This is a genomic window from Mycobacterium sp. E1386 (assembly GCF_001672745.1).
Taxonomy (GTDB): domain Bacteria; phylum Actinomycetota; class Actinomycetes; order Mycobacteriales; family Mycobacteriaceae; genus Mycobacterium.
In genome coordinates this window covers 1-44796 of the sequence record NZ_LZKH01000219.1, presented here as the reverse complement: position 1 = coordinate 44796, position 44796 = coordinate 1, and the positions used below count along the sequence as shown (strand labels likewise).

The following is a 44796-nucleotide window of genomic DNA, read 5'->3' as shown; positions in this document are numbered from 1 at the left end:
GCGGGCCCAGGTCGCGGGGCAGCAGCGACACCGCGTCGCCGACGGTCAGCACCTTGCCGAGCAGGGCCTGCCGCAACGTGACCGGCGAGATCGACTGGTGGGCCAGCGACGAGCCGGACAGCGTCACCGATCGCGCGCCGTAGACGGTGACCGCGCCGACGATCACCGGGGTGCCCTCGCGCAGCCCGGCGTTGGACAACGTCACGTCGTCGAGCAGTGCCGTGCCGACCGGGGTGTCCGGGCCGGCGAGGGCCGCCACCGCCGCCGTGGTCCGCGAGCCCGTCAGCGCCACCGCGTCCCACTCCCGAATGCCGAGCGCGGCAATCGCGCTCGGATGCAACCGGACCACGCCGCGGCGCGAGTCGACGGCCGAGGTGTTCAACCGCGCGGTGAGCGTGAGCTGACGGGCCGCATCCTCGCCCGGTGAGCTCATGGCAGGCGCCCACCCGGTTTGCGCAGACCGAGCCGCGCCATCGACCGCCGGTTCGGTTGCGCCCGGCGGATCGCTCGCCGCGCGGCGCGGCGCTGCTTGGGCTTGTCGGCCCACGCCTCGGGGTGCGCGGCAAGCCAGCGCTGGTTGCGGACCGCGAACGGCACGTGGCACAGGTAGGCGATGATGATGACCCAGATCAGGACGTACGGCGCCAGCACCGCGGCGGCCGCGCAGATCGCCAGCAGCGCCAGCAGTGGCGCGGCCCAGCTCGGCGGCACCGCCGCGGCGTGCATCTTGCGCATCGGGATCTTGCTGATCATCAACATCGACGTCCCGGTGATCCAGATGCACAGGAACGTCGTCGAGGTCCACCAGCCGTCGCCGAACTGCAATTTGAGGCCGATCAGCCCGATCATCGACACCGCGCCCGCCGGCGCGGGCATGCCGACGAAGAACTCGTGGGTGTAGGCGGGCTGGCTGCCGTCCGCCTGCAGCGCGTTGTACCGCGCCAGCCGCAAGACCACACACACCGCGTAGAGCAGGATGACCACCCAACCGGCCGGCGACTTCCCCAGCAGCGTCACGTAGAGCACGATCGCCGGCGTCACGCCGAAGTTCACCGCGTCGGCCAGCGAGTCGATCTCCTCGCCCATGCGCGACTGGGCATCCAGGATGCGGGCCACCCGGCCGTCCAGGCCGTCCAGGATGGCCGCCGCGGCGATCAACGCCATCGCCGCCTTCGGCTGGTGCTCGAGGGCGAACCGGATCGAGGTCAGGCCCGCGCAGATGGACAACACGGTCATCGCGCTCGGCAGGATCTGCAGGTTGACCGACGGCCTGCCGCGCGGCTTGCTGATCATCACAGCTCGGCCAGCACGGTTTCGCCGGCGATGGCGCGCTGCCCGACGAGGACCAGCGGCTCGGCGCCCGGGGGCAGATAGGTGTCGAGCCGGGAGCCGAACCGGATCAGGCCGTAGGTGTCACCGATGGTCAGCTTGTCGCCGACGCGCGCGTCGCAGATGATGCGCCGCGCCAACAGCCCGGCGACCTGCACCGCCGCCACCTCCGCGCCCGTCGCCGTCCGGATCCGCAGACTGGTGCGTTCGTTCTCGGTGCTCGCCGAGGCCAGATCGGCCGACCCGAACCGGCCGGGCCGGTGCTGCATCGCGATCACCTCGCCGCTCACCGGCGCGCGCTGCACGTGCGCGTCCAGCAGCGACAGGAAGATGCTGACGCGCGGGAGCGGCGCGTCGCCCATGCCGAGTTCGGCGGGCGGGGCGGCGGAATCGATCACGCACACCACCCCGTCGGCGGGCGCGACGACCGCGCCCGGCCGGGTCGGCGGGACGCGCGGCGGGTGGCGGAAGAACCCAGCGCACGCGCCGGCCGCGAGCAGGCCGGCCCGCCGGATCCACCGGTGCCTGCGGCCGGCCAGCGCCACCGCCAGGCCGCCGGCGATGAACGGGCGGCCGGCCGGGTGTACCGGCGGAATGGTCGAGCGCACCAACTCCAACGCGTGCTGCGGGCTGAACGTTGGGTCCTCGGCCGTCGGGCCGATAGGGCGGGGGCGTCGTGCCACGCGGCCATCTTACGAAAGGCGCGGCCGGTTGGTTCGGGCCCGCAGGGGGAACGCCCACCTTCGACATGCATCCGAATGACGATTGGGCGCCGCGGCTGCGCCCGGCGAAGATCGCCGTCACCGCCGTATTCATCGCCCACGCCGTCGGGTTCTCCTCGTGGGCCGCCCACATCCCGGCCGTCAAGGCCGACCTCGGCCTGTCCGACGCGGCGCTGGGGACGGCGCTGTTCGGCGCGCCCCTGGGGTCGGTCGTGGCCACGCTGGGCAGCCACTGGGCGCTGCCGCGCTGGGGCAGCCACCGGCTGATCCCCGTGACGGCCGCCGGCTACGCCCTCGCGGGCACGACGGTGGGGCTGGCCCGGTCCGGGCCCTGGCTGTTCGCGGCGCTGGCGTTGTGGGGGATGTTCCAGGGCGGGCTGGACGTCGCGATGAACACCCAAGCGGGCACGGTCGAGCGCCTGGCGCGGGCGCCGATCATGGCCCGCTTCCACGGCATGTGGAGCCTCGGTGCGCTACTGGGCGCCCTGATCGGCGCGGCGTGCGTGAGCGCTGGCGTCGATCTGACGCCGCAGCTGGCGGCAGTCGGGCTCGCGGTCCTGGTCGTCGTCGGGGCGCTGACCCGGCGGCTGATCCCGGACCGGGCGGGCGCGGCCGCGGCGTCGCCTGGCAGAGGGGCCTGGCTGACACCGGCGGTGGCGATCCTTGCGGCGGTGGCCTTCGTGTCGTTCCTGTGCGAGGGCGCCGCCACCGACTGGTCGGCCAACTACCTGCGCAACGTCGCCGGCGCGGGTCCCGGGATCGCCGCGTTGAGCTACGCGGCCTACACGCTGACGATGGTCGTCACCCGGTTGGGCGCGATACGCCTGCACGCGCGGGTGTCGGCCCGCCGGTTGCTGCCGGCGCTCGCGCTGTTCGCCGCGGCGGGCATGGGCGTGGCGCTGGTGACCGCCAATCCCGTTGTCAGCGTTGTCGGATTCGCCTGTCTGGGGGTCGGCGTGGCGCTGCTGGTGCCCACCGCGTTCAGCGCCGCCTACGGCGCGGGCGGTGCGGGATCGGCGATCGCCATCGTCGCGGCGACGGGCTGGCTGGGCTACCTGCTGGGGCCGCCGCTGATCGGCCACCTGGCCGATCAGGTCGGACTGGCCGCGGCGCTGGTGACGATCCCGGTGCTGATGACCGTGATCGCCGTCGCCATCCGCTGCGCCACCGCCTTCGACCGGGCCGACGAATTCCACCGGCAGGTGGCCACCCCCGCGGGCTAGCTAGGTGAGATCCCACACCTGCAGCTCGGTCCCTTCGGACACCTCGACGACGTCCTCGGGGATGTCCAGCAGCGCGTTCGCCGACGCGAGCCACCGCAGGTGGTGCGAGGCGGGCGGGCCGTAACTGGTGACGGTGCCGGCGTCGCGGTCCAGCACCGCGCGGCGGAACTGCCGCTTGCCGCCCGGCGAGGTCAACGACTCGGTGAGCACGGCCGCCCGGTGCGGGCGCTCCGGGTCGGGCAGGCCCATGGCTTTGCGCAGCGCGGGCCGGATGAACACCTCGAACGACACCAGGGCGCTGACCGGGTTGCCGGGCAAGGTGACGATCGTCGCGCCGGCCACCCGGCCGATCCCTTGCGGCATGCCGGGCTGCATCGCCACCTTGACGAACTCCACGCCCTGGTCACCCTCGCGGCCGAACGCGTCCTTGACCACCTCGTAGGCGCCGGCGCTGACCCCGCCGCTGGTGATGATCAGGTCGGAGTCGGCCGCGTAGCGGTCCAGGATCGCGGTGAACTGCGCGACGTCGTCCTCGGCGGTCGCGACAGCTACCACGTCGGCGCCCGCGTCGCGAACGGCGCCGGCCAGCATGATCGAGTTGGACTCGTAAATCTGGCCCGGCCGCAGCGGGCTGCCGGGCGCGACCAGCTCCGACCCGGTCGATAGCACCAGCACGCGTTGGCGCGGGAGCACCGGCAGCTCGGCCATTCCCAGCGCCGCGGCCAGGCCGAGCACGGCCGGGGTCACCACCTGGCCGCGCCGCAGGACGGTGGTGCCGGGGGCGACGTCCTCACCCGCACACCGGATGTGCTTGCCCGCGTCGCGCGGCGCGCGGATCGCCACGACATCCACGCCGCCGTCGGTGTCTTCGACGGGCACGACGGCCGTCGCCCCGGCGGGCAGCGGCGCGCCGGTCATGATGCGGTGCGCGGTGTTCGGTTGCAGCGTCAACGCGTCGGTGCGGCCGGCGGGGATGTCCTCGGCGACCTCCAGCACCACCGGGTGCTCGGGCGTGGCGCCGGAGGTGTCCTCGGCGCGCACCGCGTATCCGTCCATCGCGGAGTTGTCGAAGACCGGTAGCGCCAGCCGTGCGACCACGTCGTCGGCCAGGACCAAGCCCTGCGCCTCGGCCAGCGCGGTGGTGGCCGCCGGCCGGAGACGGATCAATTCGGCTACGACGCGCTGATGTTCTTCGACCGACCGCACCCGGCCATTATCGGCCGGTCGGATTTTTCAAACCGACCCCGGTGAGTCCCGCGGGCCGACGTAGAGTCGAGAACGTGATTACCGGTTTGGCCCACACCGGGGTGTGTGTTCCGGATTGCGAGGCCGCCGTGGCGTTCTACCGAGACGTGTTGGGCCTGCATGTGCTCTCGCCGCCGTACGTGATGACCGGTAATGCCATTCGCGACGACATGGGCGAGCTGGTGTCCGACCCCAGCATGAAGGCGGCGATCGTGGGGTTGCCGGGCGACGGCGATCGCGTGCTCGAGGTCATCGAATACCTCGGCGCCGACGGGCGCGCCGGCGACCGGGCCCTCACCGATCACGGGCTGTCCCACGTCGGGCTCATCTGTGCGGACCTCGACGCCACCCGGGCGGAGCTGGAGGGCAGGGGCGTGCGCTTCCTGACCAAGGGAACCGCGGAGGTCGCGCGGGTCCGCACCACGTGGTTCGTCGACCCCTGGGGTGTGGTGTTCATCCTGGTGGAGAAGAGCCGCCCGCAGCGACCGTACTTCGCCCAATGGGGGTGAAGCCGACCGTCGGGATCATCGGCGCGGGCGCCGGTGGCATCGCCATGGGCATCCAGCTGGCCCAGGGCGGCTACGAGTTCACCATCTTCGACCGGGCCGACGGATTCGGCGGAACCTGGCGCCACAACACCTTTCCGGGCGCGGCGTGTGACGTCCCGTCGCACCTGTACTCGTATTCCTTCGCGCCCAACCCGCGGTGGAGCAAGACGTACGCCAACCAGCCCGAGATTCTGGCGTATCTGGAAAAGGTCGCCATCGACCACGGGCTGGGCGCGCGCCTGCGGGCCAACACCGCGATTGCCGCCGTGCGCTGGTCGGACGCCCGGCGCCGCTGGACGCTGACCGACGGCGACGGCCGCGAGCACGAATTCGACGTGGTGGTCAGCGCCGTCGGGATGCTCGACGTGCCCCACATCCCGGACATCCCCGGGTCGCGGCGGTTCCGGGGCCGGCAATTCCATTCGGCCCGTTGGGATCACAGCAAGCCGACGGCTGGGGAGCGGGTGGCGTCCATCGGGACCGGCGCCAGCGCGATCCAGTACGTGCCGGCGATCGCGCGAAAGACCGCGCACCTGACCGTGTTTCAGCGGACACCGATCTGGATCGCGCCCCGATTCGACTTCCCGTTCACGCCCGAGCAGCAGGAGGAGTTCCAACGCCACCCCGAGACGGCGCGGAAGCTGCGCGCCGAGGCCTTCGACGCCTACGAGTCGTCCAGCTTCGACGTCGCGGCCGACCAGACGCGGGAGGCCACCGAGCTGGCCCGCAGCTCGGGATCGGCGACCTTGCGCATTAGGTAGCTGCGGGCCAAGCTGATGCCGGACTATCCCGCCGGCTGCAAGCGGCCGCTGATGTCACGCGAGTGGTACCCCACGTTCGCGCTGCCCAACGTCTCCCTGGAGACCACCGCCATCGCCGAACTGACCGAGCGGGGGGTGCGCACCGCGGACGGTGTCGAGCACCGCGTGGACACCATCATCTACGGCACCGGGTTCAAGGCCGCCGACTATCTGGCGAGCATCGACGTGTACGGCGCCGGCGGTCGCCGCCTGGCCGACGACTGGAGCGACGGCGCCGAGGCGTACCTGGGCACCCTGGTGGCCGGCTATCCCAATTTCTTCACGCTGTACGGCCCCAACACGAACGGCGTCAACTCGATCATCTACATCCACGAGGCGCAGACGACCTTCGTCCGCCACATCCTCGACGCGATGACCGCCCGCAAAGCGCGCACCGTGGAGGTGACACCCGACGCGCAGCGCCGCTACAACGACGAGATCCAGGCCGCGATGGCGGGCAAGGTCTGGCTGGCGTGCAGCAACTACTTCCGCCATCCCAGCGGGAAAGTGGTCACCCAATTGCCGTACAGCGGGCGGACTTTCTTCGAGCGCACCCGCGAGCTGGTCGACGCCGACTACCGCTTCGCCCGGTGACCGATCGCGGGCCTGCGCCGCCGACCGCGGACCCTGGCGGACGCGGTCGGCAAGGGTTTGAGGCCGGGGCGCCTCGGGCGTTTGACCCGCTCCGCGGTCCTGACCGGGGCGCTGAATGCCGTCTCGACCTTCATCCGCAACCACGCCGCAGCCCGCTTCGACCTCACCTGCACGGCCACACCCTACGTCGCGCATAGGCGGCGCATCGCCGGCGAGCGCGGAAAGTTCGCTCACCATTAACCCGGGCGGGTCTACTGCACCCAGTAATTGTCGTGGCGGACGAACCACTCCCTACGCTCATCGTCGGTCATGTCGGCGAGCGCCCCGAAGCCCTCGAAGTAGGCCTCCCGCGGCGCGCCCGGCGCGAACAGCATCAGGATCGACGCCGGCTCGTCGGCCCCGTTGCGGAAGCCGTGGACGCCGCCGGGCGGGACGTAGAGGAAGTCGCCTTGCCGGCCGTCGGCCCACTGGGTGCCGTCGTAGAGCTTCATCGTCCCGGACAACACGAAGAAGGCCTCGGACATCGCCCGGTGAAAGTGCGGGCCGGGCCCGCCGCCGCCGGCGGGCAGGTCGACCCGGTAGAGCCCGTAGTCGCCGCCGGTGGCCTGTTGGTTGGCCAGGTAGTGGTACTTGACGCCGCCGGTTTCGTAGTCGGGCGGCGAGTCGGCCCGCTTGAGCCAGGCGCTGATCTCCGGCTCGTCCTTGGTGTATCGGGGCGGGGGATAGGGCGGCACGACGAGGGACATGCCTCCAGTGTGCGGCTATAACATCGCGGGCGTGGCCGACGAAGAAGTTCGGGTGGAACGGCTGCTCGACGCCCAGGAGAAGGCGACGCGATTGTTCGACGAGATCGAGCGGCGCGCCATGATTCGCCCCGGCGTCTCGGAAAAGCGGTTGTCCGACGAAATCAACCAGCTCGCCGCGGAAATGCTCGGGGTCACCCGGCACTGGCATCGGCGGATCGTGCGCGCCGGGGAGAACACCCTGCAGCCCTTCAGCGAGCGCCCGCCGGACCGGGTGGTCGACGACGACGACATCGTCTTCCTGGACCTCGGGCCGATATTCGCGGAGTGGGAGGCGGACTTCGGCCGCACCTTCGTGCTCGGCGACGACCCGCACAAGACCGCCGTCCGCGACGCGCTGCCCCGGGTGTGGCGGGCCGGCCGCGAGTACTTCGACGAGCGCCCGGACGTCACCGGCGCCGAGCTGTACGACTTCGTCGTCGGGCTGGCGCACGCCGAAGGCTTCGAGTTCGCCAGTGCCATCGCCGGCCACCTGGTCGGGGAGTTCCCACACAAGAAGATCGCCGGCCCCGGCGTCCAGTGGTACATCATGCCCGGATCGAACAAGCCGATGCGGCGCACGGACCCCGCCGGCCGCGCCTGCCATTGGATCCTGGAGATCCATCTGGCCGACCGGGCCCGCGGCTTCGGCGGCTTCTACGAGCAGCTGCTCGACCTCAGTCGAGGGGATACGTGACGCCGGTCAGCTCCTCCGAAACCGCCCACAACCGCCGCTGCAGGTCGGCGTCGTGCGACTTCGAGCTGGACGAGACCAGCTTGGGGTAGCCGCGCGTTTCGGCGAAGCCGTCGGGGCCGTAGTACTGGCCGCCCAGTACCCCGGGGTCGGTGGCGGCCCGCAGCGTCGGCAGCGCCCCCATCGCCGCGTCCTGCGCGATCACTGAGAAGAACACGTTGACGAGCGGCCGGAACACCGTGGGCGTGTAGCGGCCCAGCTCGGTGTTCGACCCGCCGGGGTGCGCGGCAGCGGCGATCGTCGTGCCGTGGGAGGCGAGCCTGCGCTGCAGCTCGTAGGTGAACAACAGGTTGGCCAGCTTGGCCTGCCCGTAGGCCGCGACCCGGTTGTAGGAGCGTTCCCACTGCAGGTCGTCGAAGTGGATGTCGGCGAGGATGCGGTGGCCCATGCTGCTCACCGTCACGACCCGCGATCCGGGGACCGGCAACAGCCGCTCGAGTACCAGGCCGGTGAGCGCAAAGTGGCCCAGGTGGTTGGTGCCGAACTGCATCTCGAAGCCGTCTCTGGTGGTTTCCTTCGGCGTGTACATGACGCCCGCGTTGTTGATCAGCAGGTCGATGCGGTCGTAGTCGGCCTTGAGCTGTTCGGCCGCGGCGCGGACGGACTCCAGCGACGTCAGGTCGAGCTCCTGGACGACGACGTCGGCGTGCGGGCTGGCGGCGGTGATCCGCGCGGCGGCGTCCTTGCCCTTGTCGAGGTTGCGCACCGCGAGCACGACGCGCGCCCCGTGGTCGGCCAGCGCGGCGGCCGTCTCGTAACCGAGGCCGGTGTTGGCTCCCGTGATGACGGCGACCCGTCCGGCCTGGTCGGGAATGTCGGCGGCGGTCCATTTGGCCATGGGTTCCTCCTAGAACGGTTAGACTAAACGGGGCGAGCGCTCCGGTTGATTCGACTATACGGAACGTACGCCCCGCTTTGTCAACCGATCGGTGGTGAACACTTGGCCGAATCCGCGAGGCCGTTGCGCGCCGACGCCGCGCGTAACCGCGCGCGCGTGCTGGACGTCGCCTACGAGACCTTCGCGGCCGAAGGCCTGTCCGTGCCCATCGACGACGTCGCGCGGCGCGCCGGGGTCGGGGCCGGCACCGTGTACCGGCACTTCCCGACGAAGGAAGCGCTCTTCACCGCTGTGATCGAGGACCGGATGCGCCGCCTCGTCGACGACGGGCACGCCCTGCTGGAGTCCGAGGGGCCCGGCGAGGCGCTCTTCGCCTTTCTGCGCTCGATGGTGCTGCAGTGGGGCGCCGCGGACCGCGGCCTGGTCGACGCCCTGGCCGGCTACGGGATCGACATCGCCTGCGCCGCGCCCGAGGCCGAAGACGCCTTCAAGGCCATGCTCGGCGAGCTGCTGCGGGCCGCGCAGAACGCGGGCACCGCGCGCGGCGACATCGATATAGGGGATCTCAAGGCGATCCTGGTCGGCTGCCAGGCGATGCAGGCCTACGACTCGGTGCTGGCCGAGCGGGCGACCGACGTCGTCATCGACGGTTTACGCCCGCCGCGATAGGGCCGAACTGTCCTTGCACTCGGCATAGGCGAGTGCTAAGAATGACTTGGCACTCGCGACTGGCGAGTGCTAGGTCGGGACGGTGAGACCAGCAGACACCTGGGGTCGTCCGTCGCGGGCACTGCACCCGGCCAGCGTAAGTAATGGGGTGACCACGCGTGGTCACCCGGTGTCATTCCCGATCCGGAGGAATCACTTCGCAATGGCCAAGACAATTGCGTACGACGAAGAGGCCCGTCGCGGCCTCGAGCGCGGGCTCAACGCCCTCGCCGACGCGGTAAAGGTGACGTTGGGCCCCAAGGGTCGCAACGTCGTCCTGGAGAAGAAGTGGGGTGCCCCCACGATCACCAACGATGGTGTGTCCATCGCCAAGGAGATCGAGCTGGAGGACCCGTACGAGAAGATCGGCGCCGAGCTGGTCAAGGAAGTCGCCAAGAAGACCGACGACGTCGCCGGTGACGGCACGACGACGGCCACGGTGCTGGCCCAGGCGCTGGTGAAAGAGGGCCTGCGCAACGTCGCGGCCGGCGCCAACCCGCTGGGTCTCAAGCGCGGCATCGAGAAGGCCGTCGAGAAGGTCACCGAGACCCTGCTCAAGCAGGCCAAGGAGGTCGAGACCAAGGAGCAGATCGCCGCGACCGCCGCGATCTCCGCGGGCGACCAGTCGATCGGCGACCTGATCGCCGAGGCGATGGACAAGGTCGGCAACGAGGGCGTCATCACCGTCGAGGAGTCCAACACCTTCGGCCTGCAGCTCGAGCTCACCGAGGGCATGCGGTTCGACAAGGGCTACATCTCGGGCTACTTCGTCACCGACGCCGAGCGGCAGGAAGCGGTCCTCGAGGACCCCTACATCCTGCTGGTCAGCTCCAAGGTGTCGACGGTCAAGGACCTGCTCCCGCTGCTGGAGAAGGTCATCCAGGCCGGCAAGCCGCTGCTGATCATCGCCGAGGACGTCGAGGGTGAGGCGTTGAGCACCCTGGTCGTCAACAAGATCCGCGGCACCTTCAAGTCGGTGGCCGTCAAGGCCCCCGGCTTCGGTGACCGCCGCAAGGCGATGCTGCAGGACATGGCGATCCTCACCGGTGGTCAGGTGATCAGCGAGGAGGTCGGCCTGTCGCTGGAGAGCGCCGACGTCGCCCTGCTCGGTAAGGCCCGCAAGGTCGTCGTCACCAAGGACGAGACCACGATCGTCGAGGGCGCCGGTGACACCGACGCCATCGCCGGCCGCGTGGCCCAGATCCGCCAGGAGATCGAGAACAGCGACTCCGACTACGACCGCGAGAAGCTGCAGGAGCGCCTGGCCAAGCTGGCCGGCGGTGTTGCGGTGATCAAGGCCGGCGCCGCCACCGAGGTGGAGCTCAAGGAGCGCAAGCACCGCATCGAGGACGCAGTCCGCAACGCCAAGGCGGCCGTCGAGGAGGGCATCGTCGCCGGTGGTGGCGTGGCCCTGCTGCACGCGTCGCCGTCCCTGGACGAGCTGAAGCTCTCCGGTGACGAGGCGACCGGCGTGAACATCGTGCGCGTCGCGCTCGAGGCTCCGCTGAAGCAGATCGCCTTCAACTCCGGGCTGGAGCCCGGCGTTGTCGCCGAGAAGGTCCGCAACTCGCCCGCCGGGACCGGCCTGAACGCCGCCACCGGTGAGTACGAGGACCTGCTCAAGGCCGGCGTTGCCGACCCGGTCAAGGTCACCCGCTCGGCGCTGCAGAACGCGGCGTCCATTGCCGGGCTGTTCCTGACGACCGAGGCCGTCGTCGCCGACAAGCCGGAGAAGGCGGCCGCTCCCGCGGGCGACCCGACCGGCGGCATGGGCGGTATGGACTTCTAAGTCCTGTTACGAAAAGGCCCGGCTCCCTTTGGGAGTCGGGCCTTTTCGTGTGCCCGCCGGCGGCTGCTCGACGCCGAATGTGAAGCTATCCGTAGGGTGAACACCATGCCCCTTCCCGCCCCCTCGCCCACCAGCACCGCCGTCGTGACCGGCGCGTCGTCGGGCATCGGCGCCGACATCGCACGCGAGCTGGTCGGCCGGGGCCACGGCGTCACGCTCGTCGCCCGCCGCGAGGAGCGGCTGCGCGAGCTGGCCGAGGAACTGTCGGGCCGTGTCCGGGTCGAGGTGATCGCCTGCGACGTCGCAGACGCGACAGCCCGCGCCGGCCTCCTCGGCGAGGTGGAGCGCCGCGGGCTGACCGTCGACATCCTCGTCAACAACGCCGGCATCGGGACCATGGGGTCGGTGACGAAAACGTCTGTCGACGACGAGATCGCCCAGGTGCGCGTCAATGTCGAGGCTGTCATCGACCTGAGCACCCGCGCGGCCCAGCAGATGGTGCCCCGCCGGCAGGGGGCGATCCTCAACGTCGGATCCACCGCGGGATACCAGCCGTTTCCCGGGCAGATCGGCTACGCCGCCACGAAGGCGTTCGTCAACAACTACACCCAAGGCCTGCGCGCCGAACTCGCCGGCACCGGCGTCACGGTCGCGCTGTTGTGCCCGGGGCCGGTGCGCACCGAGTTCGTGAAGAACGCCCGTATGGACGAGCGGGACTTCGCGGACGCCTTCCCGAAGTTCATGTGGATGCCGTCGCGCGACGTGGCGCGCGCCGGGGTCGACGCGCTCGAGCACGACCGCGGAACGGTGATCCCCGGGCTGCCGAGCCAGATCACCACCCGGCTGTTCCAATTCATGCCGCGACGGGTGCTGCTGCCGCTGGTGAAGAACCAGCATCCAGCCCTGCGCAGAGATCGGGACTAGGGCCAGCGCCGCATCCAGCCCTCCACCGGCAGGGCCAGCGCGTTGCACAGCGTGCAAATCGTGCGATACCAGCCGACGGCCGTGAGCAATTCGATCCGCTGCTCGTCGTCAAGGAAGCGGCCCAGTGCAATCCAAGTCGCCTCCGACCATGAACCGGTGCGCTCGAGTTCGTCCACCGCCCCGATCAGCGTCCGTTCGGCCGGGCTCCACCGCGGATCGTTGGCGTCGCCGGTCACCAGCGCGTCGCACTCGTCGTCGCTGACCCCCGCGATCGGACCCCAGAACGCCGCCTGCCCGCCCCACTCGTACGCGCAGCCGACCAGCGCGCAGGTGCGCAGGATCGCGATCGTCCGCGTCCGGGCCGGCAAAAGCGCTGCGACATAAAGTGATTCGCCGAGTTTGCGCAGCCGGCTGGCCAGCGCGGGGTGGCGCTGCAGGCAGCGCACCAGAAGCAGCGGCTCATAGGTGCGGTCCGGATGCCCCCAGCTGTTGATCCCAGCGGCATCTTCTTCGCTCCACGGCGGGGCGAGCGGTGCGACGCGGCTCACGGATCAGACTGTACGGCGCTAGGCCGGCAGCGAGAACACCACGCAGTCGTGCAGGCAGCCCTTGGCCGCGCCGGGGGAGTCGGGCTCGGCCTCCCGGTGCAACAGCGCGCGGGTGGGCGCCACGGCCAGGCGTACCGCGTCCCCCGCATCCGTCACCTCGGCCGTGCCGTCGACGATCAGCGAATAGCCGCCCGGCTCGGAAGGGGGCCACAGCAGGGTGACGTCGCGGCGCTGCGCGAGATTCTGCCGGGTGCGGCCCCCGATGAGGCCGACGTCGACGATCGCCTCGCGCAGCCGTGGCTCGACGGCCACGGTGTGCACGCGGTAGTCGTCGTCGACGGTCACCAGGTACGCGTACGCGTAGTCGGGGAGGGCGGCGGCGAGCCGCTCGATGTCCACCTTCTTCTTCGTGCGCATGGTTCTCAGGATAGGCGCGGGCGGCGGCCGTCAGAGCGTGCGCGGAACCCGCGCCGCGGGCAGGCCGAACGTGAGCTGTCCGCTGCTGCTGAAGTGGAAGCCGAGGTTCTGCAGCACCTGCTGCCAGGGCGCCAGCTTCTCCACGGCCGCCGACGCGTCGGCGTGATAGCCGTACATCGCTTCCACGTCCGACGCCCACATCTGGTCGTAAGCGGCCTCGATGTCGGCGATCGCGGGGGTGTTCTGGCCCAGCCAGTTCGTGGCCGACAACGCTTGCGCCAGAGCGCGGTTGGCCGCGACCACCGCGGGCTGCACGGTGGCGGCCAGCGCCCCCTCGAACGCGTGCGCGACGGCCGACGCCTGGCTGGACACCGCCTCGGCCTGGGCCGCGGCCGCGCTGAGCCAGCTCACGTAGTGCGTGGCGAGGGCCATCATCGCCGCCGACGACGGACCCTGCCAGGAGCCGTTGGCCAAATTTGACGTGACCGAAGAAAATGACGATGCTGAGGAAGCCAGGTCCTCGGCCAGGCCGTCCCAGGCTTCCGCGGCAGCAAGCAGCGGCCCGGCTCCGGGACCCGCGAAGATTCGTGCCGAGTTGACTTCGGGCGGCAACCACGCAAAATGCGGGCTCGTCACCGGCTCAACTTACCCGGGATTTGGCGATTTTGGTGGCGTTATTGCGCGGGTACCGGGCGAGGTTGCCGGCCGCGCACCAACTTGCCTGGGCGGGCTTCGGTGGGCACACCGTTCTCCGCGATCACTTGGCCCGCCACGATCGTGGCGACGTACCCGTCGGCGGTCTGATCCAGCCGCCTCCCCCCGGCCGGCAGGTCGTAACTGATCACCGGTTTGTGCAGCCGCAACGCCGCATGATCGATGACGTTGAGGTCGGCCTTGTACCCGACCGCGACGCGGCCCCGGTCGCCCAGCCCGGCGATGCGCGCCGGCACCGAGGTGAGCTCGCGGACGGCCTCCGGCACCGTGAACCGCCCCGACTTCCGGTCGCGGGCCCAGTGCGCCAGGAAGTACGTCGAGTAACTGGCGTCGCAGATCATCCCGTAGTGCGCGCCGCCATCGCCGAGCCCCAGCACCACGTCGTCGCGGTGCAGCAGCTCCCCGACGGTGTCCAGCGAATTGCCCTGCAGGTTGCTGGTGGCCACCAAGAGCATGGCCCGGCCGTCGTCGTCGAGCAGCCGGTCGTAGGCCTCCTCCATCGGGTCGACGCCCTTGGCCCGGGCCCGGGCACCGATGCTGGTCGACGGGTCCGGCTCGTAGTCCGGGGTGTCGCCCAGCGGGAAGATCCAGTCCCACATCTGCGCCACGTACAGGATCGGGTGACCGACGCCGGGCTTGTCGGACAGGATGCGCGCCCGCACCTCCGGCTTGCGCATCTCGGCGACCCGCTCGGCCAGCGGCAGGTGCGCGATCTCTCGATAGCTGGGGTAGAGCACGAAAGGGTTGGCGGACAGCTGGAGTCCGATGATCAGCCCGATCGGGCGCGGGAGCAGCTGGGCGGTGATGTCACCGCCCGCGGCGTTGGCCTTCTCGATCATCGTGATGGCGTCCGGCCACGTGGGGTCGCCGGCGTTGGCGACGACGAGCGTGAACGTCAGAGGCAGGCCGACATCCTCGGCGACGTCGAACACCGTCTGCAGCACGGGCTCGTAACCGCCGGCCGGAATGTCCGGCACGAACTGCAGCAGGCCGCCGCCGCCGTCGACGACACCGCGGGCGATCCCTTCGATCTCCTCCCGGGCGGCGTCGTAGCTCGGGATGGGCGAACCGCTTTCGGTCTTGTGGATGGTCAGCCGGGACGACGCGAAGCCCAGCGCGCCGGCCTCGACGGCCTCCTTGGCGAGCGCCCGCATCTTGGCGAGGTCCTCGGCGGTGGCCGGCTCGCGGTCGGCGCCGCGCTGACCCATCACGTAGACGCGCAGTGGGGAGTGCGGCAGATACGCCGCAACGTCGATGTCCCGCCTGCCCGCGTCCAGGGCGTCCATGTATTCGGGGAACGTCTCCCACGTCCAGGGCAGGCCGTCGGTCATGACGACACCGGGAATGTCCTCGACGCCGGCCATCACGTCGACGAGCACGTCGTGGTCTTCCTGGCGGCACGGGGCGAAGCCGACCCCGCAGTTGCCCATCACCACCGTGGTCACCCCGTGTGCCGACGACGGCGTCAGGCGTTCCGACCAGATGGCCTGGCCGTCGTAGTGGGTGTGCAGGTCGACGAAGCCCGGGGTGACCAGCAGCCCGGTGGCGTCGATCTCCCGATCGGCCCCTTCGCCGTTCACGTGACCGACGGCCTTGATGACGCCGTCACGCACCGCGACATCGCCGACATACGGCTCGCCGCCCAGCCCGTCGACGATGGTGCCGTTGCGAATGATCAGGTCGTACGTCATCCAAACAATCTACGACCGTGCCGGTGGCTCGTGCCAGGATCTAGTGTCGCTGGTATGGCCAACACCTCCAGCCCCGATGCCGCCGTCCAGGAACTGCTTCGCGACGCCTTCACCCGGTTGATCGAACACGTCGACGAGATCGCCGACGGATTGACCGACGACGTCGCCGGCTACCAGGCGACCCCCGACGCCAACAGCATCGCCTGGTTGCTCTGGCACAGCGCGCGGGTGCAGGACATCCAACTGGCCGACGTCGCGGGCGTCGAGCAGGTGTGGCTGCGCGACGGCTGGGTGGACCGGTTCGGGCTGGACCTGCCGCGCAACGACACCGGCTACGGGCACAAGCCCGAGCAGGTCGCGAAGGTCAAGGCGCCCGCGGATCTGCTGGCCGGCTACTACCACGCGGTGCACAAGCTCACGCTCGAATACATCGCCGGCGTGACCGCCGCCGAGCTGGAGCGGGTGGTCGACACCAACTGGGACCCGCCGGTGACCGCCAGCGCCCGGTTGGTGAGCATCATCGACGACTGCGCCCAGCACCTCGGGCAGGCCGCCTACGTTCGCGGAATCGCGCCCTAAGGGTTCTCCGGCGTGCGAATCGTGGCCGCCGTCTTCCGGGCGGTGCTGTGGCTGGCCACCACCGTCGCGCTGGCCGTGGCCATCCCGGCGGCGTGGCTGCAGCTGAACATCGTCAGCGAGGGCGGCTACGCCGCGCTGGCCCAGCGGGCCGCCGGCGACCCCGCGCTGCAGTCCGCCGCCGCGGACGAGCTATCCGACCGCGCGATGGCGCTCATCGCGGAGCGCAACGGCGGACGGCAGCCGGTCGAGGGCGCGGAAGTGCACCTGGCCGCCGTCGCGTTCACGGCCGGGCCCGCCTTTCCGGCGCTGTTCGCCCAGGCGAACCGGGCGGCGCACCGCTGGTTGTTCACCGCCGACGGCGCCGGCCAGTCGTGGGCGATCGACGTGGCGCCGATGCTCAGGGACGCCTCGATGCAGCGGATCCTGAGCCGTCACAACGTGAAAGCGCCTGCGACGCTGACGGTTCCGTTGACGGCGTCGGTGCCGCGATCGCTGCGGCAGGGCCGGCTCAGCCCGCTTGCGACGTGGGGCCCGTGGGTGAGCATCGGCGCGGTCGCCCTCAGCGTCGTGTGTGCCGTGCTGACGGTGGCCACCGCGCGCCGCCCCGGGAAGGCGCTCACCGGCCTCGGGGTCTCCGCGTTGCTGGTCGGCGCCGCCGGCTGGGCGGGCATCGAAATCGCCCGCCACTATGTCAACGACGCGCTCAACCGGACCACCGGCGACATCCGCCGCGTCGCGGAGGTGATGGTCGGCCACGCCGAGGCGGGCCTGCATCAATGGCTCAACCTGACGCTGCTCGCCGGCGCCGCGCTGGTGATCGGCGGTGTCGTCGTCGCGATGCTGGGCAGCCTGCGGAAGAAGCCGGCGGGCTAGCCGAAGGTGAACGAAAAGACTTGCAGCCCAGGGCTGACCCGCATGTCGAGCTGGTCGCCGCGCGCCGTCTCGTCGGTGACGATCGGGTGCAGCGTGGGTGGCCCGCCGATCGCCGTCGTGGTGGTTCTGCCGTCGCGGGTCACCGTGAGTGTGCCGGTGCCGCCGACGACGACATAGACGTCCTTGGCCGTGTAGTTCAGCCGGATGGCGGCGTCATCGCTGTCGGCGGTGGCGCCCTGGTCGTCCAGCTTCCATCGGCCGCCCAGTGCGAACGTGTCGCCCGCCAACTGCGGCGGATAGCTGAACTCGCCCGACTTGTAATCGCCTTTGCCGCCGTAGTTTCGGGCCCGGTCGACCCCTAGATACGTCTCGGGGGTGAGCCGGGTCTGCGGTGTGGTGTCCGCGGAGTGCGCCGGCGCGGGTAGCCGGGTGTCGGGGTGGGCGTCGACGAGCAGGTCCCGGATCAGCTTCTCGGTGCCCTCGTAATCACCCTCGCCGAACTTCGTGTGCCGGACGGTTCCGGTCGCGTCGATCAGGTATTCCGCGGGCCAGTAGAGGTTTTGGTAGTTGTTCCAGGTGGTGTAGTCGTTGTCCAGCGCGACGGGGTAGGTGATGTGCAGCGCGGCGGCGCCGCTGGAGACGTTGGCGGGGACCCGCTCGAAGGCGTACTCGGGGGTGTGCACCCCGACGACGACGAGCCCGGCGTCGTGATACCGGTTGTACCAATCGGTTACGTGCGCGATGGCCCGTTGGCAGTTGATGCACGAGTAGGCCCAGAAGTCGATCAGCACCACCTTGCCGCGCACCGCCGCCTCGTCGAGCGGTTTGCCGTCCGGGGTGTTGAGCCACCCCGTGATCCCGCCGACGGCGGGCGCCGGGCCGCACTGCTGCAACTGGGTGGCGCCGTCCATGCAATCGGTCAGCGCGCCGTCGACCCTGACCCCGGCCGGGCTCAGCCGCAAGCCGCTGGACCCTGGCGCCGGCGTGGCCGCGGCGGGGTTGAGCGTGCGCTGGAGGTCGTCGGCGCCGATCTTGTTCTGCATCGCCGTCGTGTAGTCGGGGATCGCGCGCTGCAGGATCGCGGGCAGGTTGAAGACCAGTGCCACGGCCAGCACCACCATCATGATCCCGCCGGCCACCTGGATCGCGCGCTGGCGGCGGCGGAACGCGGCGACGCGTTCGGCGACGCGCCGCCCGGCCAGCGCGAACGCCAGCAGCGGCAGCGCATTGCCCAGTGCGAACGTCCCGGTCAAGACCAGCGCGCCGGCCCCGATCGACTGCGTGCCGCCGGCGACCACGATCGCCGCGAGCACCGGGCCCGCGCACGGCACATACAGCGCGCCCAGCGTCAATCCGAGCCCGAAACCGTCTGCGTTGGCGCCGATTTGCCGCTGCGGCAGGTACCCGAACGGCCGCTCGATCAGGTGTTGCAGCGGAGGGAAGATCAGCCCGAGCCCGATCAGCACCAGCACCACCAGCGCCGCCCACCGGATCGCGTCCTGCGGCAGGTGCAGCGCCGTCAGCAACCCGGAGCCGACCAGCGTGGCCAACGAGAAGCTGCACACCAGGCCGGCGATCACCAGGTAGGGCCGCGCGGCGGCACTGATCCCCCGGGTGCCGCCCGCGCCCGACAGCAGGAGCACCGGAAGCACCGGCAGGATGCACGGCGAGATCCCGGTGATGAGTCCGCCGAGGAAGCCGATGAGCGCGATGGTGTGCATACCTACATACACCTTTCCGCACCCGGGACGGTTCATGTGGCCGAGAACAAATCACGCTACGTGCGTTATACAAATCACATAATGTGCGTTACGCTCCACCGGTGGCGCAGTTAACTTTCCAGCGCGCCCGCACCGAGGAGAAGAAGCGCCAACGTGCGGAGGCACTCGTGGAGGCCGCACGCTCACTGGCGCTCGAGACCGGCGTCGCGTCGGTCACCCTGACCGCCGTCGCCAGCCGGGCCGGCATTCACTACTCCGCCGTCCGTCGCTACTTCACCTCGCACAAGGAAGTCCTGCTGCACCTGTCCGCCGAGGGCTGGGTGCGCTGGTCGAACACGGTGTCGGAGAAGCTGGCCGAGCCCGGCCCCAAGTCGCCGTCGCAGATCGCCGAGACGCTGGCCAACGCCCTGGCCGAGGACCCGCTGTTCTGCGACCTGCTGGCCAACCTGCACCTGCACCTCGAACACGAAGTGGACGCCGAGCGGGTGGTCGAGGTCAAGCGGATCAGCACCGCGGCCACGCTCTCGCTCGCCGACTCCATCGAGACGGCGCTGCCCGAGCTCGGGCGGTCGGGGTCGCTCGACATCCTGCTGGCCGCGTACTCGCTGGCCGCGACGCTGTGGCAGGTCGCCAACCCGCCCGAGCGGCTGACCGACGCGTATGCCGAGGAGCCCGAAGTGATTCCGCCCGAGTGGAACCTGGACTTCACCGTCGCCCTCACTCGCTTGCTGACCGCCACGTGCGTGGGGCTCATCTCGGGATCGCAATGAACGAAGAGAGGAGGCCGGGGGGCTGTGGCTTGGCGAACTGCGACCGGTGAACGGGAAGGACTTGGAGCGCCCATGACGACGACTGAGCCAAGGACCGAGCCGCTGCAGAAGCAGGGCTCCGGCGCCGGCGAGGGCAAAAAGGGCGCTCCGCAGCCTTCCGGGAAAAAGGGGCTGCTGGCGCGTTTCTGGTTGGTGCTCACGATCGCAGCCGTCGTCGCGGTGTCGGGATTCGTCGTATACCGATTGCACGGCGTCTTCGGAGTTCACAAGGGTTCGTTCGGTGGCGGCACGTCGGGCGAGGTCCTCGACGAGTTCAACGCCAAGACGATCACGCTCCAGGTCTGGGGCTCACCGGGCAGCACGGCAACCATCAACTACCTCGACGAAAACTCCCATCCGCAGCAGGCCCTCAACGTGTCCTTGCCCTGGAGCAAAGTATTGAGTTCAACGAAGCCCGGCATCCCGGCAAACCTGATTGCACAAGGCGACGGCAGTTGGATCGCCTGCCAATTCGTCGTGAACAACCACGACGGGCACGGTGACGTGATCAAGGCTCCGAATCGCTCGGATGCCAACGAAACCGTGAACCCCTTCGTCTACTGCCTGGACAAGTCCGCATGAGCGAGCCGGGCGGGGCTCCGCCGCGCGTCGACCAGCCGCTGATCCCGCCGTTCCTGCCGCGGATGATCCACCGGCTCGCCCTGCCGATCGTCCTGGTCTGGTTGGGCATCGTGTTCCTCACCAACACCGTGGCCCCGCAGCTGGAGGTCGTCGCCAAAACCCACTCGGTGTCGATGAGTCCGACTGCCGCGGCGTCCTTTCAGTCGATGATGAAGGTCGGATCGACGTTCAAAGAGTTCAACTCCGACAACTCGGCCATGATCTTGCTGGAGGGCGACAAGCCACTCGGCGCCGACGCGCACCGCTACTACGACGAGATCGTCAGGCGCGTCGAGCAAGACAAGACGCACGTTCAGCACGTGCAGGATTTCTGGAGTGATCCGCTGACGGCGGCGGGTTCCCAGAGCCACGATCAAAAGGCCGCGTACGTCCAGGTCTACCTCGCCGGGAACATGGGCGGCGGGCTGGCGAACGAGTCTGCCCTGGCCGTCCGCAAGATCGTGGACTCGGTGCCCGCACCGCCGGGAATCAAGGCGTATGTCACCGGCGCGGGTCCGCTGTTCGCCGATCAGTCCCATGCGGGCGAGAAGGGCGTCATGCTCGTCACCCTTGTCACTTTTTTGGTGATCGTGGTGATGCTGCTTTTCGTCTACCGCTCGATCGTCACCATGCTGATCATGCTGGCGATGGTCTTCATCGAGTTGGCGGCGGCCCGTGGTGTCGTCGCGACGCTCGGAAACTACGGGATCATGGGGCTCTCGACGTTCGCCAACAACATGCTGGTGTTGATGGCGATCGCCGCCGGAACGGACTACGCGATCTTCGTGGTCGGGCGCTACCACGAGGCGCGCGGTCTGGGCGAGACCCGTGAGCAAGCGTTCTACACGATGTTTCACAGCACCGCGCACGTCGTGCTTGGGTCGGGCCTGACGATCGCCGGCGCGATGTACTGCCTGAGCTTCTGCCGGCTGCCGTACTTCGAGTCGCTGGGGGTGCCCTGTGCGGTGGGCATGCTGGTCGCGGTGTTGGCGGCTTTGACGCTGGCTCCGGCGGTTTTGACGGTGGCTTCGTTCTTCAAGCTCATGGATCCGAAGCGCACGCTGCAGACCCGGGGCTGGCGTCGCATCGGCACCGCGGTCGTCCGCTGGCCCGCACCGGTTTTCGCGGTGACCATCGGGGTCGCACTGGTTGGTCTGCTCGCCCTGCCGGGCTACAAGACGGACTACGACAACCGCCACTTCCTGCCGGCGGACACCCCGGCCAATGTCGGGTATGCCGCCGCGGACCGGCATTTCGACCAGGCGCGGCTCAATCCCGAGTTGTTGATGATCGAAACCGATCACGACTTGCGCAACCCCGCCGACTTCCTGGTCCTGGACAAGGTCGCCAAGGCGGTCTTCCACATCCCCGGCATTGGCCGGGTGCAGACCATCACCCGGCCGTTGGGCACGCCGCTCGACCACAGCACCCTCGGTTTCCAGATGGGCGCACAAGCAGCGGGGCGGATCCAGACCCAGCACTATCAGGAAGAGCAGGCGAACAACCTGCTCAAGCAGGCCGACGAACTGCGCAAGACCATGGCCACCCTGCATGAACAGATGCAGGTCACCCAGGACCTCAGCAACACGACGCACGAAACCACCAGGCTCACCAAGGAAACCGTGCGGATCACCGAGGCGTTGCGCGATGACATCGCCAACTTCGACGACTTTCTGCGGCCGATCCGCAGCTACTTCTACTGGGAGAGGCACTGCTACGACATTCCGGTCTGCTGGGCGCTACGGTCGGTCTTCAACGCGCTCGACGGCATCGACCAGGTCGCTCAGAACATCGTGGAGCTCAGCGCGAATCTGGACAAGTTGGATCGGATCCAGCCGAAGCTGGTGGCGCTGATACCGCCGCAGATCGAAAGTCAGCAGCGCAACCTCGACACCATCATGTCGAACTACGCGACCACGATGGGTCTCAACGAACAGGCGAAAGCGCAGTCCGACAACGCCACCGCCCAGGGCGATGCCTTCGACAAAGCAAAGAATGACGACACGTTCTACCTCCCGCCGGAGGCGTTCAAGAGCCCGGATTTCGCACGGGGACTGAAGAACTTCATTTCGCCGGACGGGCACGCGGTCCGGTTGATCATCTCCCATGAAGGCGACCCGGCGAGCCCCGAAGGCATCAGCCACATCGAACCGATCAAGCAGGCCGTGCACGAGGCGATCAAGGGCACGCCCTGGGAGGGCTCCAAGGTCTACCTCGGCGGTACCGCCGCGACGTACAAGGACATGCACGACGGCTCTAACATCGACCTGCTGATCGCCGGAATTGCCGCAGCCACACTGATTTTCATCATCATGCTGGTGATCACCCGAAGCGCCGTGGCGGCCTTCGTGATCGTCGGTACGGTGTTGTTGTCACTGGGCGCCTCGTTCGGGCTCTCCGTGCTCCTTTGGCAGTACATCCTGGGCATCAAGTTGCACTGGATGGTGCTGGCGATGGCGATCATCCTGCTGCTGGCGGTCGGCTCGGACTACAACCTGCTGTTGATATCGCGGTTCAAGGAGGAAATCCACGCCGGGCTCAAAACCGGGACGATCCGCGCGATGGCCGGTTCGGGCTCGGTGGTGACCTCCGCCGGCCTGGTGTTCGCCGCGACCATGGCCACGTTCATGTTCAGCCCGCTGCTGGTGATGGCCCAGGTGGGTACGACGATCGCGCTGGGTTTGTTGTTCGACACCTTGATCGTGCGGTCGTTCATGACGCCGTCGCTGGCCACCCTGCTCGGGCGCTGGTTCTGGTGGCCGCAGCACGTGCGTCCACGGCCGGCCAGCACCATGCTGCGACCATACGGACCGCGTCCCGCTGTGCGCGATCTGCTCCTCAGGAACGTCGAGGAGCACCCGCCGGGCGGGTTGGTCCAGCCGCGCTGATCCGACGAGGCGGCGCCGCGAGGCCGCCGCCGGGGCGACCAACACAGACTGGTGCCCGGCGGCGTCACCGCATTACTGAGCCCTAGCGCGGAATTACTGGACCCTGCCGCGGACGGGTCCCGGCCATCCAGGCGGACCAGTCGGCTCGGCCCAGTCCCAGACGGCCATGTCGCCGGGCGGGTATTGGTTGCACACGTCGGTGGCCTTGGCCACGACGCCCTTGTTGTTGAAGAAGAGCTTCATGTGGTTCGGCCACGCGTACCACAGCGGGTCGTTGTTGAAGAAGTTCTCCGAATACGTCCGGCGGTCCTCCGGCGACAGCGAGTAGAACCAATGCACCTTGTCGATCGTCGCCTGCTGGACGTTCGGGTGGTTGTCGAAGTCGATCATGTAGCGCTGGTAGTACACCGGGCTGGTGTCGCGGGTGGCCGCCATGATCTGCTCGGCGTCGCAGGTGGTGTTGATCATCCTGCGCGGAATCGGGAAGTCCTCCGTGGAGTCGGCCACGGCGGTTTTCGGGAACGCCGTCGCGGCGATACCCAGGGCGAGGACAGCGGCGCCTGCACGCAGGCCAGAAGTCAGCCGGGACATAGTTGATAACGGTAACACTTTTTGGGCGCCGGGGAACAGGTTCCTAGCCCATCTCAGCATTGGTCCCGATCAGGCACGATGACGTGCGCGGGGTCGGGCCGCAGCTCCGGCGGGGCCTGGCTGTAGTCCCCGAAGGGGCCGTCGCGGCGCTCGACCGCCGCCCGAACGCCCTCGGTTTCGGCCGTCTTGACGAACTCCAGGGCGTCGGGGGTGTTGCGCATCAAGCCGTCGAGGATGCCGCCGAGCGTCTGGGTGGACGCCAACCCCATGTTCTCGTACGCCTGGTTGACGATCAGCTTCTGCGCCTGCAGCTGCGACAGTGGAATCCGGGCCAGCTCGGCGGCTACCTCGGTGACCCGGGCCTCGAGACGCTCGAACGGCACCGCCTCGTTGATCAGCTCGACCTCGGCCGCCTGCACGCCGGTCAGCGGCCGCCCGGTCAGCGAGTGCCACTTGGCCTTGGCGAAGCTGAGCCGGTAGAGCCACATCCCGCTCAGGTATGCGCCCCACATCCTGCTGTACGGGGTGCCGATCACCGCGTCGTTGCTGGCGATCACCAGGTCCGCGCACAGCGCGTAATCGCTTGCGCCGCCCACGCACCAGCCGTGCACCTGGGCGATGACCGGCTTGGATGCCCGCCAGATGGCCATGAACTTCTGCGTCGGCCCCGTCTCGCGGGAGGTGACCATCGCGAAGTCCTTGCCGGGATCCCACTTGCCGTCGGTCATCATCGACTCGCCCCAGTGCTGAAAGCCGCCGCCGAAGTCGTAGCCGCCGGAGAACGCCCGGCCCGCGCCGCGCAGCACGATGACCTTGACGGCCGGGTCGCGCTCCGCCAGCCCGACCGCCGCCTCGATCTCGTCGGGCATGGGCGGCACGATGGTGTTGAGCTGCTCCGGGCGGTTCAGCGTGATGGTGGCCACCGGGCCGGCCGTCGTATAGAGGAGCGTCTCGAAGTCGGGTGCGGTCATAGCATCCTTTAGGGATCGGGCCGACGGTTTTCCGGCGACGACGCGTAGATGCGGTCGCCGATCTTGAGATACGGCGTAGTCAGGTAGGCCGACAAGACGACGACGCCGGAAAAGATCACCGCCACGCAGACGGCGTTGGGCCAGACCCTGCCCGTGCCGATCGCGAAGCAGACGATGCCGATGATCGCGGTCGTCCAGTAGAACCGCCTGCCGGCGCGGCGATGACGGATGAATCGGTAGCGTGCCTGCGCCGCCGAGACCAGGACGAAGATCAACCCGGTCGCCAGCAGGGTGAGTTCGATGCGTTGGGTCGCTGACACGCCGACGATCTTATGACCTGGCGAGCATCCGCCACAGGAAGGAATAGGTCAGCGCCGACTTGAAGGCGACCTGCTGGTTGTCGGCCGCGCCGGCGTGGCCGCCCTCGATGTTCTCGTAGTAGTAGACCCGGTGGCCCGCGGCCTCCAGCGCCGCCGTCATCTTGCGGGCATGGCCCGGATGGACCCGATCGTCGCGGGTCGACGTGGTCATCAGCACCGGCGGATAGTGGCGCGTGGCGGAAATGTTCTGGTAGGGCGAGTATTCGGAGATGAACGCCCAGTCGTCCGGGTTGTCCGGGTCGCCGTACTCGGCCATCCACGAGGCGCCTGCGAGCAGCAGGTGGTAGCGCTTCATGTCCAGCAGCGGCACGCTGCAGACCAGCGCGCCGAATCTGTCCGGGTACTGGGTCAGCATGATGCCCATCAGCAGGCCGCCGTTGCTGCCACCCTGCGCGCCGAGCTGGTCGACGGTGGTAATGCCCCGATTCACCAAATCCGTTGCCACCGCGGCGAAATCCTCGGCCACCTTGTGCCGGTTCTCGCGCATGGCCTGGGTGTGCCAGCCGGGCCCGTACTCGCCGCCGCCGCGGATGTTGGCGAGCACGTAGGTGCCGCCGCGGGCCAGCCACAGCCGGCCGAGCACGCCGCTGTAGGCGGGGGTGTTGGCGGATTCGAAGCCGCCGTAGCCGTACAGCATGGCCGGCCCCGGGCCCCGCGCATCGGCGGGCCGCACCACGAAGTACGGGATCGGCGTCCCGTCCTGCGACGCCACGAAATGCTGGGAGACGGCGAGGTTGCCGGCGTCGAAGAAGGCCGGCGCGGACTTGATCTGGTCGAGCGGGCCTGCGCCGGTGCCGCGCATGAGCCGCGACGGGTTGACGAATCCGCTCGAGTCCAGGAAGAACTCGTCGCCGGTGTCGTCGGCCGCGACGACGACGGTGTGGGTCGCCTCGGGGATGCCGGCTAACGGTTGACGTTCCCACGTTCCGGGCGTGACGATCTCCACCCGGCTGGCCACGTCGGCGAGGGTGACCATCAACAGGCGGTCGCGCGTCCACGCGTAGTGGTTCAGGGCGGTGTGCTCGTCTGGCTCGAACACCACGCTCAATTCGGCCGTGCCCGATAAGAACTCGTCGTAGTTCGCCGCCAGCAAAGAACCGGCGGGATAGCTCTGCGCGCCGTAGAACCAATCGGTGCGCAGCTCGATCAGGAGCCACTCCCGGTGAATCGACAAGCTCGCGTCGGTGGGTGCGTCGATGCGGATCAGCTCTGGGTTTTCTGAAAGGCCCCGCAGTTCGTAGACCTCTTCGTTCCAGAAGTCGAGGGCCCGCCCCAGCAGGGTGCGCTCGAAGCCGGGGGTGCGGTCCACCGAGGCGGACACGCGGACGTCGGTGCGGGCGCCCTCGAACACGGTTTCCGCGTCGGTCAGTGGGGTGCCCCGCCGCCATCGCTTGATCACCCGCGGGTAGCCCGATTCGGTGAGCGAGTCGGCGCCGAAGTCCGTGCCCACCAGCACGGTGTCGGTATCCACCCAGGCAAGTTGCGACTTGGCCTCCGGCAGCGCGAATCCGTCGACGACGAATTCGCGTGTTCCCATGTCGAATTCGCGCACGATGGACGCGTCCGAGCCGCCCCTGGACAGCGCGACCAGGGCGCGCGTGTACTCCGGTTCGATGACGCCGGCGCCGGCCCACACCCACTTCTCGTCGTCGGTCCGGCCCAACTCGTCGACATCGATCAGCACGTCCCACTCGGGGGCATCGGTCCGATAGCTCTCGAGCGTGGTGCGCCGCCACAGTCCGCGCGGGTTGTCGGCGTCGCGCCAGAAGTTGTAGAGGTACTCGCCGCGGCGGACCACGTACGGGATGCGGGCGTCGGTGTCGAGCACCTCGAGCGCCTCGGTGCGCATTCGCTCGAACTCCGCGTCGCGGAAGGTCGCCAACGTCGGTTCGTTGCGCGCCCGCACCCAATCCAGCGCCTCGTCGCCGGTGACCTCCTCGAGCCACAGGTAGGGGTCACGGTCGTCGTCGGGGGCCGCGGGGGCTTGCGATGTCATGACCGCCATTGTGGCCTCCGGCGGTAGTGTGAGGTGTATTACACAGACGAGCGAGGAGCCGAGCAGATGACTGTTTTCGCACGTCCAGGTTCCGCTGGGGCGTTGATGTCGTATGAAGCCCGCTACGACAACTTCATTGGGGGCGAATGGGTCCGGCCGGCGCAGGGCCGCTATTTCGAGAACCCGACACCGGTGACCGGCCAGCCGTTCTGCGAGGTGGCCCGGTCGGACGAGGCCGATGTCGAGAAGGCGCTCGACGCCGCCCACGGGGCGGCGGGGGCGTGGGGCAAGACCCCACCGGCCGAACGGGCGGCGATCCTCAACAAGATCGCCGACCGGATCGAGCAGAACAAGGCCGCCCTGGCGGTGGCAGAAGTGTGGGACAACGGGAAACCGATCCGCGAGGCGCTGGGCGCCGACATCACGCTGGCGGTCGACCATTTCCGCTATTTCGCCGGGGCGATCCGCGCGCAGGAGGGCTCGCTGTCCCAGATCGACGAGGACACCGTCGCCTACCACTTCCACGAGCCGCTCGGCGTGGTCGGGCAGATCATTCCGTGGAACTTCCCGATCCTGATGGCCACCTGGAAGCTGGCGCCCGCGCTGGCGGCCGGCAACGCGGTGGTGCTCAAACCCGCCGAGCAGACGCCGGTCTCGGTGCTCTACCTGATGTCGCTGATCGGTGACCTGCTGCCGGCGGGCGTGGTCAACGTCGTCAACGGGTTCGGCGCCGAGGCGGGTAAGCCGCTGGCGTCGAGCAACCGGATCGCCAAGATCGCGTTCACCGGCGAGACCACCACCGGGCGGCTGATCATGCAGTACGCGTCGCAGAACCTGATCCCGGTCACCCTCGAGCTCGGCGGCAAGAGCCCCAACATCTTCTTCTCCGACGTGATGGCCAAGGGTGACGATTTCCAGGACAAGGCGCTGGAGGGCTTCACCATGTTCGCCCTGAACCAGGGCGAGGTGTGCACCTGCCCGTCGCGCAGCCTGGTCCAGTCCGACATCTACGACGAGTTCCTGGAGCTGGCCGCCATCCGGACCAAGGCGGTGCGGCAGGGTGATCCGCTGGACACCGAGACGATGCTGGGTTCACAGGCATCCAACGACCAGCTGGAAAAGGTGTTGTCCTACATCGAGATCGGCAAGGACGAGGGCGCCAAGGTCATCACCGGCGGCGAGCGCGCCGAGCTGGGCGGCGACCTGTCCGGCGGCTACTACATGCAGCCGACGATCTTCGCCGGCAACAACAAGATGCGGATCTTCCAGGAGGAGATCTTCGGCCCGGTGGTGGCGGTGACGTCGTTCTCCGACTACGACGACGCGATCTCGATCGCCAACGACACCCTCTACGGTCTGGGTGCGGGGGTGTGGAGCCGCGACGGCAACACCGCCTACCGAGCCGGGCGGGACATCCAGGCCGGCCGGGTGTGGGTCAACTGCTACCACGTGTATCCCGCCCACGCCGCTTTCGGCGGCTACAAGCAATCGGGCATCGGCCGGGAGAACCACAAGATGATGCTCGACCACTACCAACAGACCAAGAACCTGATGGTGTCCTACTCGGACAAGGCGCAGGGCTTCTTCTGATGGTTCCGGGTGTCGTCATCACCGCGGACGCCGCCGAACTGCTGGAGCGACTGCAGGACCGGCACGGCCCGGTGATGTTCCACCAGTCCGGCGGCTGCTGCGACGGGTCGTCGCCGATGTGCTACCCACTCGGTGATTTCCTCGTCGGCGACCGCGACGTGTTGCTCGGGGTGCTCGACGTCGGGACTGACGGGGTGCCGGTGTGGATCTCTGGCCCGCAGTATCAAACCTGGAAGCACACCCAGCTGGTCATCGACGTGGTCCCGGGCCGGGGCGGCGGGTTCAGCCTGGAGGCGCCCGAAGGGGTGCGGTTCCTGTCCCGCGGCCGCGTCTTCACCGACGACGAACAGGCCGCGTTGCGGGACGCCCGGGTCATCACCGGCGCCGACTACGAACGTGGCGAACGCCCTTGCGCGCGCGGTCAGGTGGTGACTGACGCGGCTCTGCGAACGTGCCCTCCGGGTCGGTGACCGAAGTAATGTCGAAATCGTGATCCCCCTCCCGCGTCCGCGGTTGTTGGCCGGCGCCATGCTGATCGGCGCCGCGGTCGGGCTGCTGGCGGGGGTGGGATTCGCCGGCACCGTCCATGGGAGCATCCGCCCGGCCTTCGCCCTCGCGTTCGTGGTCGGGATTCCCAGCGCTGCGGGGCTGCTGACGGTCCTCTTCTCCGGACGCCGGTGGGTGACGATGCTGGGCGCCTTCGTCATGGCGGTGGCGCCCGGATGGTTCGGTGTGCTCGTCGCCCTGCAGGTGACCAACCATGGCTGACGACGACACCCCGTCGAGCCCGGGCACCCAGTCATGGGTGCCCGACTTCTCCGATTCCGACGAGGACACCGGGACCCAGTCGTGGAAGCCGGATTTCTCCGACGACACCGACGACACCGGCGAGCAGGCCGCCGCCAAGGACGGGCCGCAGACGCATGAGCCGGCCGCGACCGAACAGGGCGCCGTCGCCGAATCCGCTGTCGCGCCGGTGCAACCCGTCACCGTTCCCGGGCGCTACCTCTACCTGAAGTGGTGGAAGCTGCTGCTGGTGATCCTCGGCGTGTGGTGCCTGGCGGCGGTCGTCGGGTTCGGCCTGTTCTATTGGTGGTATCACTCGACCGACCAAACCGCGGCGCTGTTCACCATCCTGGTGTACGTGGTGGCGTGCGCCGTCGGTGGCGTGCTGCTCGCGATGGTCGAGGGCAGGCCGCTGGTCTCGGCGCTGTCGCTGGCGGTGATGTCGGGGCCGTTCGCCTCGCTGACCGCCGCGGCGCCCCTGCACGGCTATTACCACTGCGCGCGGGTGGGCCACTGCCTCCTCGGCCTCATTCCGTATTAACGCCTCACCCGGGCGGCCACTAGGGTAGTGGCCGTGACCCATTTTGACGTCGTCGTCCTCGGGGCCGGTCCCGGCGGATATGTCGCAGCCATTCGCGCCGCACAGCTCGGCCTGAACACCGCAGTCGTCGAGCCGAAGTACTGGGGCGGTGTCTGCCTCAACGTCGGCTGCATCCCGTCCAAGGCGCTGCTCCGCAACGCCGAGCTGGTCCACATCTTCACCAAGGAAGCCAAGGCTTTCGGGATGAACGGTGAGGCGACCTTCGATTACGGCGCCGCCTTCGACCGCAGCCGCAAGGTGGCCGAGGGCCGGGTCGCGGGTGTGCACTTCCTGATGAAGAAGAACAAGATCACCGAGATCAACGGGTACGGCAGATTCACCGACGCCACCACGTTGTCGGTGGACCTCAACGACGGCGGGACCGAGACCGTCACGTTCGACAACGCCATCATCGCCACCGGCAGCAGCACCCGGCTGGTGCCGGGGACGTCGCTGTCGGCCAACGTGGTCACCTACGAGGAACAGATCCTCTCCCGCGAGCTGCCCGAGTCGATCGTCATCGCCGGCGCCGGCGCGATCGGCATGGAGTTCGGCTACGTCATGAAGAACTACGGCGTCGACGTGACCATCGTGGAGTTCCTGCCGCGCGCGCTGCCCAACGAGGACGCCGATGTGTCCAAGGAGATCGAGAAGCAGTTCAAGAAGCTGGGCATCAAGATCCTCACCGGGACCAAGGTCGAGTCCATCTCGGACAACGGCTCCGAGGTGACCGTGGTGGTCAGCAAGGACGGCAACACGCAGGAACTCAAGGCCGCAAAAGTGTTGCAGGCCATCGGCTTTGCGCCCAACGTCGAGGGTTATGGCCTGGAGAAGGCCGGCGTAGCGCTGACCGACCGCAAGGCCATCGGCATCAACGAATACATGATCACCAGCGTGCCGCACATCTACGCCATCGGTGACGTCACCGGGAAGCTGATGCTGGCGCACGTCGCCGAGGCCATGGGTGTGGTGGCGGCCGAAACCATTGCCGGCGCAGAGACTTTGGCGCTGGGCGACTACCGGATGTTGCCGCGGGCGACGTTCTGCCAGCCGCAGGTGGCCAGCTTCGGGCTGACCGAGCAGCAGGCCCGCGACGAAGGCCACGACGTCGTGGTGGCGAAGTTCCCGTTCACCGCCAACGGCAAGGCGCACGGCCTGGGTGACCCCAGCGGGTTCGTCAAGTTGGTCGCCGACGCGAAGCATCTCGAGTTGCTGGGCGGGCACCTGATCGGCCACGACGTGTCCGAGCTGCTGCCCGAGCTGACGCTGGCGCAGAAGTGGGACCTGACCGCCAACGAGCTGGCGCGCAACGTGCACACCCATCCGACCATGTCGGAGGCGCTGCAGGAGTGCTTCCACGGCTTGACCGGCCACATGATCAACTTCTGAGCCGCATGCGCAGCGACGTCGTTCTGGGGGCCGTCGGCGGTCTCGCCGCGGGTTATCTGCTGTGGTTGCTGGCCTTTTCGATCGCCGACGACAACGCGGCGGTGGGGCAGTGGGCCCCGACGGTGTTGCTGCTGTCGCTCGCGCTCGCGGTCTGCGCCACGATGTGGGCGTCGTTGCTGCGCCGGCGCAGGAAATACGCGTGGTCGGGGTTCGGCTTCGGGCTGTCCGTGCCGCCGCTGGCGCTGACGCTGGCCGTGCTGGCCAGTGTCTACCTCTGACGGGCTCTAGCGCGGGTTGTCCAGCGGGATGTCCAGGGCCGCCATCGTCGCGGCCAGGCCGTCGTATTGGCTTGCCAGCAAGCAGAATTCGATCAGCTGACGGCGGTCCAGGTGCTCCGCGAGCTGCTGCCAGGTGGCGTCGGTGATGGTCCGGTCTTTGACGAACTCGTCGGTGGCCGTCAGCAGCGCCTGCTGCCGCACGGTCAGGCGCGCCTCGACGCGGTCCAGCCGTTCGGGCCACGCGAAGATGGCGGCCTGCAGGTCGGCGTCGAGCCCCTGCTTGGCGGCCATCCGGCGGTGGTGCTGCAGTTCGTATTCGCAGCCGCGCACATGCGCGACCCGCAGGATCACCAGTTCGGTGTCGATCGCAGGCAGCCGGCCCCGCAGCACGCGGCCGCTGTAGATGCTCCACGCCAAGAACAGCAGGCGGTGCTGGCCCAGCGTGGTGAACAGATGCATCTCGGGCGCCCGCACCGTCCGCGCGGCCAGCTTCGCGAGCACCCAGTTGACCGGGCCCAGTTCGCGGAAGCGCCCCGACGGGATGCGGCCATGCTGAGCGCCGGTCACGGTTGCTTCACCAGGTACGGGGAGACCGTGCTGCGGTGCTCGTCGAGATCCAGGGCGCGCCCCAGGGCCGGGAACGCCCGCTGCGGGCAGTTGTCGCGTTCGCAGACCCGGCATCCCGCGCCGATCGGTGTGGCCACTGTTCCTGAATCCCCCGAGACGTCGAGTCCTTCGGAGTAGACGAGCCGGTGCGCGTGGCGCAGCTCGCAGCCCAGCCCGATCGCGAAGGTTTTACCCGGCTGACCATACCGGGCGGCCCGACGCTCCACGGTCCGGGCCACCCACATGTAGTTGCGGCCATCGGGCATCTGGGCGATCTGGACCAGGATCTTGCCCGGATTGGCGAACGTTTCGTACACGTTCCACAGCGGGCAGGTGCCGCCGCTGGAGGAGAAGTGAAACCCGGTGGCGGACTGTCGTTTTGACATGTTGCCCGCGCGATCGACGCGGACGAACGAGAACGGAACGCCGCGCATCGACGGCCGCTGCAACGTCGAAAGCCGGTGCGCGATCGTCTCGTAGCTCACCGAGTAGAAGGAGGACAACCGCTCGACGTCGTAGCGGAAATTCTCCGAGACGTCGTGGAACTGGCGGTAGGGCAGCACCGCGGCCGCGGCGAAGTAGTTGGCCAGCCCCAGCCGGGCCAGCGTGTGCGACTCGTCGCTGGTGAACTTGCCCTCCTCTACCAGGGTGTCGATGAGGTCGCCGTACTCGAGGTAGGCCAATTCGGCGGCCATCTTGAACACCTGCTGGCCGAGCGAGAGGTGGTTGCTGATCTCCAGCGTCTTGGTCGTGGGGTCGTACCGGTGCAACACGGTGTCACCGAGATCGATCCGCCTGTTGATGTGCACGCCGTGCACCTCGGTCAGCCGGCGGTTCAGCTCGCGGGCGAGGTCGCCGTGGTGCATCCGCATCTGGATCGTGAGATCTTCGGCGGCGGTGTCCAGCTCGTGCAGATAGTTCTGGCGTTGGTAGAAGTAGTCGCGCACTTCCTCGTGCGGCATGGTGATCGAGCCGCTGCCGCTGCCGTCGGAGTACCGCTCCTCGGTCGCGGCGGCCAGCTGCGCGGTGGTGATCCGGTAGCGCCGGTGCAGGTTGACCACCGCGCGGGCCAGGGTCGGGTGGGCGCTGACCATCTCGGCCACCTCGGTCGGGTCGACGTCGATGTCCAGGTCGCGGTCCATGGTGACCTCGCGCAGCTCGGCGACCAGCCGGGTGTCGTCCTGGGAGGCGAAGAACGTCGCATCCACGCCGAACACCTCGGTGATCCGCAGCAGCACCGCCACCGTCAGGGGGCGCACGTCGTGCTCGATCTGGTTCAGGTAGCTCGGGGAGATCTCCAGCATCTGGGCCAGGGCGGCCTGGGAGAAGCCGCGCTCGTGGCGCAGCTGGCGGACCCGGGAGCCCACGAAGGTCTTGGACACTTTGCCCAGGATAGCGGGTTGCTAAGCCGAAGTTGGCAGGGTTTGCACGCGGGCGCGGACGCGTCGGGATTGGTTTTTGACACAGGGCGTTGGCATGATTCGCAACGGAGGCCTCAACGTGAGTGCCCACAAGGAGGAAACGGGGAGCGAAGCCGTGAGCCTGGACAAAGAACTGATGCCGGTTCCCGACGGCCACCCCGATGTGTTCGACCGTGAATGGCCGCTGCGGGTGGCCGACATCGACCGCACGGGCCGCCTGCGGCTGGACGCGGCGTGCCGGCACATCCAGGACATCGGCCAGGATCAGCTGCGCGAGATGGGTTTCGAGGAGACCCACCCGCTGTGGATCGTCCGCCGCACGATGCTCGACCTGATCCGTCCGATCGAGTTTCAGGACATGCTGCGCTGCCGCCGGTGGTGTTCGGGCACGTCGAACCGGTGGTGTGAGATGCGGGTTCGCGTCGACAGTCGCAAGGGCGGCCTGATCGAGTCCGAGGCCTTCTGGATCAACATCAACCGGGAGACCCAGATGCCGTCGCGCATCTCCGACGACTTCCTCGCCGGGCTGCACAAAACCACGTCGGTCGACCGGCTGCGGTGGAAGGGCTACCTCAAGCCGGGCAGCCGCGACGACGCGGTCGAGATTCACGAGTTTCCCGTCCGGGTGACCGACATCGACCTGTTCGACCACATGAACAACTCGGTGTACTGGAGCGTGATCGAGGACTACCTGGCGTCGCACCTGGCTTTGATGGCGCGGCCCCTGCGCGTCACGATCGAGCACGAGGCGCCGGTGGCGCTGGGCGACAAGCTGGAGATCATCTCGCACATCCATCCGGCCGGATCGACCGACCAATTCGGTCCCGGGCTCGTCGATCGGCCTGTTACAACGCTCACATACGCGGTCGGCGACGAGACGAAAGCGGTCGCCGCGCTCTTCAACCGCTAACCGGACAAGCGTCCCGGTAAATTACGGGCTGACCTGCGGATTCTTGTTACCGGCCGGTAGTTTCTGAAACGGTTCAGTTTCCGTTCATCTTCGCAAAATTTGCTAATCCGGGCGCGGTCGTTGCCGAAATTGGCAAATGAAACGGCTGGACCTGCGTCAATAGCTGTGCCATCTTCGAGTTAGCACACCAGCGAAGTTGAGCCTCTAGCTACCGCCGGTGAAGCGTTCACCAACCCAGTAGTAGTGAAGATTCGTTAAGGAGCATGCCCAATGTCTGTCGTTGGCACCCCCAAGAGCCCGGAACAGATCCAGAAGGACTGGGACACCAACCCGCGTTGGAAGGGTGTCACCCGCACCTACAGCGCCGAGGACCGCGTCGCCCTGCAGGGCACCGTGGTCGAGGAGCACACGCTGGCTCGCCGCGGCGCCGAGGTGTTGTGGGAGCAGCTGCACGACCTGGAGTGGATCAACGCGCTCGGCGCTCTGACCGGCAACATGGCCGTCCAGCAGGTCCGCGCCGGCCTGAAGGCGATCTACCTGTCGGGTTGGCAGGTCGCCGGTGACGCCAACCTGTCCGGCCACACCTACCCCGACCAGAGCCTGTACCCGGCCAACTCGGTGCCGCAGGTGGTGCGCCGCATCAACAACGCGCTGCTTCGCGCCGACGAGATCGCCCGGGTCGAGGGCGACACCTCGGTGGAGAACTGGCTGGCCCCGATCGTGGCCGACGGCGAGGCCGGCTTCGGCGGTGCGCTGAACGTCTACGAGCTGCAGAAGGCGATGATCGCGGCGGGCGTCGCGGGCTCGCACTGGGAGGACCAGCTCGCCTCGGAGAAGAAGTGCGGTCACCTGGGCGGCAAGGTGCTCATCCCGACCCAGCAGCACATCCGGACGCTGACCTCGGCGCGCCTGGCGGCCGACGTCTGCGACGTGCCGACCGTCGTCATCGCCCGGACCGATGCCGAGGCGGCGACCCTGATCACGTCGGACGTCGACGAGCGTGACCAGCCGTTCATCACCGGTGAGCGGACCAAGGAGGGCTTCTACCGGGTGAAGAACGGCCTGGAGCCCTGCATCGCCCGGGCCAAGGCCTACGCGCCGTACTCCGACCTGATCTGGATGGAGACCGGCACGCCGGACCTCGACCTGGCCGCCAAGTTCGCCGAGGGCGTCAAGTCCGAGTTCCCCGACCAGATGCTGGCCTACAACTGCTCGCCGTCGTTCAACTGGAAGAAGCACCTGGACGACTCCACCATCGCGAAGTTCCAAAAGGAGCTTGCCGCAATGGGATTCAAGTTCCAGTTCATCACGCTGGCCGGCTTCCACGCGCTGAACTACTCGATGTTCGATCTGGCCTACGGCTACGCCCGCAACCAGATGACCGCGTACGTGGAGCTGCAGGAGCGCGAGTTCGCCGCCGAGGAACGCGGTTACACCGCGACCAAGCACCAGCGCGAGGTCGGTGCCGGTTACTTCGACCGCATCGCCACCACGGTTGACCCCACCTCGTCGACCACCGCGCTGACCGGCTCCACCGAAGAGGGTCAGTTTCACTGAGGACGAGCGGGCTTGCCCGCGAGGACGAAGTGAACCGAAGGCCTGAGTCACTGATCCCCTGGGGAGCAGAGCGGATTCGCACGGCTGCGATCCAGATTGTGCGAATCTGCCCCTGTTCACCGTGAAGTAGCATTGGCCCCGCCCAGCGATCCTGGGCGGGGCCTATTGCGGTGCAAGACGATACGACACCGAAAGAGATGACAGTGAGCGACGCAGCGATTCAACGGGTAGGGGTTGTCGGGGCCGGCCAGATGGGATCCGGCATCGCCGAAGTGTCGGTCCGCGCCGGTGTCGACGTGACGGTGTTCGAGACCACCGAGGCCCTGATCACGGCCGGACGCAACCGCGTCGTCAAGTCGCTGGAGCGCGGCGTGAGCGCGGGCAAGGTCACCGAGCGGGAGCGCGACCGCGCGCTGAGCAAGCTCACCTTCACCACCGATCTGAAGGACCTCGCCGACCGCCAGCTGGTCATCGAAGCGATCGTCGAGGACGAGGCCGTCAAGGCGGACATCTTCGCCGAACTCGACCGCGCCATCAGCGATCCCGACGCGGTGCTGGCATCCAACACGTCCAGCATCCCGATCATGAAGATCGCCGCGGCCACCAAGAACCCGCAGCGGGTGCTGGGCCTGCACTTCTTCAACCCCGTGCCGGTGCTGCCGCTGGTCGAGCTGGTCAGCACGCTGGTCACCGACGAAGCCGCCGCCGCGCGCACCGAGGAGTTCGCGAGCGCGGTCCTCGGCAAGCAGGTGGTGCGCTGCTCCGACCGGTCCGGCTTTGTCGTGAACGCGCTGCTGGTTCCCTACCTGTTGTCGGCAATTCGGATGGTGGAGTCCGGTTTTGCCACCATCGAGGACGTCGACAAAGCCGTCGTCGCCGGGCTGTCGCACCCGATGGGCCCGCTGCGGCTGTCCGACTTGGTGGGGCTGGACACCCTGAAATTGATCGCGGACAAGATGTTCGAGGAATTCAAGGAACCGCAGTACGGCCCGCCGCCGCTGTTGCTGCGCATGGTTGAGGCGGGCCGGCTCGGCAAGAAGACCGGCCGCGGCTTCTACACGTACTGACGGCTAAGCCCGGCTACTTCTTCTTCTCCAGGGTGAACTGGTCGACGTCGGTGTAGCCCTGGCGGAACAGCTTCGCGCAGCCGGTCAGGTACTTCATGTACCGGTCGTAGACCTCTCGGGACTGGATGGCGATGGCCTCCTCGCGATTGGCCGCCAGCGCGGCCGCCCAGGTCTCCAGGGTCCTCGCGTAGTGCAGCTGCAGCGAGTGGACCCGGGTCAGTTCGAAGCCGGCGGTGACCGCGTACTCTCCGACGGTCTGCGGGGTCGGCAGCCAGCCCCCCGGGAAGATCTCGGTCAGGATGAACTGTGAGAAGTGAACGATCTCGTGGGTCAGTGTCATGCCCCGTGCCCGGGCATCCTTGAAGGACGGGCGAACGATGGTGTGCAGCAACATCGCTCCGTCGGACGGCAGCGCCTGATAGGCCATCTTGAAGAAGCGGCCGTAGCGCTGCCGGCCGAAGTGCTCGAAGGCGCCGATGGAGACGATGCGGTCGACGGGCTCGTGGAACTTCTCCCACCCCTCCAGCAGCACCCGCCGGCTGCGCGGGGTGTCGAGCTCGTCGAACATCGCCTGCACGTGCTTGGCCTGGTTCTCCGACAACGTCAGGCCCACGACGTTGACGTCGTACTTCTCGATCGCCCGCCGCATGGTGGCGCCCCAGCCGCAGCCGATGTCCAGCAACGTCATCCCCGGCTCGAGGTTCAGCTTGCCCAGCGCCAGGTCGATCTTGGCGAGCTGCGCCTCTTCCAGGGTCATGTCGTCGCGCTCGAAGTAGGCGCAGCTGTATGTCTGGGTGGGGTCCAGGAACAGCCGGAAGAAGTCATCGGACAGGTCGTAGTGGGCTTGCACGTTTCCAAAATGCGGCGTGAGCTGCACTGACATGTCGAGTAGAGCCTTTCGTTATGCGGAGCCAGGGGTGGCTGACCAGCCCGACGTACCCTCGCGTCACCCCCCATGCATCCCTGCATGCTAGTCGCTACGGCTGTGCGAGTCGTCTGGCCGAGCGCGTCATAAGCGTCACACGAGGCGAGTGGAATTGACAAAAGACGGTCCGCCGCGCGCTTCGGAAGGCGCCTAGAGCGGGGCCCGATCCTCAGCCCCGCGGGGCGGCACAATCGGCGAGGGGTGGGGCTCTTCGCGGAACTTGTCCAGCGAGCCGCCCACCTCGACGATGCCCTTCAGCGCATTCCAGCTCAGCATCGTCAGGTAGTCGATCAACTCGTCGCGGCTCATCCGCGGATCCGACATCCAGGAGTGGGTGGCCAGCTGAACGCCACCGACGATCAGGTAGGCCCATGGCTCCGCGCCACCGGTGTCCATCCCCGCCTGTTGCATCCGGCGGCGCATCAGCACCGCCAGCATGCGGGCGATGATCCGCTCGGAGTCGGCGATCACCTTGCTCTTGCTGGCCGAGCTGTTGGACATCACGAAGCGGTACGGCTCGGGTTCGTTCGCGACGGTTTCGACGTACACCCGGATGACCTCCCGGGTCAGGTCGAAGCCGTCGAGATTGGATGTCAGCGCCGACGCCATATTTGGAATCAGCGTGGTTTGGGTGAACCGCATCATGACGGCGGTCGTCAGATCGTTCTTGTCGACGAAGTAGCGGTACAACACCGTCTTGGAGACGCCGATCTCCGCGGCGATCTCGTCCATGCTCAACGTGCCGCCGCGCCGCCGGATCGCGTCGATCGTCCCGTCTACCAACTCGTTGCGGCGCTCCACCTTGTGCTGATGCCAGCGCCGCTTGCGGCCATCCGTCTTGGCCGTCGCAGCCAACATTTGCTCCGCCACTATCGCCTATTTCCCATTCACTAGACGCCCTCGATACTACGGTGTGCGGGCCTGTTCCGGACTTCGGCCGCGCCCCGCTACGGGCCTCCCGAACAGTGCAGTCACACCAATCGGCCGGGACAATGAATGATGGAGTGGTGGTACACAGAGCCTCGCCTCGAGGCGCAGCGCCGGGCCCGCGAGCGGCGGGGCCGGACTCGATGACCCCATTGACCGGAATCGCGCGGCCGCACGCATCGTTGGCCGAATCATTCGCCGGTGCCGATCCGCAGGCCGATGCGGAGCGCCGGGTGGCGCTGCGCCGGATGAAGGCGGTGGCGCTGGGCTTCCTGATCGGCGCCACCGGCTTGTTCCTCGCCTGCCGGTGGGCCCAGGCCCACGCCCACCTGGGTGCCTGGGTCGGCTATGTCGGTGCCGCCGCGGAGGCCGGAATGGTGGGCGCGCTGGCCGACTGGTTCGCGGTGACGGCGCTGTTCAGGCATCCGCTGGGCATCCCCATCCCGCACACCGCGATCATCAAGCGCAAAAAGGATCAACTCGGCGAGGGGCTGGGAACCTTCGTGCGGGAGAACTTCCTGTCTCCGCCGGTGGTGGAGACCAAGCTGCGGGACGCCGAGGTGCCCGGACGGCTCGGCAAGTGGCTGTCGGAGGCCGCCCACGCCCAACGTGTCGCCAGCGAGACGGCCACGGTGCTGCGGGTGCTGGTGGAGCTGCTGCGCGACGACGACGTCCAGCAGGTGATCGACCGGATGATCGTGCGCCGCATCGCCGAACCGCAGTGGGGGCCGCCGGTGGGGCGGGTGCTGGCGACGCTGCTCGCCGAGAACCGGCAGGAGGCGCTGATCCAGTTGCTGGCCGACCGGGCCTTCCAGTGGTCGCTGAACGCCGGCGAGGTGATCCAGCGGGTGGTCGAGCGGGATTCGCCGACGTGGTCGCCACGCTTCATCGACCATCTGGTCGGCGACCGCATCCACCGCGAGCTGATGGACTTCACCGACAAGGTGCGCCGCAATCCCGACCACGAGCTGCGCCGGTCGGCGACGCGCTTTCTGTTCGAGTTCGCCGACGACCTGCAAAACGACGCGGACACCATCGCGCGCGCCGATGCGATCAAGGAGCAGCTGATGGCGCGCGACGAGATCGCCAACGCCGCCGCCACGGCCTGGAAGACGCTGAAACGCCTGGTGCTCGAAGGCGTGGACGACCCCTCCAGCACGCTGCGCACCCGCATCACCGACACCGTCGTACGCATCGGGGAATCGCTGCGCGACGACGCCGACCTGCGCGACAAGGTGGACAACTGGATCGTGCGGGCGGCCCAGCACCTGGTTTCGCAGTACGGCGTGGAGATCACCGCCATCATCACCGACACCATCGAGCGCTGGGACGCCGAGGAGGCCAGCCGGCGCATCGAGCTGCACGTGGGCCGTGATCTGCAGTTCATCCGGATCAACGGAACCGTGGTCGGTTCCCTGGCCGGTCTGGTGATCTACGCCGTCGCCCAACTACTTTTCTAGTAGTGCTAACAAGTGCTTGCAAAAGCAAGCACTTGTAGTAATCTGGTGGCCGTCAACATCGATCAGCCGACCAGGAGCACGCCATGACACCCGAGGAGAAGCTCTCCGCCAAGGTGTCCAACGCCGCCTCCGACATGGCCTCGGACATCGGTAGCTTCATTCGCAGCCAGCGCGAACTCGCGCAGGTCTCGGTGCGCCAACTCGCCGAAAAATCCGGGGTCAGCAATCCGTATCTGAGCCAGGTGGAGCGTGGATTGCGCAAGCCGTCCGCCGACGTGCTCAATCAAATAGCGAAGGCGCTGCGGGTTTCCGCCGAGGTTCTCTACGTGCGGGCCGGGATCCTCGAGCCCAGCGACAAAAGTCAGGTGCGCGACGCCATCATCACCGACACCGCGATTACCGAGCGCCAGAAGCAGGTTCTGCTCGACGTCTACGCATCGTTCACCCAACAAAACGAATCAACTGAATCAAGCGACGAGGAGTGTTCCACCGAACCCAACGGCGACGAGTGATCAACGGCCCTACCGGCCGTCCGGACTTCCACGTCACGCTAGCGGTTGGTGATGTATCAACCCCGACCGCACGGGTTACCCAGAGCGGAAATCCGGCGGCCGCCAGCGGAGAAGGAGACGCCCGCCTTAGCTTCCATAACCCACACCCAAGAACGCCAATAACGGAAAACCATGAAAGGAATAACCATGGCGGACAATTCGAACATCGAAGATTTGCGGGCACCCCTGCTCGCGGCCCTTGGCGCGGCCGACCTGGCCCTGGCCACTGTCAATGACTTGATCGCCAGCCTGCGTGAGCGCGCTGAAGAGACCCGCGCCGACACCCGCACCCGGGTGGAGGAGAGCCGCGCACGGCTGACCCGGCTGCAGGAGGACCTGCCCGAGCAGCTGGACGAGCTGCGCGAGCGGTTCACCAGCGAGGAACTGCGCAAGGCCGCCGAGGGCTACCTGGACGCGGCGACCAACCGCTACAACGAGCTGGTCGAGCGGGGCGAGGCCGCCCTGCAGCGGCTGCGCAGCCAGACGGGCCTGGACGACGCCTCCGCGCGCGCCGAGGGCTACGTGGACCAGGCCGTCGAGCTGACCCAGGAGGCGCTGGGCACCGTGGCGTCGCAGACCCGCGCGGTCGGCGAGCGCGCGGCCAAGCTGGTCGGCATCGAGCTGCCCAAGAAGTCCGACGAGACGGCCAAGAAGGCTCAGAAGGCTGTCGCCAAGAAGGCGCCCGCCAAGAAGGCCCCGGCCAAGAAGGCGCCCGCCAAGAAGGCGTCCGCCAAGAAGGTCACCCAGAAGTAAGTCAAGACGCTCGACTCGGAGTTGTCCTTCGGGCAACTCTGAGTCGACGTTTGGGACGGCGCCCGCATACGCTTAAGGCGTGAGCCACCTCGTGGGTACCGTCATGTTGGTCTTGCAGATCGCCGTCTTGGTCACGGCGGTATACGCGTTCGTGCATGCAGCACTGCAGCGGCCCGACGCCTACACCGCCGCCGACAAGCTGACCAAGCCGGTGTGGCTGGTGATCCTCGGTCTGGCTGTCGCCCTGACATCCATCCTGAGTTTTGTCTTCGGGGTACTCGGGATGGCGATCGCCGCGTGCGCGGCGGGCGTGTATCTGGTCGACGTACGGCCGAAACTTCTTGAAATACAAGGTAAGTCGCGCTAGCGGATGAAGGCACGGCTGACGGCACCCGCCGCGGTGCTTGTCGCGCTGTGGGGCTCAGCGGGCGCCGCAGCGGCGGACCCGGCCACGATGTCCCCGCCGTTCATCGACCACACCGAGTGGGCGCAGTGGCACGGCCTGAGCAGCCTTCGGGTCTTCCCGACACCATCGGGCCGGCTGGCCGCCAGGCAGTCCGGGAACGCGGCCCTCGCCGACGAGGCGTGGGCCGAAGTGCTGGCGCTGTCCCCGGACGCCGACACTGCCGGGATGCGTGCGCAGTTCGTCTGTCATTGGCAGTTCGCCGAGCTGGCCGAGCCCGGCAAGACCAGCTGGAACCTGGAACCGTGGCGCCCGGTCGTCGACGACACCGAGATGGTCGCCTCCGGCTGCAATCCGGGCGGACCCGAGGAAAGGTTCTAGTGGCGAGCAAACCCACCCGGGCGCAGCTGGCGGCCATGGTCGACCACACCCTGCTCAAACCCGAGGCCACCGAGGCGGACGTGGTCGCCCTGGTCGCGGAGGCCGCCGAATTGCGCGTCTACGCCGTGTGCGTCTCGCCGTCGATGGTTCCGGCCGCGGTGCGGGCCGAAGGCGGTGTCGCCGTGGCGAGCGTGGCGGGTTTTCCGTCGGGCAAGCACATTCCGGCGGTCAAGGCGCACGAGGCCGAACAGGCCGTGGCATCCGGCGCCACCGAGGTCGACATGGTCATCGACATCGGCGCCGCGCTGGCCGGAGACATCGAGGCGGTGCGGGCCGATATCGCGGCCGTGCGCGCCGCCATGAACACCGTCGACGCCGCCTCGGTGCTCAAGGTGATCGTGGAGTCCGCGGTGCTGTTGTCGGGGCCGGACGAGCGCACGCTGGTGCGGGTGTGTCGCGCGGCCGAGGACGCCGGCGCTAACTTCGTCAAGACCTCGACCGGGTTCCATCCCGCGGGCGGCGCGTCGGTGCGTGCCGTCACCCTTTTGAGTCAGACCGTCGACGGCAGGTTGGGCGTCAAGGCCAGCGGGGGCATCCGCAGCGCCGCCGACGCGCTGGCGATGCTGGACGCCGGTGCCACCCGGCTCGGCCTGTCCGGCACGCGGGCGGTGCTCGACGGGCTCGACTGAGCCGTCGTCAGAGGTTGGCGAAGCAGGGGTCGTTGTTGTTGCCGGTGGGGATGCTCGCGTTCCGCGTCGAGAAGTGGCTGGTCACACCATCATTGGTGACCTGCACGCTGTCCGCGTGGATGCCCAGCGGGTAGTTCTTGGTGAACTGCGCGGTGAAGTCGTCCAGGGTCGACTGCACCGACTCCTTGGGCATCGTGAAGCCGAGCGCGTTGAAGCTGACGATCTGCAGCTGCAGGCCGTTGCCCGACACCACCGGCTTGGTGGTCAGGTTGTCCAACATGCCCTTCAGCTCGATGGTGCCGTCGTTGGGGTGCGTGGTCACCGTGTTGGTGACGAACGGGCCCAGCACCGGGATCGCGTTCTGAACCGATTCCTTGATGCCGTCGGACGTCCAGGTGACGGTCGCGTCAAGCGACCCGATGGTGCCCTTGGAGTCCTGCGTGTCCCTGAGCTGGACGTCGCGGATGTTGATGTCGATCTTCATGCCCTTGGCATCACGCACCTGGTTGCCCGCGGTCGACACCGAGATGTTGGTGTAGTGCTTGGTGAGCTGCTGCCACAGCATCAGCGGCGCCACCCCGAACGACGCGGTGGCCTGGTCCTTGACCTCACACGCCACCGCCTCGGCGACCTTGCTGTTGGCGACGTGACGGACGTACAGCTCGCCCCCGACCAGCGCGGCGATCACCAGGCAAACCACGATGATGCAGACCAGCACCACGGACAGCGGGTCGCGCAGGAAGCGACGCTTCTTCTTCCCTCCGGCCGGTTCCTCGCCGGGCGTGGGCAGCTTCTCGGTCGCCCCCGCGGGCGGAATCGGCGGGGGTGGCGGCGGGTAGTCGGGCCGCTGCATGTTCGGTGGGGGCGTGCCGATCCGTTCGGTCTGACCCGGCGGCGGACCTGCGGCGGGAGGCGGCGGCGCGGGGGCCGGGCCGCCGGTGTTGATCCGCTCGGTCGGCCGCTCGGTGGGGGGCTGGCCGAAGGGGCCTTGGTTGCCGGGACGGCCCCACGTCGACGGGTCCTGGTTCGGTGGTCCTTGTGGGTTCGTCACCCGACCGATTCTGCCTTATCGAGCTGAGCAAAATCTGAGTGGTTGCGCAGCACCGCGATGCTCTCGCGAGCCTTGGCGACGCGGTCGACGTCGATGTCGGCCAGCACCAACTGCGGCGCGGAGCCGGCCGACGCGACGACCTCCCCGAATGGGGAGACCACCAGGCTGCCGCCCACCCCGGTGGGCGCGCCCGACCCGGTCAGCGACTCGCCCGGGTCGGCCTGCCCGGCCGCGGCGACGTAGCTCATCGAATCGAGCGCGCGGGCCCGTGCCAACAGCGTCCACTGGTCGAGCTTGCCGGGCCCCGCGCCCCACGACGCGCAGACGGCGATCAGCTGGGCGCCGCGGCGGGCCAGCTCGGTGTAGAGGGCCGGGAAGCGGATGTCGTAGCAGACGGTCAGCCCCACCCGCACGCCG

General features: G+C 68.2%; 47 protein-coding genes and 2 pseudogenes. 28 read left to right on the top strand and 21 right to left on the bottom strand.

The genetic code is table 11. From position 1 onward, the window contains the following. The 3 genes and pseudogenes from A5709_RS22960 to A5709_RS22950 form a co-directional block, all read right to left on the bottom strand. A pseudogene (locus A5709_RS22960) lies at positions 1-433 on the bottom strand (ATPase); the annotation flags it as partial. After that, complete coding sequence (pssA, locus tag A5709_RS22955) at positions 430-1293, bottom strand: CDP-diacylglycerol--serine O-phosphatidyltransferase (protein WP_068122729.1); 864 nt, start codon at positions 1291-1293, stop codon at positions 430-432. The pseudogene A5709_RS22960 and the gene pssA, both read right to left, overlap by 4 nt. Beyond that, the gene (locus A5709_RS22950) at positions 1293-2012 is read right to left on the bottom strand and encodes a phosphatidylserine decarboxylase (RefSeq protein ID WP_068122727.1); all 720 of its coding nucleotides are present in this window, start codon (positions 2010-2012) and stop codon (positions 1293-1295) included. The genes pssA and A5709_RS22950 overlap by 1 nt, the downstream gene beginning before the upstream one ends. A gap of 65 nt (positions 2013-2077) precedes the next feature. Here A5709_RS22950 and A5709_RS22945 point away from each other — a divergent pair, with 65 nt between their 5' ends. Further along, positions 2078-3274, top strand: a complete 1197-nt coding sequence (locus tag A5709_RS22945; protein ID WP_068122724.1) for an MFS transporter — start codon at positions 2078-2080, stop codon at positions 3272-3274. Here A5709_RS22945 and glp read toward each other — a convergent pair whose 3' ends face one another. Next, a complete protein-coding gene (gene glp / locus A5709_RS22940) occupies positions 3275-4480 on the bottom strand; it encodes a gephyrin-like molybdotransferase Glp (RefSeq protein WP_068122720.1) in 1206 nt (401 codons plus the stop codon). It lies immediately after the preceding gene. A gap of 74 nt (positions 4481-4554) precedes the next feature. On the opposite strand from glp, the gene A5709_RS22935 reads away from it, so the two are divergent. Genes A5709_RS22935 through A5709_RS28990 form a run of 3 tightly spaced genes read left to right on the top strand, consistent with a single transcriptional unit; the run spans position 4555 to position 6461 of the window. Further along, positions 4555-5028 carry a VOC family protein gene (locus A5709_RS22935; RefSeq protein WP_068122716.1) on the top strand — a complete coding sequence of 158 codons (474 nt, stop codon included), beginning with the start codon at positions 4555-4557 and terminating at the stop codon, positions 5026-5028. Beyond that, a complete protein-coding gene (locus tag A5709_RS28995; protein WP_231987047.1) occupies positions 5019-5828 on the top strand; it encodes an NAD(P)/FAD-dependent oxidoreductase in 810 nt (269 codons plus the stop codon). The genes A5709_RS22935 and A5709_RS28995 overlap by 10 nt, the downstream gene beginning before the upstream one ends. Positions 5829-5879: 51 nt before the next feature. After that, entirely contained in the window at positions 5880-6461 is a 582-nt protein-coding gene (locus A5709_RS28990) for a hypothetical protein (RefSeq protein WP_231987046.1), read from the top strand. 251 nt (positions 6462-6712) lie between these two features. Here A5709_RS28990 and A5709_RS22925 read toward each other — a convergent pair whose 3' ends face one another. After that, complete coding sequence (locus A5709_RS22925) at positions 6713-7207, bottom strand: cupin domain-containing protein (protein WP_067949174.1); 495 nt, start codon at positions 7205-7207, stop codon at positions 6713-6715. Here A5709_RS22925 and A5709_RS22920 point away from each other — a divergent pair. Further along, positions 7206-7940: a M24 family metallopeptidase gene (locus A5709_RS22920; protein WP_068122714.1), complete on the top strand. Its 735-nt coding sequence runs from the start codon at positions 7206-7208 to the stop codon at positions 7938-7940. The genes A5709_RS22925 and A5709_RS22920 overlap by 2 nt on opposite strands. Here the strand turns inward: A5709_RS22920 and A5709_RS22915 are convergent. Further along, positions 7921-8835 carry an SDR family NAD(P)-dependent oxidoreductase gene (locus A5709_RS22915; RefSeq protein WP_068122709.1) on the bottom strand — a complete coding sequence of 305 codons (915 nt, stop codon included), beginning with the start codon at positions 8833-8835 and terminating at the stop codon, positions 7921-7923. The two genes, A5709_RS22920 and A5709_RS22915, sit on opposite strands and share 20 nt — an antisense overlap. Before the next feature lie 102 nt (positions 8836-8937). Here A5709_RS22915 and A5709_RS22910 point away from each other — a divergent pair, with 102 nt between their 5' ends. From A5709_RS22910 to A5709_RS22900, 3 genes are all read left to right on the top strand, one after another. Next, the gene (locus tag A5709_RS22910; protein WP_068122705.1) at positions 8938-9504 is read left to right on the top strand and encodes a TetR/AcrR family transcriptional regulator; all 567 of its coding nucleotides are present in this window, start codon (positions 8938-8940) and stop codon (positions 9502-9504) included. Positions 9505-9706: 202 nt separating this feature from the next. Continuing rightward, positions 9707-11332 (top strand): chaperonin GroEL, encoded by a 1626-nt coding sequence (gene groL / locus A5709_RS22905; RefSeq protein ID WP_067949166.1) that lies wholly within the window; start codon positions 9707-9709, stop codon positions 11330-11332. A 105-nt stretch (positions 11333-11437) separates the two neighbouring features. Beyond that, entirely contained in the window at positions 11438-12256 is an 819-nt protein-coding gene (locus tag A5709_RS22900) for an SDR family oxidoreductase (protein ID WP_068122743.1), read from the top strand. Here the strand turns inward: A5709_RS22900 and A5709_RS22895 are convergent. From A5709_RS22895 to A5709_RS22880, 4 genes and pseudogenes are all read right to left on the bottom strand, one after another. After that, positions 12253-12804 carry a carboxymuconolactone decarboxylase family protein gene (locus A5709_RS22895; RefSeq protein WP_068122702.1) on the bottom strand — a complete coding sequence of 184 codons (552 nt, stop codon included), beginning with the start codon at positions 12802-12804 and terminating at the stop codon, positions 12253-12255. The two genes, A5709_RS22900 and A5709_RS22895, sit on opposite strands and share 4 nt — an antisense overlap. A gap of 18 nt (positions 12805-12822) precedes the next feature. Beyond that, positions 12823-13221, bottom strand: coding sequence for a hypothetical protein (locus A5709_RS22890; protein WP_068122700.1), 399 nt, complete (start codon positions 13219-13221; stop codon positions 12823-12825). 63 nt (positions 13222-13284) lie between these two features. Then, a pseudogene (locus tag A5709_RS22885) lies at positions 13285-13857 on the bottom strand (PPE family protein); the annotation flags it as partial. Between the two features lie 38 nt (positions 13858-13895). Then, positions 13896-15626, bottom strand: coding sequence for an amidohydrolase family protein (locus tag A5709_RS22880; RefSeq protein ID WP_068122697.1), 1731 nt, complete (start codon positions 15624-15626; stop codon positions 13896-13898). A gap of 54 nt (positions 15627-15680) precedes the next feature. Between A5709_RS22880 and A5709_RS22875 the strand changes: the two genes are divergently transcribed. Both A5709_RS22875 and A5709_RS22870 read left to right on the top strand, forming a co-directional pair. Next, a complete protein-coding gene (locus A5709_RS22875; protein ID WP_068122693.1) occupies positions 15681-16205 on the top strand; it encodes a mycothiol transferase in 525 nt (174 codons plus the stop codon). Between the two features lie 12 nt (positions 16206-16217). After that, on the top strand, positions 16218-17078 hold the full coding sequence (locus A5709_RS22870) for a hypothetical protein (RefSeq protein WP_068122690.1): 861 nt from the start codon (positions 16218-16220) through the stop codon (positions 17076-17078). Here A5709_RS22870 and A5709_RS22865 read toward each other — a convergent pair. Then, a complete protein-coding gene (locus A5709_RS22865) occupies positions 17075-18799 on the bottom strand; it encodes a cytochrome c biogenesis protein DipZ (RefSeq protein ID WP_068122687.1) in 1725 nt (574 codons plus the stop codon). The genes A5709_RS22870 and A5709_RS22865 overlap by 4 nt on opposite strands. Positions 18800-18882: 83 nt before the next feature. Between A5709_RS22865 and A5709_RS22860 the strand changes: the two genes are divergently transcribed. From A5709_RS22860 to A5709_RS22850, 3 genes are all read left to right on the top strand, one after another. Continuing rightward, complete coding sequence (locus tag A5709_RS22860) at positions 18883-19569, top strand: TetR family transcriptional regulator (RefSeq protein WP_156768133.1); 687 nt, start codon at positions 18883-18885, stop codon at positions 19567-19569. Between the two features lie 72 nt (positions 19570-19641). Next, positions 19642-20190, top strand: a complete 549-nt coding sequence (locus tag A5709_RS22855; RefSeq protein WP_067949149.1) for an MmpS family transport accessory protein — start codon at positions 19642-19644, stop codon at positions 20188-20190. After that, the gene (locus A5709_RS22850; protein ID WP_068122681.1) at positions 20187-23117 is read left to right on the top strand and encodes an RND family transporter; all 2931 of its coding nucleotides are present in this window, start codon (positions 20187-20189) and stop codon (positions 23115-23117) included. Before A5709_RS22855 ends, A5709_RS22850 begins: the two co-directional genes overlap by 4 nt. Before the next feature lie 93 nt (positions 23118-23210). Here the strand turns inward: A5709_RS22850 and A5709_RS22845 are convergent, their stop codons facing one another. Genes A5709_RS22845 through A5709_RS22830 form a run of 4 tightly spaced genes read right to left on the bottom strand, consistent with a single transcriptional unit; the run spans position 23211 to position 27055 of the window. Further along, complete coding sequence (locus A5709_RS22845) at positions 23211-23708, bottom strand: DUF5078 domain-containing protein (RefSeq protein WP_067949144.1); 498 nt, start codon at positions 23706-23708, stop codon at positions 23211-23213. A 53-nt stretch (positions 23709-23761) separates the two neighbouring features. Further along, a complete protein-coding gene (locus A5709_RS22840) occupies positions 23762-24679 on the bottom strand; it encodes a crotonase/enoyl-CoA hydratase family protein (protein ID WP_068122678.1) in 918 nt (305 codons plus the stop codon). Positions 24680-24687: 8 nt separating this feature from the next. Then, positions 24688-24999: a hypothetical protein gene (locus A5709_RS22835; protein WP_067949140.1), complete on the bottom strand. Its 312-nt coding sequence runs from the start codon at positions 24997-24999 to the stop codon at positions 24688-24690. Between the two features lie 10 nt (positions 25000-25009). Further along, positions 25010-27055 (bottom strand): prolyl oligopeptidase family protein, encoded by a 2046-nt coding sequence (locus A5709_RS22830; RefSeq protein ID WP_068122740.1) that lies wholly within the window; start codon positions 27053-27055, stop codon positions 25010-25012. Between the two features lie 66 nt (positions 27056-27121). On the opposite strand from A5709_RS22830, the gene A5709_RS22825 reads away from it, so the two are divergent. From A5709_RS22825 to A5709_RS22800, 6 genes are read left to right on the top strand one after another with little or no spacing between them, the layout of a single operon-like run. Further along, complete coding sequence (locus tag A5709_RS22825; RefSeq protein WP_068122736.1) at positions 27122-28645, top strand: aldehyde dehydrogenase family protein; 1524 nt, start codon at positions 27122-27124, stop codon at positions 28643-28645. Continuing rightward, positions 28645-29115, top strand: a complete 471-nt coding sequence (locus A5709_RS22820; protein ID WP_068011766.1) for a DUF779 domain-containing protein — start codon at positions 28645-28647, stop codon at positions 29113-29115. Before A5709_RS22825 ends, A5709_RS22820 begins: the two co-directional genes overlap by 1 nt. Before the next feature lie 19 nt (positions 29116-29134). Beyond that, complete coding sequence (locus tag A5709_RS22815) at positions 29135-29413, top strand: putative holin (RefSeq protein WP_068122675.1); 279 nt, start codon at positions 29135-29137, stop codon at positions 29411-29413. Next, the gene (locus tag A5709_RS22810) at positions 29406-29972 is read left to right on the top strand and encodes a hypothetical protein (protein ID WP_068122672.1); all 567 of its coding nucleotides are present in this window, start codon (positions 29406-29408) and stop codon (positions 29970-29972) included. Before A5709_RS22815 ends, A5709_RS22810 begins: the two co-directional genes overlap by 8 nt. A 33-nt stretch (positions 29973-30005) precedes the next feature. Next, positions 30006-31400: a dihydrolipoyl dehydrogenase gene (lpdA, locus tag A5709_RS22805; protein ID WP_068122733.1), complete on the top strand. Its 1395-nt coding sequence runs from the start codon at positions 30006-30008 to the stop codon at positions 31398-31400. A gap of 5 nt (positions 31401-31405) precedes the next feature. Continuing rightward, complete coding sequence (locus A5709_RS22800; RefSeq protein ID WP_068011768.1) at positions 31406-31678, top strand: hypothetical protein; 273 nt, start codon at positions 31406-31408, stop codon at positions 31676-31678. Positions 31679-31684: 6 nt separating this feature from the next. Here the strand turns inward: A5709_RS22800 and A5709_RS22795 are convergent, their stop codons facing one another. After that, entirely contained in the window at positions 31685-32245 is a 561-nt protein-coding gene (locus A5709_RS22795; RefSeq protein WP_067949133.1) for a carboxymuconolactone decarboxylase family protein, read from the bottom strand. Further along, positions 32242-33666 carry an acetate metabolism transcriptional regulator RamB gene (gene ramB, locus A5709_RS22790; RefSeq protein ID WP_067949131.1) on the bottom strand — a complete coding sequence of 475 codons (1425 nt, stop codon included), beginning with the start codon at positions 33664-33666 and terminating at the stop codon, positions 32242-32244. Before ramB ends, A5709_RS22795 begins: the two co-directional genes overlap by 4 nt. Positions 33667-33820: 154 nt before the next feature. Between ramB and A5709_RS22785 the strand changes: the two genes are divergently transcribed. The 3 genes from A5709_RS22785 to A5709_RS22775 all read left to right on the top strand — a co-directional run bounded on the left by A5709_RS22785 (position 33821) and on the right by A5709_RS22775 (position 37239). Then, complete coding sequence (locus tag A5709_RS22785) at positions 33821-34615, top strand: acyl-[acyl-carrier-protein] thioesterase (RefSeq protein WP_068011814.1); 795 nt, start codon at positions 33821-33823, stop codon at positions 34613-34615. Between the two features lie 270 nt (positions 34616-34885). Further along, complete coding sequence (gene aceA, locus A5709_RS22780; protein ID WP_068122670.1) at positions 34886-36172, top strand: isocitrate lyase; 1287 nt, start codon at positions 34886-34888, stop codon at positions 36170-36172. Positions 36173-36375: 203 nt separating this feature from the next. Further along, positions 36376-37239: a 3-hydroxybutyryl-CoA dehydrogenase gene (locus tag A5709_RS22775; RefSeq protein WP_156768131.1), complete on the top strand. Its 864-nt coding sequence runs from the start codon at positions 36376-36378 to the stop codon at positions 37237-37239. Positions 37240-37252: 13 nt separating this feature from the next. Here A5709_RS22775 and pcaA read toward each other — a convergent pair whose 3' ends face one another. After that, on the bottom strand, positions 37253-38122 hold the full coding sequence (gene pcaA / locus A5709_RS22770) for a cyclopropane mycolic acid synthase PcaA (protein WP_067949128.1): 870 nt from the start codon (positions 38120-38122) through the stop codon (positions 37253-37255). 192 nt (positions 38123-38314) lie between these two features. Next, on the bottom strand, positions 38315-39022 hold the full coding sequence (locus A5709_RS22765; protein ID WP_369806132.1) for a TetR/AcrR family transcriptional regulator: 708 nt from the start codon (positions 39020-39022) through the stop codon (positions 38315-38317). Between the two features lie 146 nt (positions 39023-39168). Here A5709_RS22765 and A5709_RS22760 point away from each other — a divergent pair, with 146 nt between their 5' ends. The 6 genes from A5709_RS22760 (at position 39169) to deoC (ending at position 43328) form a co-directional block, all read left to right on the top strand. Beyond that, positions 39169-40551 (top strand): DUF445 domain-containing protein, encoded by a 1383-nt coding sequence (locus A5709_RS22760; protein WP_156673380.1) that lies wholly within the window; start codon positions 39169-39171, stop codon positions 40549-40551. An 83-nt stretch (positions 40552-40634) separates the two neighbouring features. Beyond that, positions 40635-41063: a helix-turn-helix domain-containing protein gene (locus A5709_RS22755; protein WP_067949123.1), complete on the top strand. Its 429-nt coding sequence runs from the start codon at positions 40635-40637 to the stop codon at positions 41061-41063. A gap of 186 nt (positions 41064-41249) precedes the next feature. Next, complete coding sequence (gene hbhA, locus A5709_RS22750) at positions 41250-41855, top strand: heparin-binding hemagglutinin HbhA (protein WP_066952171.1); 606 nt, start codon at positions 41250-41252, stop codon at positions 41853-41855. Between the two features lie 79 nt (positions 41856-41934). Then, a complete protein-coding gene (locus A5709_RS22745; RefSeq protein ID WP_040621261.1) occupies positions 41935-42222 on the top strand; it encodes a DUF2516 family protein in 288 nt (95 codons plus the stop codon). A gap of 3 nt (positions 42223-42225) precedes the next feature. After that, a complete protein-coding gene (locus tag A5709_RS22740; RefSeq protein WP_067949121.1) occupies positions 42226-42639 on the top strand; it encodes a DUF2599 domain-containing protein in 414 nt (137 codons plus the stop codon). After that, positions 42639-43328 carry a deoxyribose-phosphate aldolase gene (gene deoC, locus A5709_RS22735; RefSeq protein WP_082974342.1) on the top strand — a complete coding sequence of 230 codons (690 nt, stop codon included), beginning with the start codon at positions 42639-42641 and terminating at the stop codon, positions 43326-43328. Before A5709_RS22740 ends, deoC begins: the two co-directional genes overlap by 1 nt. 7 nt (positions 43329-43335) lie before the next feature. Here deoC and A5709_RS22730 read toward each other — a convergent pair whose 3' ends face one another. Both A5709_RS22730 and A5709_RS22725 read right to left on the bottom strand, forming a co-directional pair. Continuing rightward, positions 43336-44379, bottom strand: a complete 1044-nt coding sequence (locus tag A5709_RS22730; protein ID WP_067949119.1) for a DUF2993 domain-containing protein — start codon at positions 44377-44379, stop codon at positions 43336-43338. Beyond that, the coding region (locus tag A5709_RS22725) for a nitrilase-related carbon-nitrogen hydrolase (RefSeq protein WP_304442546.1) at positions 44376-44796 on the bottom strand (421 nt) is incomplete at its 5' end. The genes A5709_RS22725 and A5709_RS22730, both read right to left, overlap by 4 nt.

Bases quoted from the DNA above. Each gene is read 5' to 3' on its own strand.
- pcaA (WP_067949128.1), bottom strand. From the start codon at position 38,122: ATGTCAGTGCAGCTCACGCCGCATTTTGGAAACGTGCAAGCCCACTAC.
- A5709_RS28995 (WP_231987047.1), top strand. From the start codon at position 5,019: ATGGGGGTGAAGCCGACCGTCGGGATCATCGGCGCGGGCGCCGGTGGC.
- pssA (WP_068122729.1), bottom strand. From the start codon at position 1,293: ATGATCAGCAAGCCGCGCGGCAGGCCGTCGGTCAACCTGCAGATCCTG.
- A5709_RS22830 (WP_068122740.1), bottom strand. From the start codon at position 27,055: ATGACATCGCAAGCCCCCGCGGCCCCCGACGACGACCGTGACCCCTAC.
- A5709_RS22880 (WP_068122697.1), bottom strand. From the start codon at position 15,626: ATGACGTACGACCTGATCATTCGCAACGGCACCATCGTCGACGGGCTG.
- A5709_RS22765 (WP_369806132.1), bottom strand. From the start codon at position 39,022: ATGTTGGCTGCGACGGCCAAGACGGATGGCCGCAAGCGGCGCTGGCAT.
- A5709_RS22890 (WP_068122700.1), bottom strand. From the start codon at position 13,221: ATGCGCACGAAGAAGAAGGTGGACATCGAGCGGCTCGCCGCCGCCCTC.
- A5709_RS22855 (WP_067949149.1), top strand. From the start codon at position 19,642: ATGACGACGACTGAGCCAAGGACCGAGCCGCTGCAGAAGCAGGGCTCC.
- A5709_RS22920 (WP_068122714.1), top strand. From the start codon at position 7,206: ATGCCTCCAGTGTGCGGCTATAACATCGCGGGCGTGGCCGACGAAGAA.
- A5709_RS22825 (WP_068122736.1), top strand. From the start codon at position 27,122: ATGACTGTTTTCGCACGTCCAGGTTCCGCTGGGGCGTTGATGTCGTAT.
- A5709_RS22840 (WP_068122678.1), bottom strand. From the start codon at position 24,679: ATGACCGCACCCGACTTCGAGACGCTCCTCTATACGACGGCCGGCCCG.
- A5709_RS22810 (WP_068122672.1), top strand. From the start codon at position 29,406: ATGGCTGACGACGACACCCCGTCGAGCCCGGGCACCCAGTCATGGGTG.
- A5709_RS22820 (WP_068011766.1), top strand. From the start codon at position 28,645: ATGGTTCCGGGTGTCGTCATCACCGCGGACGCCGCCGAACTGCTGGAG.
- A5709_RS22850 (WP_068122681.1), top strand. From the start codon at position 20,187: ATGAGCGAGCCGGGCGGGGCTCCGCCGCGCGTCGACCAGCCGCTGATC.
- hbhA (WP_066952171.1), top strand. From the start codon at position 41,250: ATGGCGGACAATTCGAACATCGAAGATTTGCGGGCACCCCTGCTCGCG.
- A5709_RS22915 (WP_068122709.1), bottom strand. From the start codon at position 8,835: ATGGCCAAATGGACCGCCGCCGACATTCCCGACCAGGCCGGACGGGTC.
- A5709_RS22845 (WP_067949144.1), bottom strand. From the start codon at position 23,708: ATGTCCCGGCTGACTTCTGGCCTGCGTGCAGGCGCCGCTGTCCTCGCC.
- A5709_RS22925 (WP_067949174.1), bottom strand. From the start codon at position 7,207: ATGTCCCTCGTCGTGCCGCCCTATCCCCCGCCCCGATACACCAAGGAC.
- A5709_RS22945 (WP_068122724.1), top strand. From the start codon at position 2,078: ATGCATCCGAATGACGATTGGGCGCCGCGGCTGCGCCCGGCGAAGATC.
- A5709_RS22800 (WP_068011768.1), top strand. From the start codon at position 31,406: ATGCGCAGCGACGTCGTTCTGGGGGCCGTCGGCGGTCTCGCCGCGGGT.
- A5709_RS22875 (WP_068122693.1), top strand. From the start codon at position 15,681: ATGGCCAACACCTCCAGCCCCGATGCCGCCGTCCAGGAACTGCTTCGC.
- aceA (WP_068122670.1), top strand. From the start codon at position 34,886: ATGTCTGTCGTTGGCACCCCCAAGAGCCCGGAACAGATCCAGAAGGAC.
- A5709_RS22900 (WP_068122743.1), top strand. From the start codon at position 11,438: ATGCCCCTTCCCGCCCCCTCGCCCACCAGCACCGCCGTCGTGACCGGC.
- A5709_RS22865 (WP_068122687.1), bottom strand. From the start codon at position 18,799: ATGCACACCATCGCGCTCATCGGCTTCCTCGGCGGACTCATCACCGGG.
- A5709_RS28990 (WP_231987046.1), top strand. From the start codon at position 5,880: ATGTCACGCGAGTGGTACCCCACGTTCGCGCTGCCCAACGTCTCCCTG.
- groL (WP_067949166.1), top strand. From the start codon at position 9,707: ATGGCCAAGACAATTGCGTACGACGAAGAGGCCCGTCGCGGCCTCGAG.
- A5709_RS22740 (WP_067949121.1), top strand. From the start codon at position 42,226: ATGAAGGCACGGCTGACGGCACCCGCCGCGGTGCTTGTCGCGCTGTGG.
- A5709_RS22755 (WP_067949123.1), top strand. From the start codon at position 40,635: ATGACACCCGAGGAGAAGCTCTCCGCCAAGGTGTCCAACGCCGCCTCC.